The sequence below is a fragment of the Stenotrophomonas sp. Y6 genome (genome assembly GCF_022436665.1).
Taxonomy (GTDB): Bacteria; Pseudomonadota; Gammaproteobacteria; order Xanthomonadales; family Xanthomonadaceae; genus Stenotrophomonas; species Stenotrophomonas acidaminiphila_A.
Window position 1 is genome coordinate 56,838 of sequence record NZ_JAKUKB010000003.1, and the last position, 57,671, is coordinate 114,508.

Genomic DNA, 57,671 nt, shown 5'->3' on the forward strand with positions numbered 1-57,671 from the left:
TTGCTGTCGACCATCACGTAGTTCAGCGAGGCCTTGAAGTTGGAGCGCCAGTACCAGTTGGCGCCGACGGTCCAGATGTCCATCTTGCCGCCCAGCACGCCGTCCACCAGCGGGGCGCCGCCGGCCACGGCCGGCGCGCGCAGGCCGCCGTCGTTCAGGTCGATGTGGTCGAAGCGCGCGCCCAGCTGCCACATGCCACGGCCCGGCTCGTCCGGCAGGCCCAGGCTCGGGGTGCCGCCCTTGTAGCCCCAGGTCTCGCCGGTGACGTTCCACACGCCGCTGACGTAGTAGCCGTCGGTGGTGTAGTTGCCGTGGTCGTAACGCTTGACCTTGGCGCTGTAGTACTCGCCCTGGGCCTTGAACGGGCCGTGCACGTACATCGCTTCGGCGCCGAGCGTGCCGATGCGGTCGGTGTCCTTCAGGTCGCCGCTGTCGACCAGGCGCACGGTGGCCAGGTCGGCGTTCGGGCGCGCGCGCAGGCGCAGGGTGTCGGCGTCGGTGTCGTAGTCGGCGTAGCTCAGGCCGAAGTGCAGGATGTTGCCCTTGTCGTTGATCGGGGCGAAGGTGCCGCGCACGCCGTAACCGCTGCCGTGGGCCAGGTTGCGGGTCAGCTCGCGGCCGAAGGCCGACGCGGTGAGCGACCAGTTGGCGTCGCCGATGCCGTAGCCCACGCCGAGGCGGCGGGCGACGGCGTAGGTGTTGGTCACGGTGGCCTTGGAAATGAAGTCGTTGTTCTTGGTGCTGGACAGTTCTTCCAGGCTGTTGGGCTGCTTGAACTGGCCGGCCTGCAGGAAGTGGTTGGCGTTGCCGCCCAGCTTGTACTTGAGGTTGGTGTCCAGGAACTTGTCGGCCTTGGCGTCGTAGCCGACCACCCACTCGACGTTGCCCGGGCCCTTGCCCTTCAGCACCAGCTCGGCGCGGCGCAGCTCGAACTCGCTGTCCTTGCCGTTCATCCCGGTGGTGCCGTTGAGGTCGGCGCGGTCGTTGCTGAACCAGTTGCCGTCAGCCTGTACCAGGCCTTCAAACGTGATCTCGGAACCGCCAATGACGTCGATGGCGACTTCGGCATGGGCAGCCGGCGCGAACAGTGCCGCGGCGACGGCCGCCGTGAGGAGTTGGCGATGCAGTTTCATGGGATGGGTAGCCTTGCAGGCAGGTTGAGGATGGTGTGCAGGCTAGGGCGTAAAGATTGCGTAAATGTGACAGTCCCGCGACCTGCGCCGGCTGCCGCGGCGCCCACCCCGGCGTAGTGGACGGATCGGCTGTTACCGGCAGGTGTCGCGCAGATGGCAGTCGCGTGCGCCGGCGGGCGGGCGGCCCGCGAGGGGACTGTCGGCCCCTGCATGGGCGCCGCGCGCGGCGGCCACGCGCGGCGGCATCAGGCGACGGTTTTGTCCTTGCAGTGGAACAGGTCGCGGATGACGCACTGCGCGTAGTGGAGTCTGCGCGCCGGCCCGCAGCGACGGATCGGCGCCATTGGGTCGATGCCGCGCCCGCGGCCGGCCCTGCCGCCGCCTCAGGCGACGGTTTTGTCCTTGTAGTGGCACAGGTCGCGGATCACGCATTGCGGGCAGTCCGGTTTGCGCGCCTTGCACACATAGCGTCCATGCAGGATCAACCAATGATGCGCATCCTGCAGGAACTCCGCCGGGATCACCTTCAGCAACCCGTCCTCCACCGCGCGCACGTCCTTGCCCGGCGCCAGCCCGGTGCGGTTGGACACGCGGAAGATATGCGTGTCCACCGCCATCGTCGGTTCGCCGAAAGCGGTATTGAGCACCACGTTGGCGGTCTTGCGGCCAACCCCGGGCAGCGCTTCCAGCGCGGCGCGGTCGGCGGGTACTTCGCTGCCGTACTTCTCCACCAGGATCGCGCAGGCGGCGATCACGTTCTTGGCCTTGGCGTTGTACAGGCCGATGGTGGAGATGTAGGGCTTCAGTCCTTCCTCGCCCAGCGCGAGGATCGCCTGCGCGGTGTTGGCCACCGGAAACAACTTGCGGGTGGCCTTGTTCACCCCGACATCGGTGGCCTGCGCCGACAGCGTCACCGCCACCAGCAGCTCGAACGGGGTGCGGTATTCCAGCTCGGTGGTCGGGTGCGGATTCAGTTCGCGCAGGCGGGTGAACATCTCACGCACTTCCGCGCCGTTCATGCGCCTGCTGCGTGACGCGCGCGCGCCCGCAGCGGCGCCGGCAGCGGGGCGCGCGCGCCCGGGCTTCGCCGCCGTCGTCATGCCGGCACCGGTGCCGGTTGCTGCCTTGGCCGCGGTGCGCGGGCTCGCCGGTTTCTTCATGGCTGCTTCGCCTTTGCCTGGGCGCGGGCCAGGATGGCCGCCGCGGCCGCGGGCAGGGCGGGTCTGCGGTCCGGCGCCGGCGGCGGTGCGCGCCGGGCCTCGCGCTCGGCGGCGCGCCGCGCCAGGCGCACGGCGCGGGCACGGTACCGCTCACGCGCCGCCCAGGCGCCCTGCAGCCGCTGCTGGGCCTGGGCCAGCCGTTGCGGCAGGTCCGGGTGCTGCGGGTCCAGCGTCGCGTCGCCGGGCTGCGGCGCGTAGTCCATCAGGCCGGCGTCGATCGCGGCGTCGAGGTTGTCGTCCAGCACGTACTGCAGCAGCTGGCGGGGGGATGCGGAAGCAGCGGGCATCGCGGTGCGGGTCAGCAGTTGCGGAATTCCGGGGCGCGGCGTTCCAGGAACGCGCGGGTGCCTTCGCGCATGTCCTCGGTGGAGAACATCAGCCCGAACTGCGCGCTTTCGTACTCCAGCCCTTCCTCGATGCCGCATTCGCCGCCGATATTGACCGCGTCGAGCATGCCGCGCAGCGCCAGCGGCGCGGCCTTGGCCAGCTGCGTGGCGATTTTCAGGGTTTCCGCTTCCAGCTCGGCGGCGGCGACCACGCGGTTGACGATGCCCAGCTGCTGGGCGCGGGCGGCGTCGATCGGCGCGCCGAGCAAACACAGTTCCAGGGTGGCGGCGCGGCCGGCCAGGCGCAGCAGGCGCTGGGTGCCGCCGAAGCCCGGGATCAGGCCGAGGTTGATTTCCGGCTGGCCGAGCCGGGCGCTGTCGGCGGCGATGCGCAGGTGGCAGGCCATGGCCAGTTCCAGCCCGCCGCCCAGTGCGAACCCGTTCACCATGGCGATCACCGGCCTGGGCAGGCGCTCGATGCGCCGCATCAGGCGCTGCCCGAGCAGCGAGAAGTCGCGCCCCTGGACCGCGCTGAGGCCGTTCATCTCGGCGATGTCGGCCCCGGCCACGAACGCCTTGGGGCCGGCGCCGGTCAGCACCACCACGCGCACGTCCGCGGCCGTGGCGGCGTCCGCGAACGCGGCGTCCAGCGCCTCCAGGGTCTGGCGGTTGAGCGCGTTGAGCTTCTCCGGGCGCTGCACGGTGATGGTGCGGACGCCGTCGCGGGTGTTGATCGAAACCGGTGCGTCGGACATGCGGACTCCACGAAAAGTTAAGAAAAAGTGATTGGGGAACTCCCGCCACGACCGTTGGTCAGAAGCCCTTGTCGTCAGTGGCGGTCCGCCGTTGTGGCGGCTATCCTAACCCGTCGCCTCTAGCGGCATGGTTGCCCTGAGACATCTTTCCTGGAGAACTGTTTGATGAAGTTGCGTTCTATCGCGGTCGCCGTGGCCGCCCTGGCCCTCACCGGCACTGCAATGGCCCAGGACGTCTCGTCCGAGAAGGGCAAGCTGAGCTACTACTTCGGATACGACTACGGCAACAACCTGGCCGAGCTCACCGGCCGCGGCGAACAGCTGGACATCGCCTCGGTGGTGAAGGGCCTGCAGGACGCGTACGCGAAGAAGCAGCCGGCGATCACCGCCGAGCAGCTGAAGCCGGCCGTCGAAGCGTTCCAGAAGCGCGAGCAGGGCCGTGCCGCGGCGGCCAAGGCCGAGTACGAGAAGGTGGCCGCGGAAAACAAGACCCGCAGCGACCAGTTCATGGCCGCCAACAAGGCCAAGGCCGGCGTGCAGACCCTGCCCAGCGGCGTCCAGTACCGCGTGATCGAGACCGGCAACGGCGCCAAGCCGACCCAGGCCAGCACCGTGCAGCTGCAGGTCGCCGGTCCGTTCCCCTACGGCCAGCGCCCGGAGAACGTGCAGGCCCACGACGTGCCGGCGCTGAAGCTGAGCGACGTGGAGATGCAGGCCATGCGCGAAGCGCTGCTGCAGATGCCGGCCGGCTCCAAGTGGGAAATCTCGCTGTCGCCGGACAAGGCCTTCGGTGCCGATCCGCGTACCGGCTTCCCGCCGAACGTGGCCGTCCAGTACGAAGTCAAGCTGGTCAGCGTCAAGTAACCACTGCCCGCAGTGGGCAGGACGAATGCGCCGGCGGCCAGTACGCCGGCGCATTTTTCATTGGGCTTCCCGGCGTTGCCTGCGCCGGGCATCCGCGCGCGGCGGCACGCCGCGATGACGGCCGCGACGCGGTGGCTGTCGCGCGGTACGCCCCGGTGCCCGCGTTCGCGCTAGGCTTGCAGGATGTCGCACTCGATGGATGCCACGCGCCGTGCCGTTTCCAGTCCCTGCATCGGAATCTGCTCGCTGGACCCGGCCGGCCACTGCCGTGGCTGCCTGCGCACGCGCGCGGAGATCGCCGGCTGGATGGGCATGAGCGAACACCAGCGCCGGCAGCTGATGCAGGACGTGCTGCCGCTGCGCGCGCGCGCCGCCGGTTCGCTGGCGGCGGCGCTGCCCGGGCACGAACGGCTGCTGCGCGCGTTGAACCCGCTGGCCGCCGCGCCTGCCGGCAAAGGCTGGAACCACGACGAGCTGGCCGACCTGCTGCCCCCGGGGCCCCCGGCCGAGGCCGCGGTGCTGGCCGGGCTGGTGCCGCGGCCGCAGGGCGTGCAGGTGCTGCTGACCCGCCGCACCGAGACCCTGCGCAACCACGGCGGCCAGGTCGGCTTTCCCGGCGGCCGCATCGAACCGGGCGACCGCAACCCGGTGGCGGCGGCGCTGCGCGAGAGCAGCGAGGAGATCGCGCTGCCGCATGAGCGGGTGCAGGCGCTGGGCTACCTGGATCCGTTCGTCACCATCTCCAGCTTCCGGGTGACCCCGGTGGTGGCGGTGATCGACCCGGCGTTCGTGCCGGTGCCGCAGCCTGCGGAAGTGGCCGAAGTGTTCGAAGTGCCGCTGGATTTCCTGATGGACCCGGGCAACCTGCGCCAGGTCGAGATCGACCACCGCGGCCGCGTCCGCCACGTGCTCGAGTACACCTGGCCGGGGCAGCGCATCTGGGGCGCCACCGCGGCCATCCTCTACAACCTGCGTCGCCGACTGGAGCAGACCCCATGAATGCCATCGCCCCGCCATGGACCACGCTGGTGGACGTCGCTTCGCTTGCCGCCGCCCTTGCCGCGCAAGCTCCGCGCCTGCTCGACGCCCGCGCCACCGCCAGCACCGCGCTGCGGCTGGTGGACGCGCGCTTCTCGCTGGCCGACCCGCAGTCCGGCGCCGCGCAGTATGCGGCGGGGCACCTGCCGGGCGCGGTGTATGCCGATCTCAACCGCGACCTGTCCGACCTGTCGCGGCAGGGCCACGGCCGTCACCCGCTGCCGGAAAGTGATGCCTTCGCCGCCACCGTGGGGCGCTGGGGCATCGGCCCGGATACCCAGGTGGTGGTCTACGACGCCGGCGACGGCAGCATGGCCGCGGCGCGGCTGTGGTGGCTGCTGCGGTTGATCGGCCACCGCCGGGTCGCGGTGCTCGATGGTGGGCTGGCGGCCTGGCAGGCCGCCGCGCAGCCGCTGTCGACCGACCCGGCGGAGGTGCCGGCGTTGCCGCCGTATCCCGGGCGCTTCGACCTGTCACAGGTTGCCGCTGCCGACGAAATCGCCGCGCGCCTGTCGCAGGCGCCGGGCTGGCTGATCGACGCCCGTGCCGGCGAACGCTACCGCGGCGAGGTCGAGCCGCTGGACCGGGTCGCCGGGCATGTGCCGGGCGCGCGCAACCGCCCGTTCGCGCTCAACCTGCGCGATGGCCGCTTCCGCCCGGCGGCGGAGCTGCGCGCCGAACTGGAACCGTTGCTGGGCACCTACGCGCCGGGCGAGTCGGTGATGATGTGCGGCTCCGGCGTCACCGCCTGCCACCTGCTGCTGGCCTTCGAGGTCGCCGGCCTGGGCGGGGCGCGGGTGTTCGCCGATTCGTGGAGTGGCTGGTCATCCGATCCCTCGCGCCCGGTGGCGCGCGCGTAGCAGCGGCCTGGGCGGCGAACGTGCCCGCCGGCGACGGCGGGCGTGGCGGTGCCTGCGCCCTGGCGGATTCCGGCGCGACTGCCGCGGCCAGCCAATGAACGGCTGTCCGCCGGCACCCACGGCTGTGCAGGTCTGCCCGGCCCGCCCGCTGGCGTCCACGGCAACGGCGCCCGCCGCGACGGGGCCTGCCCGGAATGGCGCTCCACCGCAGCGCCTGCCGCCATCGCCGGCGTCCGATGCATCCGCCCGGTCGCGGCTGAAGCCGCGCCTACGCGGCTGCCGGCAGGCGTTGCAGCGTGATCGCCGCCAGCACCGGGTCCCACGGGAACCGCGGCCCCGGATCGCGCTTGCGTGGCACCGTGCGCGCCGGGTCGTCGCTGGCCGCCACCTGCTCGGTGTCCAGATCCTCGTGGCCGGCGATCCAGCGCAATGCCGGCAGCCGCTGCGGCAGCCAGCGCAGCAGCGCCACCAGGGCGTCGATCTGGGCCTGCGGGTACGCCTCGTCCATCGCCTGGTGGCGCGAGTCCAGCCAGTGCGGGTAGCGGCCGCTGTTGACCAGTTCGATGCCGAGCGCGCGCGGGTTGATGCCGCGCACGTGGTGGGCGCTGCGTTCCGGCGCGACGTACTGGTGGATGCTGCCGTCGCGGTCGATGTAGTAGTGGCCGCTGTTGCCGGTGCCGCTGGCGTACAGCACGCGTTCGCCGTACGCGCGTGCCATCGCCAGGTCCGGCAGTTCGGTGCAGTGGATCACCACCAGGTCGATCGCGCCCGGTTCACGCAGCGCCAGCAGCGGCTCGTAGGGCAGGGGATCGATATGGATCGCGGGCATGGCGTGCATTGGCCGATGCTAGCATTGCCGCCCCGTCATGCTTCCCCCCACGGTGCCCCATGAGTCGCGGCCACTGCATCCTGTCCCATGGTTTCGAGAGCGGTCCCGACGCGACCAAGGTCACCGCGCTGGCCGAGGTGGCGCAGCGCCTGGGCTGGACCCATGAGCGCCCGGACTACACCGACCTCGATGCCCGCCGCGAGATCAGCGAAGTGGGCGACGTGCCGGGGCGCCTGCAGCGCCTGATCCGCCTGGCCGGCGAGGCCGCCGCGCGCGGCCCGGTGGTGCTGGCCGGGTCCAGCCTTGGCGCCTATATCTCCGCCATCGCCTCGCTGCAGGTACCGGTGCGCGGGCTGTTCCTGATGGTGCCGCCGACCCGGATGGGGCCGATGCCGGCGCTGGACGCGGCACCGGTGCCGACCAGCGTGGTCCATGCCTGGGGCGACGAACTGATCCCGCCGGCCGCGGTGATCGCCTGGGCGCAGGCCCGTGCCGCGCGGCTGCTGCTGGTCGACGACGGCCACCGCCTGGAACACCACGTCGACGCCTCGGCACGCGAATTCGAAGCCCTGCTGCAGGTCTTGTAACGGCTGCCGATCCCTTGGATGCGGGGCTTGCCCCGCATGTGGCTTCACCGGGAACGCTTCATGCGCGGCAAGCCCCGCATCTACATGGGCCCCGTACAATGGCGCCCCCGGCCCATTGCCGTTCCCCCGTGATGCCCCCCGTGAAATTCTTCGTTTCCTGCGCCAAGGGCCTGGAGTACCTCCTGGCCGACGAACTGCTGGCGCTCGGCCTGCCCCGCGCCACCGCGACCATCGCCGGGGTCAATGCCGAAGGGGAACTGCGCGACGCCCAGCGCGTGGTGCTGTGGTCGCGCCTGGCCAGCCGCGTGCTGTGGCCGCTGGCCGAGTTCGACTGCCCGGACGAGGGCTCGCTGTACCAGGGCGTGCTGGCGATGCCGTGGGAAACGCATCTGGACGCCGAATTGACCCTGGCGGTCGATGCGCATGTCTCCGGTGACGCCATCACCCACGCGCGTTTCGCCGCGCAGCGGATCAAGGACGCCGTGGTGGACCGGCTGCGCGGGCAGGGACTGGAGCGGCCGTCGGTGAACGTCGAGTTGCCGGACGTGCGCATCAACCTGTCGCTGCGCAAGGGCCGGGCCACGATCTCCATCGACCTCGGCGGCGGTTCGCTGCACCGGCGCGGCTGGCGCCTGGCGCAGAACGATGCACCGCTCAAGGAAAACCTGGCCGCCGCGGTGCTGCTGCGCGCCGGCTGGCCGAAGATCCACGCCGAAGGCGGCGGCCTGCTCGACCCGATGTGCGGCGGCGGTACGCTGCTGATCGAAGGCGCGCTGATGGCCGCCGACGTCGCGCCCGGGCTGCAGCGTTATGCGGATCCCTCCGCAACGGCCCGGCCATCCATGGCCGGACTTTCCACCAGGCCGCCGAGCCGCTGGCGCGGTTTCGACCAGGCGCAGTGGCGCGAACTGGTGGCCGAGGCGCGCGAGCGCGAGCGCGTCGGCCGCGCCGCGTTGAAACAGGTCATCCACGGCAGCGACCTCGACCCGCAGGCGATCCGTGCGGCCAGGCAGAACGCCGAGGAAGCCGGTGTCGGCCAGGCCATCTGGTTCGGCGTGCGCGACGTGGCCGACCTGCAGGTGCCGCCGCAGGAAACCGGCTGCGTGGTCTGCAACCCGCCCTATGACGAGCGCCTGGCCGCCGACGCCGCGCTGTACCGCCGCCTGGGCGAGGCGCTCAAGCGCACGGTGCCGCAGTGGCGCGCCAGCCTGCTGTGCGGCAACGCCGAGCTGGCCTTCGCCACCGGCCTGCGCGCGCGCAGGACCTACCAGCTGTTCAACGGCGCCATCGAGTGCACGCTGATCGTCTGCGACCCCATCGCGGTGGCCGGGCGCGCGGACGACGGCCAGCCGCGGGAACTCAGCGAGGGCGCGCAGATGGTGGCCAACCGTCTGCGCAAGAACCTGAAGAAGTTCAAGAGCTGGCGTGCGCGCGAGAACGTGAGCTGCTTCCGTGCCTACGACGCCGACCTGCCGGAGTACGCGGCGGCCATCGACGTCTACCAGGAGGACGGCGGCAAGCGCCGCATCTTCCTGCACGTGCAGGAATACGCCGCACCGGCCACCATCCCCGACGCCGACGTGCGCCGCCGCCGCAACGAGCTGCTGGCCGCGGCGCGCGAGGTGTTCGAGGTGCCGGCCGAGCAGGTGGCGCTGAAATCGCGCGAGCGCGGCAAGGGCGGCAGCAAGTACGGCCGCTTCGAGCAGCGCGGCGAGTTCATCCTGGTGCGCGAGAACGAGACGCTGCTGCGGGTGAACCTGTTCGACTACCTGGACACCGGCCTGTTCCTCGATCACCGCCCGCTGCGCCGGCACATGGCCGCGCAGGTGCGCGGCAAGCGTTTCCTCAACCTGTTCTGCTACACCGGCGTGGCCAGCGTGGAAGCGGCGGTGGCCGGCGCGGCCGCGACCACCAGCGTCGACCTGTCCGGTACTTACCTGCAGTGGTGCGCCGACAACCTGGCCCTGAACGGCATGGGCGGCAGCCGCCACCAACTTGTGCAGGCTGATGCGATCCAGTGGCTGGAGGCCGAGCAGCGCCAGTACGACGTGATTTTCTGCGACCCGCCGACCTTCTCCAACTCCGCGCGCGCCGAGGACTTCGACGTGCAGCGCGAGCAGCTGCGCCTGTTGCGCGCGGCGGTGGCGCGGCTGGCGCCGGGCGGCGTGCTGTACTTCTCCAACAACTTCCGCCGCTTCAAACTCGAAGAGAACGCCATCGCCGGGTTCGCGCGCTGCCGCGAGATCAGCGCCAGGACCATCGGTCCGGATTTCGAACGCAACGCCCGCATCCACCGCGCGTGGGAGCTGCAGCGGCTGGAGTGACGCACGCGCCGGCATCGCCAGCCGGCAACATGCCAAAGCCACTTTCTGCATGAAGCAGATGCAGGGCTTCTGTCATCGGCGGGAAACGCGCGGCGCCGACCATGCGCGCCGCGGGTCGGCATTGCCGGCCCGGTTCCCTGCCTACCGGAGTCCGAAGTGAAGCGTTGCCTGTTGACGATGGCCGTTGGCGCCGTCCTGCTTCCCCTTGCCTGCACCGACGCGCGCGCCGCCACCGCTACCGCCGCTGGCGCTGACGTGGCCGCCCAGCCGACCACCCTGGACGCGATGATCGTCACCGGCACGCGTGGTTCCAACCGCACCCAGTTCGACACGCTGGCACCGGTGGACGTGTTCTCGCAGGAGGAAATCCAGGCCGTCGAGTCCACCGACCTGTCCGACGTGCTGGCGCAGCTGGTGCCGTCGTTCGTGGTGCAGCGCCTGCCGATGGCCGATGGCCAGGTGTTCGTGCGCCCGGCCACGCTGCGCGGCCTGTCGCCGGACCAGACCCTGGTGCTGGTCAACGGCCGCCGCTTCCATCGCTCGGCGCTGCTCGGCTCGCGCGGTGCGCAGGGGCCGGATCTTTCGCAGATCCCGACCAGCGCGATCAAGCGCATCGAGGTGCTGCGCGACGGTGCCTCGGCACAGTACGGTTCCGATGCCATCGCCGGCGTCATCAACATCATCCTCGACGACAGCATCGGCAGCGAGTTCACCCTGGGCGCGTCCGAGTACGCCGAGGGCGACGGCAGCGCCCGCCGCTTCGGTGCCCGCACCGGCGTCGGCCTGGGGCAGGCCGGCGTGCTGTCGCTGTTCCTCGACTACGACACCGCCGATGCCACCTCGCGCAGCCGCCAGCGCCCCGACGCGATCGCCTTCCAGAACGCACACCCCGAGCTGCAGGTGCCCGATCCGGTGCAGCGCTGGGGCCAGCCCGACCTGGAAAACCGGCGGCTGGGCTTCAACCTGAAACTGCCGTTCGGGCAGACCGCCGAGGCCTACGCCCATGGCCTGTACAACAGCGGCGAGGGGGTCAGCGATTTCAACTGGCGCAATCCCGACGGCACCGCCTCGGTGTACAGGCCGACCGCGGTGTTCCCCGGCTGGGACGTGCGCAGCCTGTACCCGACCGGCTTTTCGCCCAAGTACGGCAGCGACTACGACGACCTGCAGCTGGTGGCCGGCGTACGCGGCCAGTTCACCCCCGATCTGAGCTGGGACGTCAGCGGCGCCTATGGCCGCAACCGCATCGAGTACACCCTGGACGAGTCGATCAACGCCTCGCTGGGCCCGGCCAGCCCGACCGCGTTCTACCTGGGGCGGCTGTCGCAGGTGGAGAAGAACCTCAACGCCGATTTCGTCTACGCACTGCCGCTGGCGGCGCTGCCGGCACCGCTGAACATTGCCTTCGGCGCGGAGTTCCGCGAGGAAACCTACGGCGTGGATGCCGGCGACCCGGCGTCGTACGCGATCGGCCCGGGCGCGGCGGCCGGGCTGGCCGGCAACTCCAACGGCGCGCCGGGCTTCGGCCCGGACAACGCCGGGCGCTGGAGCCAGCGCAGCCATGCCGCCTACGTGGACGTGGAGGCGCCGGTGAGCGCGCGCTGGAATGTCGGCGCAGCCGCGCGCTACGAGCGCTTCTCCAGTTTCGGCGGCACCCTCGACGGCAAGCTCTCCAGCCGCTTCGAGATCACCCCGGCATTCGCGCTGCGCGGCTCGGTGTCCACCGGCTTCCGCGCACCGACCCCGGGCCAGCTGTACACCACCAGCACCGTGCAGGGGCTGGACACGGTGACGCTGCAGGTCTTCACCTCGGGCCGGCTGTCGCCGAACGATCCGCTGGCGCGCCTGCTGGGCGCCCGCGCGCTCAAGCCGGAACAGTCGCGCACCGCGTCCCTGGGGCTGGCCTGGCGCAACGAGGCCGGTCTGTCCGGCTCGGTGGACCTGTACGACATCAAGGTCACCGACCGCTTCAGCCAGTCGGCGTCGTTCCAGATCCCGGCCGGGGTGCCCAACCCGATGGGCTACACCTCGGTCAGCTACTTCACCAATGACTTCGATACCACCACGCGCGGCGTGGACCTGGTGGGCAGCTGGGTGGGCGACGCCGGCCCGGGCCAGCTCAACCTGACGCTGGGCTGGAACTACAACCGCACGCAGGTGGACAAGGGCGCGACCAGCGTCGCCACCAGCCAGACCCAGCGGGTGATCTTCGAGGAACGGCTGCCGCGGCAGAAGGGCACTTTCAGCGCCAACTACGACATCGGCAACTGGACCGTGCTGGGCAAGCTGCGCCATTACGGCGCCTGGACCGATGCCACCGGCAATGCCACCGGCGACATCTTCCAGCGCTTCGGCGACATGCAGTTCTTCGACCTGGCGGTGGCCTACCGCTTCAATGCGGGCAACAGCCTGCGCATCGGTGCCGACAACCTGTTCGACCGCTACCCGGACGAGGCGGTGTTCCAGGCCAGCCGCGGCCTGGTGTACTCGCGCAATGCGCCGTACGACACCGACGGGCGCAATGTCTATGCCGAGTACCGGGTGGCGTTCTGAGCATGGACGGCGCACGACGACGCCTGCTGCGCGGTGCCGCGCTGATGCCATTGGCCGCGGGCGCGCCGGCGATGGCGACGGCTGCCGCGCCGGCGCTGCCGGAGCCGCCGGCGGGGGTGTCGCCGGCGCAGCTGGCCGGCGATGAAACCTACTGGGCGGCGGTGGCGGCCCAGTACGACCTCGGCGACGAAGTGGTCATGCTCGACAACGGCTACTGGGGGGCGATGGCGCGGCCGGTGCTGCAGGCGTACGCGCAGGCCACCGTCGAGGTGAACCGCGGCAATGCCTGGTTCGGGCGGGTCGCGTTTCCGCAGCGCATGCGCGTGGTGCAGCGGCAGCTGGCCGACTTCCTCGGCGTGGGCGAGGACGAGGTGGTGCTCACCCGCGGCGCGACCGAAGCGCTGCAGGCACTGATCGGCGGCTACAACCGGCTGCGCCCGGGCGACCAGGTGCTGTATGCGGACATCGACTACGACAGCACCATCACCGCGATGCAGTGGCTGCGCGCGCGACGCGGCGTCGAGCCGGTGGCGATCGCCCTGCCCGAGCCCTGCGGCCATGCGCAGGTGCTGGAGGCCTATACGCAGGCGCTGCAGCGCAACCCGCGCCTGAAACTGATGCTGCTGACCCAGGTGAACCACCGCAACGGCATGCTGCTGCCGGTGGCGGAGATCGCGGCCATGGCCCGCGCCCGCGGCGTGGACGTGATCGTCGATGCGGCCCATGCCATCGGCCAGGTCGAGACCCGCATCGACGGCCTGGGCGCGGACTTCGTCGGCATCAACCTGCACAAGTGGATCGGCGCGCCGGTCGGCGTGGGCGCGATGTACGTGCGCCGCGGACGGGTGGCCGACATCGACCCGTACATGGGCGATCCGGATCGCGGCATCGCCAGCCGCGTGCATACCGGCACCGCCAATTTCGCCGCGTTCCTGGCGCTGCCGGCGGCGCTGGCGTTCCACCAGCGCATCGGCACCGCAGCCAAGCGCGCGCGCCTGCTGCGCCTGCGCGACCAGTGGCGCGACGCGGCACGCGCGCTGCCGGGGCTGCAGCTGCTGGGGTCGGACGAGCCGCGGCTGAGCAGCGCGATCGCCTCGTTCCGGCTGGTGGGGCAGGTCACGCTGCAGCAGAACATCGGCGTGGCCCGGCGCCTGCTCGAGGAGCACGGGGTGTTCACCGTGCACCGCGACGGCCTGGCGCACGGCGCCTGCGTGCGGGTCACGCCGGGCATCTTCACCTCGCCGGCGCAGATCGACCGGCTGGTGGCGGGGCTGCGCAGGCTTGCCGGTGCCGCCTGACGGCATGCATGGGGATGCGGGACGGCCGTGGGGCGGGGACAGGGCCCCACGGCCGCGCGGCGTTCATGCCGGCTGCAGCACGATGCAGTCCACCGGGCAGGGCGGGAGGCACAGTTCGCAGCCGGTGCACAGGTCGGCCAGCACGGTGTGCATGAACTTGGCGCCGCCGACGATGGCATCCACCGGACAGGCCTGGATGCACTTGGTGCAGCCGATGCAGTCGGCCTCGACGATCACCGCGACCTGTGCCGGCGCGTGCGTGCCGCGGCTGCGGTCGTAGGGCCGCGCCGGCACGCCCAGGATGTGCGCCAGCGTGCGGGCGCCGGCGTCGCCGCCGGGCGGGCAGTGGTCGATGCCGGCTTCGCCGCGCGCCATCGCCGCGGCATACGGGCGGCAGCCGTCGTAGCCGCACTGCCCGCACTGGGTCTGCGGCAGCACCCGGTCCAGGCGTTCGATCAGGGTGTCGTGGGTGTCGTGCATGGGGATCAGGAAACCGGCCTGCCGCGGTACCAGCGTTCGTGCGCCAGGGCCAGCATCGGCCTGTCCTCGCGGCTGTCGCCATAGGCGTGGATGCGCTGGAACGCGCCCAGGTCGAACCGCCGGCGGATATGCGCCACCTTGCGTGGCCCGCAGTCGCCATCGGCGTAGCGGCCGGTGAGGCGGTTGTCCTGCACTTCCAGCCGGTTGCAGATCAGCTGCAGGCCCAGCTGGTCGCACCACGACTGCAGGTACAGGTCGATGGAGGCCGAGACCACCGCCACCGTGTGGCCCTGCGCCCGGTGCCACTGGATCTGCTCCAGCATCTCCGCGCGGACCATGCCGGGCAGGTGGTCGCGGGCATAGTCGCTGGCCATCTGCGCGATCTCGCCGGCGTGGCGGCCGCTGAACACCTGCGCGGTGACGCGGCGGCGGATGCGCGTGGCCGAAATCAGCTTCAGCCGATAGGCCAGCAGCCACGGCCCGACCCGCCACCATGCCTGCGCGCGCTGCTCGGGCGTGGCCACGCGACGCAGGAACCGGCTGTAGGTGTCGCAGACGGTGATGGTGTGGTCGAAATCGAACAGGGCCAGTTCCATGGTTCCAGTGCCGATGCGGGGCGTTCTCTGGCAAAGGGGACGCGATGCGGCCGGGGAAAGGGCAGGCGCGGAGCGTGGCCCCGGGCCCGCATGCGCAGGCCCGCGACCGCCGGCCGTACCGCTGCCGGGGTCAGCGTACCGGCATGCCCGGCTGCGCGCCGGCATCGGCGTCGAGCAGGGCCAGCGCGCCGCCGTCGAAGCCGGCTGACAGGATCATGCCTTCGCTGAGGCCGAAACGCATCTTGCGCGGCGCCAGGTTGGCGATGAACACCACGTTGCGGCCCACCAGCGTTTCCGGCTCGCCGTAGCTGCCGCGGATGCCGGAGAAGATCTGCCGCTGGCCGAGGTCGCCGGCGTCGAGCAGGAAGCGCAGCAGCTTGTCCGAGCCCTCGACGAAGCCGCACTCGAGCACCTTGCCGATGCGCAGGTCGAGCTTGGCGAAGTCGTCGATGCCGATATACGCGGGCGTCTCACCGTCGGCCTTGGGCTCGGTCTTCGCTTCCACCTTGGCGGGCTTTTCGGCCTTGGCCGGCTTGGCCTCGGCGGCGGGCGGGGAAGTCAGGGTGTCCCTGGATGCGTCGGTCATGGCGTCGATCATCTTGGGGTCGATACGGGTGAACAGCGCCACGTAGGGCGCGATGGTGTGGGCGGTGAGCGGGACGGCGATGTCGGCCCAACCGTGCATCGGCGCATTGAGGAAGCCCTCGGCCTGCAGCGCGGTGGCCGGCAGCACCGGCTTGAGCGCGGCCACCAGCACGCGGAACAGGTTCAGGCCCTGGGTGCAGACCGCCTGCAGTTCGGCCCCGGCGCCTGACCGGCCGTTATCAAGCTCCTTGGCGATCACCCACGGCTTGGCGTCGTCGATGTACTTGTTGGCCTCGTCGGCCAGCGCCATGGTCAGGCGGATCGCGGCGGCCGGGTCGTTGCGCTCGTAGGCCTCGCGCACCGGCGCCAGCGCGGCGACGAAGCGGTCGTACTGGGCCGGGTCCGGCAGTGCGTCGGCCAGGCGCCCGTCGAAACGCTTGGAGATGAAGCCGGCGCAGCGGCTGGCCAGGTTGACGAACTTGCCGACCAGGTCGGCATTCACGCGGGCGCTGAAGTCGGCCAGGTTCAGGTCCAGGTCGTCGACGCCGCCGGAGGACTTGGCGGCGAAGTAGTAGCGCAGCGCTTCCGGCGCCAGGCCAACGTCCAGGTAGGTGCGGGCCATGACGAAGGTGCCGCGCGACTTGCTCATCTTGGCGCCGTCCACGGTCAGGTAGCCGTTGACGTGCAGCCTGGTCGGCGCGCGCAGGCCGGCGCCGTGCAGCACCGACGGCCAGAACAGGCCGTGGAAGTTGACGATGTCCTTGCCGATGAAGTGGTGCAGTTCGGTGCTGCTGTCGGCGGCCAGCACCGCGTCGAAGTCGTCGCCGGTCTTCGCGCACAGGTTGCGGAAGCTGGACAGGTAGCCGATCGGCGCGTCCAGCCACACGTAGAAGTACTTGCCCGGCGCGCCCGGGATCTCGAAGCCGAAATAGGGGGCGTCGCGGGAGATGTCCCAGGCGCGCAGCCCGCCCTCGGCGTCCAGCCACTCGGCCAGCTTGGCCTTCACCCCCGGCAGGGCGACGTCGCCGGCCAGCCAGTCGCGCAGGAAGTCCTGGAAGCGGCCGACCTCGAAGAAGTAATGCTCCGAATCGCGGATCTCGGGCGTCGCGCCGGACACCACCGACTTCGGGTCGATCAGGTCGGTCGGGCCATAGGTGGCGCCGCAGACCTCGCAGTTGTCGCCGTACTGGTCCGGCGACTTGCACTTCGGGCAAGTGCCCTTGATGTAGCGGTCGGGCAGGAACATGCCCTTGGCCGGGTCGTAGAACTGCGCCACCGAGCGGCGGCTGATATGGCCGGCGGCGTCGAGCCGCTGGTACAGCGCCTCGGTCAGCTCGCGGTTGGCGGCCGAGTTGGTCGAGTCGTAGTGGTCGAATTCGACCCCGAAGGCAAGGAAATCGCGCTCGTGGCTGGCTTGGATGTTGGCGATGAAGGTTTCCGGGCTGACCCCGGCCTTCTCCGCGGCCAGCATGATCGGCGTGCCGTGGGTGTCGTCGGCGCACACGTACCAGACCTTGCCGCCCATCAGCCGGCGCGCGCGCACCCAGATGTCGGCCTGGATGTAGCCGACCAGGTGGCCCAGGTGCAGCGGGCCGTTGGCATAGGGCAGGGCATTGGTGACGAGCGCGGTACGGGTCATGGCCGTTGGCAGGAACAGAGGGGACCGCCGATTATCGCATGCCGCGCCGCGGCGACCGGTAAACCCGCCCCGTACGCGCGAAACCCGGCCTGGGCCGGGTTTCGCGGGGGGCTGCCGGTGGCGTGCCGGGGTACGCCGGCGGGCGGGTTACATCCGTTCCCACACCTGCGACTTGCAGATGAAGGCGATGCAGCCGGAGACCTGCAGTTTGCGGCCGCCTTCGATCAGCTCCATCTTGGACTTGTAGACCTTGCCCTCGTCGGGCTTGAGGATGCTGCCGCCGCTCCACTTGTTGGCGCCGTCGGCGCGCATGCCGCGGATGATCTCCATGCCGGTGATCGGCTTGCCCTTGCGGTCGTCGCTGCACTTGTCGCAGGTCGGGTTGGGGCGGCTGGGGTTGAGCAGCTCGACGATGCGGCCATGCAGCGCGCCGTTGCTGGTGCGGCTGATCTCGACGATCGACTTGGCCCGGTGGGTGTCCGGGTCGATCTGCCGCCAGCGGCCTTCGGCGCTGGTGTTGTCGGCCTGGGCCGCGGTGATGCCGGCCATGGCCAGCGGCAGGGCCAGCAACAGGGTCTTGAAGGTCTTGCGCATGTGTCCCCTCCCAGGGCGGATGGCGTGGTCAGGAGCGACCGGGTGCAGGCGAATGTATACCCATTCGCTGCGGTACGGAATCCGCACCGCAGCACGCCCGGTCAGGGCCGGATCAGCCGCCTCAGCGGTAGCCGACCCGCTTGCGGTTGTCGGCCGACACGCGGTCGATCAGCTTGTTGTAGGGGTCGAAGCCGACCTCGTCCGGGCGCCCGTCGACGGTCACGGTGAACGCCGGCGCGGCCGTGGTGACGTGGTGGCGCTGCAGGTACAGCACCTTCTCGTCGCGCTCCTTGCCCGAGGGCCCCTTGGCGAACACGCCGACCTCGATCCAGTCGTCCAGCGTCCCCGGCGTTTCCTTGCCCAGGCCGTCGGCATAGCGCTTGTCGGCATGCAGGTTCATGGTCACGTCGTAGCGGCCGTCGGCACGCCGGGTCGCGGTGGCTTCGACCACGCGGTTGTCGTAGAAGCCGATCTTCTCGAACAGGTCGGTGATCAGCGCCTGGTGCGCCGGGCCGGCCTCGGCGCGGATGAACTCCAGCAGCTCGACCGAGGTGGTGTACGGCGGCTGCTGGAAGGCCTTGGCCTGGAGGAAGCGTGACAGCGCCCGGTTCAGGGCCTGCTCGCCCATCTCCTCGCGCAGCCGGTAGAACACCAGCGAGCCCTTCTGGTAGTGGATGTACTGCTGGTTCTCCACCCGGTACAGGGGCAGCTCCTCGACGTCCTCGCCACCACGCCCGGACAGGTACTTGTCCAGTTCGTCCTTGAGGAACTGGCGCATGTGGCCGCGCCCGTACTCCTTCTCCATCACCATCAGCGCCGAGTACTGCGACAGCGACTCGGACAGCACGGTCGCGCCCTGCATGTTGGCGCCGATCACCTGGTGCGCCCACCACTGGTGCGCCACCTCGTGCGCGGTGACGTAGAACACGTAGTCCACGTCATCCTTGTCGCGCAGGTCGGCGATGAAGCCGATCGATTCGGAATACGGAATGGTGTTGGCGAAACTCTGCGCGAACGAGCGGTAGCCCGGGAACTCGATGATGCGCACCTGCTTGTGCTGGTACGGGCTGAAGTTGGCCTCGTAGTAGGCCAGCGATTTCTGCACGCCTTCGATCATCCGGTCCACGTTGTACGGATGTTTGGGGTCGTGGTAGATCTCGATCGGGATGCCGTTGTAGGCCGCTTTCTTCACTTCCCAGCGTGCCGACAGGTAGGCGTAGAAGTTCAGCATCGGCCGGTCCATGGCGTAGCTGAAGCAGCGGCGGCCATCGCGTTCGAACGCCTTCTGCAGGTAGCCCGGCGCCAGCGCGATCTGGTCCGGTGCGGTGCAGATGGTGCTGCGGAAATCCAGCCAGTCGGCGTCGTTGGAGATGTAGTTGTTGGCGCGCGCGGCCGCATCCTCCAGCCGCGGCATGCGCGTGGGCTCGCCGAGACCGCGCTTGCGGCGTTCGTTGCGGTCGCTGATCTCCACCCCGGTGTCGTAGCCGAACGTCGGCAGCACGCGGCTGTTGAAGAAACTGCCGTTGTCGACGATCTCGGTCTGCGCCTGGCCGGCGGTGATGCCGTCGGGGTGGATGTCCACGGTGAAGGTGATGTCGCGCTCCTCGCCGGGCTGCATCGGCGCATCCAGCGTATAGATGCGGTACCCCAGCTGCGCGTCGTGGGTGGTCAGCCGGGCGCCGCCCAGCTCGATGCCGGCCAGCGTGCGGTCGTCGGCCATCGCCACATGGATCGCCGGGATGGCCGTGGCATGGGTGTTGCGCACCCGGTAGCGGCCGTCGATGCGCACGCTCTGGGTTTCCGGATGCAGGTCGACGTGGTTGTCCACGGCGACGATGCGCGGCTGCGGCAGGTCCTTGTACTTGCGGTACTCGCGCTCGTAGCGGGCCTGGCGGTCCAGCACCTGGTCCGGCGAGACGAACTCGTTGCGGATGTTGGTGTTCCAGTACAGCCAGCCGCCGCAGCCGATGAACGCCAGCACGGCGGCGGCCAGGCCCGCGCCCAGCGGGCCGCGCAGGCGTTGCCGGGCCAGGCGCAGGCGCTGGCGCCAGGCCGGATCGACGCCGCGCACCCACAGCGCCGCGCACAGCAGCAGCAGGACCAGCAGGAACAGCGTCCAGTAGCCCTGGAAGGCCAGCTGCCCGGTCAGGAAATGGCCGTAACCGTTCATGTCCGAGTACGGCGCGTTCGGCCAGCTGCCGAAGTTGTACAGGTTCTGGGTGTAGTCGAGCATGCCCAGCACCGACTGCCCGATCAGCAGCAGGATCAGCAGCGCGTACCCCAGGAACTTGTTGTTGCTCAGTACCTGCAGCACCAGCGCCATGCCGCCCATCAGGATGTAGACCACCGAGTTCAGCGCCAGCGTCTTGATGTACAGCAGCGGTTCGAGCTGGGTGTAGCCCTTGGCCAGCTGGATGGCGATGGCGGTAAGCCCGCCCACGGCCTGGAACGCGGCGACCACCGTGACCAGGGTGAGGAACTTGCCCAGCAGCGGCACCCAGTTGGGCACCGGCATCGCATCGCTGATGCCAGCGATGCGCGCGCTGCGCTCGCGCCACACCAGCTCGCCCGCGTAGAACAGCACGATGATGATCAGCAGGAAGCTGTAGCTGCCCTGCAGGGCCTCCAGCATCTGCGAGGTCACCGGCCAGCTGGGCGTGCCGTACAGGGTGCGGCGGTGCAGGGCGCTGGGAATGAAGTTGGCCATGCCCAGCACCAGCAGCACCAGGAACGGCGCACTGCGGAACACGCCCAGCGCATCGAAGCCGACCTGGCGCAGCAGCTGCCGCCAGCCGGTGGCGGCAGTGAATGCCGGGGTGACCCGGGGGGCGACCACCTGGCTGCGCTTGCCGTCGGTGGTGGCGACGCTGGCGGTCTTCCTGCCGCGCCTGCGGCCGGTGCCGCTGCGTTCGGTGCGGAACAGGGCGAAGGTGGCGGCGAACAGGGCGGCGGTGACCGCCAGCCACAGCAGCCGGTTCTCCAGCAGGTAGCCGCTGAAGGCGGGCAGGCCGGTGTTGCGCTCCTCGGCCGACCAGTAGCGCATCGCCTGGCCCATCGCGCGCATGCCCAGCGGGTCGAGCAGCGAAGCGACGCGCAGGTTGTCGATGTCGGCCAGCAGGGCGCGGCTGACGCCGTACAGCACGAAGAACACGATGACGCCGATGTAGACCCACAGGATGTTGCGGGTGGTCACCGCCAGCAGCGACAGCAGCGCGGTGGTGAACAGCACGTTCGGCAGCACCATGAACGCGAACGACCACAGGTACGGGCGCAGCGACACCGGCCCGAGCCGCGCGGCGTCGATCCAGGGCATGAACTGCGCCACGAACAGGCCGGCGCCGATGATGGCGTACATCAGCAGGCTGGCCAGCAGCGCGGCGCCAAGCCGGCCGAGCAGGTAGTCGCGGCGCCGGATCGGGCTGGAGAACACCAGTTCCGAGGTGCCCAGCTCGAAGTCGCGCAGCAGCGCATTGCTGACGAACAGGCTGACCACCAGCAGCCCGATCAGGGTGAAGGCGGTCATGAAGGTGGCGATCACCGACGGTGCATTGCGGTGCACGTTGCCGATGCCGCCGCCGATCTGCACGGCATCGCTGGAGGCCGCGCCGAAGGCGAGCAGCGCGAACAGCGCCGCCAGCAGCCACAGCAACGGGGAACGCAGCTGCTCGCGCAGCTCGAAGCGCAGGAAGGCCAGGGTCATGGTCGTCTCCGTCAGGCGGCCTGCGCCTGCAGGCGCAGGCGCTGGAAGTAGACGTCCTCGAGCCCCGGCGCGACCGGCTCGAAGCCGGCTTCCGGGCAGGTGTCGGCGAACACATGGATCACCGGATGGCCGCCCACCAGCCGCGTCGACAGCACGGTGAAGCGGCTTTCATAGTCCGCCAGCGCGGCCTTGGCCACCTGTTTGCGCCAGACCTGCGCCTGCAGCGCGGCGATCGCATCGACCGGCTTGCCGGACAGCAGCACCTGGCCCTTGTTCATGATGGCCATGGCCGGGCACAGGTCGGTGACGTCCTCGACGATGTGGGTGGACAGGATCACCACCACGTTCTCGCCGATTTCGGCGAGCAGGTTGAGGAAGCGGTTGCGCTCTTCCGGGTCCAGGCCCGCGGTCGGCTCGTCGACGATCACCAGCTGCGGGTCGCCCAACAGCGCCTGGGCAATGCCGAAGCGCTGGCGCATGCCGCCGGAATAGGTGCCGAGCTTGCGCTTGCGGGCATCCCACAGGTTCACCTGCTGCAGCAGGCCCTCGACCACTTCCCGGCGCTGCGCGCGCGCGGTCAGGCCCTTGAGCACGGCGAAATGGTCGAGCAGGTCCAGCGCGCTGACTTTCGGGTAGACGCCGAAATCCTGCGGCAGGTAGCCCAGCCGGCGGCGCAGCGCGTCCTTGTCCCTGAGCACGTCGATGCCGGTGCCATCGGCGGTGGTCAGGGTGGCGCTGCCGGCATCGGCCTCCTGCAGCGTGGCGAGCGTGCGCATCAGCGAGGACTTGCCGGCGCCATTGGGCCCGAGCAGCCCGAACATGCCGCGCGGAATGTCGAGATCGACATTGTTCAATGCATGCACGCCATTGGCGTAGGTTTTCGACAGACCGCGGATCTGCAGCATGGGGCCGGACCTCTCCTTGGATGATGGCCGCAACATGCCGCCGCGGCCGGGCTGCCGGCAATGCGCCGGAAGTCATTGGGACCAGGGACGTGGGAGGGCGGCGGATGTGACCGGCGGCGCGGCCACGGCCGCCCGTGCGGGCGCGGCCGGGCGGCAACCCGCGCGCCGTGCCCGTCGCGGCCGGTCGCCGTCAGGGCAGTTCGTACAGCTCCAGCGGCAGCGCGTCGGGGTCGGCGAAGAAGGTGAAGCGGCGGCCGGTGTACTCATCCACCCGCACCGGCTCGCAGGCCACGCCCTCGGCCTGCAGGTGGGCGATGGCCGCGTCCAGCGCGGCGACGCGGAAGGCGAGGTGGCGCAGGCCCCGCGCTTCCGGGCGACTGGGGCGCGGCGGCGGGGCCGGGAACGAGAACAGCTCCAGCCCGGTGCCGTCGGGCAGGCGCAGGTCCAGCTTCCACGACTGGCGTTCGGCGCGGAAATGCTCGGCCACCACCTCCAGCCCGAGGATGCGGGTGTAAAAGTCGCGCGAGCGCGCGTAGTCCGACGCGATCAGCGCGACGTGGTGGATGCCCTGCAGCTTCACCGCTGCGGGGCCTGCCAGCGGCGGGCGATCTGCAGCGCCAGCGCATAGGGCTCGGGATCGTTGCGGTTGCTCAGCACGACCACCGTCAGCTTCTGCTTCGGGTAGCGCACGATCACGTTGCGGAAGCCGATGCTCTCGCCGCTGTGCCACAGCGCATCGCCGTTGATGCGCCAGCCGAAGCCGTAGTGCGGCACGTCCGGTTCCGGCGTCGCCGTGGCCGCGCTGAAGGCCTGCTGCAGCGAGGCGCGGCGCAGCAGGCGCTCGTCGTACAGCGCGGCGTCCCACTTGGCCAGGTCGTCGATCGAGGAATAGATGCCGCCGTCGCCGAGCACCGCGCTGGTGGTGCTCTGGTCGGTGCGCTGCCAGTGGCCATCGATCTGGCTGTAGCCGTAGGCGCGCTCGGGCACCTCGTCGACGCCGTCCTGGTGGGCGAAGGTGGCGGTCATGCCCAGCGGCAGGAAGATGCGCTGGCGCAGGAAGCTGGCGAAGTCGCTGCCGGAGGCCTTGCCGACCACCAGCGCCAGCAACGCGTAGCCGCTGTTGCTGTAGCGGTAGCTGCTGCCCGGCGCGAAGTAGGTGCGGTTCTCCTTCTGCAGCAGGTGCAGCACGTCGATGTCATGCACCTGGCGCGTGTCGGCCGGGTCCATCAGGTCTTCGTAGTCGAGCAGGCCGCTGCTGTGGCTGAGCAGCTGGCGCAGGGTCATCGCGTCGGCCACCGCCGGCAGCTCGGGCAGCCACCTTTTTAGCGGGTCGTCGATCGACAGCGCGCCGTCCTCGGCCAGCAGCAGGATCGCGGCGGCAGTGAACTGCTTGCTCACCGACGCCAGCCGGAAGTTGGTGGCCGGCGATACCGGCGTGCCGTCCTCCAGCACCGCCAGCCCATAGCCGCGGCGGAACACCGGTTGCCCGTCCTTGAGCACCAGCACCGCGGCACCGGGCACGCGGCCGTCATAGCGTTGCATCAGGCCGTCGATGCCGGCGTCCGGCGCTGCCGGCGGCGCGGCGCCGGCCACCGTGGAGAACGCGAACAGGCACAGCGGGGCGAGTCGGGACATCCACGGCAGCATGGCGGCTCCTTGCAGGGTCAGGGGGTCTTGCTGGCAATCCAGCGGTCGATCTTGGCTTCCAGAATATCCAACGGCATCGAGCCGTCCTTCAACACTTCATCGTGGAACTCGCGTGGATCGAAGCGCTCGCCCAGTGCCGCCTGCGCCTTCTCGCGCAGGCGCCGGATCTTGATCTCGCCCACCCGGTAGGCCAGCGTCTGCCCGGGCAGGGCCATGAAGCGCTCGACTTCCGCGGCGGCATCGGCGGCGCTGATGTCGGCGTTCTTCACCATGTAGTCGATCGCCTGTTGGCGGCTCCAGCCGGCCGCGTGCAGGCCGGTGTCGGCGACCAGCCGCACGGTGCGCAGCAGGGTGGCCTGCAGGTAGCCGAGGCGGTCGTATGGGTCGCGGTACAGGCCCAGTTCGTCGCCCAGCGACTCGGCGTACAGGCCCCAGCCCTCGATGAAGGCGACGTCGCCGCCGAGCCGCCGGAAGCGCGGCAGCGTCGACAGTTCCTGCTGCAGCCCAAGCTGCAGGTGATGGCCGGGGATGCCCTCGTGCAGGTACTGCATCGGCACCGCCCAGCGCTTGCGCGACGGCAGGTCGCGGGTGTTGACCTGCAGCCGCCCGTGCTGGCCGCCGTCGGCCGCGGTCGGCGGCTGGTAGCTGGCGGCGCTGGCGGTCAATGCATGCTCGGCCGGCACCGGTTGTACCTGCAGCGCGGCCCTGGGACGGGTGGCGAACAGCGCCGGCAGCGCCGCGTCCACCTGTTGCCCCACCTCGCGGTAGCGCGCCAGCAGCGCGGCCTCGTCGCGGAAGGTGAACTGGCGGTCGTTGCGCATGGCGTTGAACGTCTTCTGCATCGAGCCGCGGATCCGGGCTTCCTTCATGACCCGGGCGATGCGCTCCTGCAGGTCCTTGACCTCCTGCTCGCCGAGCGCGTGGATCTCGGCCGGCGTGCGCGAGGCGCTGGTCAGGCCGGCGATGGTGTGCGCGTACCAGGCCTGGCCGCCGGGCAGGGCGCCGAGGCCGTCGCTGGCGCGCGTGGCCGGCAGGTACTGGGTGGCGATGAAGCCGCGCAGCGCGCGGTAGGCCGGCAGCAGCCGGTACTCGATCATGCGCTTGTATTCGGCGGCCAACCGTTCCCGGTCCGCGGCCGGGAAGTCCTCCGGCATGTTGCGGATCGGCGCCCAGAAGATGCTTTCCTCGGCGGTCGGGGTGATCACCGCGTCCAGCTGCGGCAGCACCTTCTCCATCAGCGCGCGCGGCTGCACCACGCCGGCGGCCATGCCTTCGCGCATGTTGGCGATGGCCTGGTCGAACAGCGCCGGCACCCCGAGCGAGCGCCGCGACCAGTTCTCGTAGTCCTTCACCGTGCGGAACGGCTGCGCGCCGGCTCCCGAACCGAGCACCGCGATGATGCTGGCGAGGTTGTTGTAGGGGTTGATCGGCAGCATCCACGACGGGTACTGCTCGGCGGCCAGCGAGATGCGCGCGTCGCGCATGAAGATCTCGTAACTGAGCAGGTCCTGGCCCTGCAGGCCGTCCTTGCCCAGCGCCTCGGCCTTGCCCTGCCACTCGACCATGAAGTCGTGCGCCTGGCGGCGCGAGGCCGGCGACAGGAAGTTGGGCAGCTGGTCGTTGAAGCGCGGGTCGCCCTGGAACGTGGCCTGCAGCGGGTTCAGCCGCATCGACGCATCCCAGTACTCGTCGTAGAGCCGGTTCAGGCGGGTGGCCTTGTCCTGGGTGACCGGCAGCGGCGCGCGCGCCGGGCGGGGCGCCGGACGCGCCGGGGGCCTGCTGCCGCGCGCCTTGGGCTTGGCGGTGCGCGATTGCGTCGCGGTCGGGCGCTGGCTCTTCTTCTTCGCCGCCTCGACGGGCGCGGCGGCGGAGAACATCAGGACGGAGGCCATGGCAAGCGCGAGAAGGCGAAGCGGGCTGGAGGTCATCGGTGGTTCCGGAAACGCACAGGCCCGGGAGCTTGCCTTAGCGGCCGGCGCTAGTGAAGAGCAACCGGCAACGGATAAAGGCGGCAGTCACCCCCGGTGCCCGCCCGGCGCAGCCTGTTCCTGCCCTGGCGAGCGGCGTTTCAGCGCTCGCCGGCGCGGGTGAACGGCACGCTGTCCGGGGCCACCGCGCCACCGGAGATGATGAAACTCATGGCCTGGTCCACGGTCCAGTCGGTCGGCGTCAGCAACTCCACCGGCACGATCTCCAGATAGCCGGAGGTCGGGTTCGGCGTGGTCGGCACGTACACCGCGGCCAGTTCGCGGCCGGTGCCATGTTCGCGGATGACGCGGGTCACCAGGCCCACCGATTTCATCTCGCGGTGCGGGAAGTCGATCAGCACCACCCGCTGGGTGCTGCCCGGCTGGGTCTGGAGGATGTCCAGCAGCTTCTTGGCGCTGTCGTAGATGATGCTGGCCAGCGGGATGCGGCGGATCACCGCGCCGAACCAGCGCAGCAGGCGCTGGCCGATGACTCGGCGGCTGAGCACGCCCACCAGCAGGATCACCAGCAGCGTGGCGAGCAGGGCGAAGATGTCCTGCATCCATTCCACCCGTACCCAGCCCAGGTAATGCGGGAAGGACGCGGCGATGCGTTCGGACAGCGGCACCACCAGCGGGCTGCTGATGCCGGACAGCAGCACGAACACGAACTTGATCACCACCCAGGTCAGCCAGATCGGCAGCAGGGTGAGCAATCCGGTCAGGAACAGGCGCTGCAGGGAGGGGCGGTGGGGTGCGGCGGGAGCTTCGGGCGACATATGGGGATTGTAGCGGTGAGCGGCATGGCCGGGATGGCGGTTGCAGGTGGGCGATGCAGGGCGACGTCGGATATCGTTCATCAATCCGGCGTGTCGATCGGCCAGGGAAGGAGATGCCATGAAACATCGGGAGGGCAGGACCATGGGCAAGGTGTTGCGACGGATGGCCGCAGGCCTGGCCGGGCTATTGTTGCTGGTGGCGGCGGTCCTGCTGCTGTCGTCGCTGTGGCCGTTGTCGGCGACGCAGAAGCGTGCGTTGGCGGTACTGCAAGCGCCGCGCGACCTGCCGGGCAGCAACGGCTACGCCACGCTCGCCACGCTGGGCATGGCGGGGACGCCCGGGCAGCGCCAGGCACGGGTGGACGCCTATGTGGCCGAGTACCTACGTTGGCATGCCGGTTTCGTCGACCACACCCTCGAAAGCGGTGGCCAGCGGGAAGAGGGAATGCTGGAAGTCAAGCCGCGGCTTGGCGCCGGCGGGAACACCGAGCCGTTCGATCCGGTGTTGTGCAGGCATGCCACCGGCTGCCTGGCGCGGGTGCGTGGGCAACCGCAGGCCGTGGCCGAGGCCCTGCTGCCGCAGGCGGCCGTGCTGGCGCAGATGGACGAACTGGCCGCGCATGGCCATTACCAATCGCCGCTGCCGCTGGATGCGGCCACGCCGGTGCCGAACATGCGACCGTTGTTCGTGCCGTTGGCGGCGCACGCGCTGGCCCACGTGCAGGGCGACAGCCAGCGCTCACTGGCCGGGCTGTGCCGCGATGCCGGTATCGGGCGCATGCTGCTGGGCCATGGTGACAGCCTGCTCACCAGCATGGTCGGCGGCGCGCTGCTGGCCGCCAGCGCGGAGCTGTTCGCGGACGTGCTGGCCGAATTGCCGGTGGATGCGCCGATACCGGAGGGGTGCACCACCGCGCTCGCGCCGCTGACGCCGCAGGAAGCCAGCAACTGCGCGGGCATGCAGGGAGAATTCGCCATGGTGCGCGGCGGCTATCCCAGGGTGGCGCAGCTGGCGCAGGATGCGCCTTGGTGGGTGACGCCGCAGACGGCGAAGCTGCTGTACGACCGCGACAGGAGCGTGGCCCGCGTGGCTGAAACGATGGGCCAGGCCTGCCTGCCTGAAACCCTGCAGGCGATCGCCGGGGACCGCCCGTTGCCACCGGCGCCGGTGCCGTCGGTGTGGCGGCTGGAATGCGCCGCCAACGCCGTCGGCTGCATCCTGAGCGGCATTGCCGGGCCGGCGTATGCCCGGTATGGAGCGCAGCAGCAGGACACCGCCGCCCGGTTGCGGTTGTTGAATGCGGCGCTGTGGCTGCGCGGGCATGCGGCACAGCGGGCGGACAGGCCGCTGGCCGAACGCCTGGACGCACTTCCGGCCGGGCTGCGTGGTGCGCAGCGGCCCATCACCGTGTCCGCCGATGGCACCGCGCTGGAAACGCCGGCCTATGCCAGGCAGGGGCAGGTGCTGCGGATGCCGTTGCCGCTAACCGCCTCCAGCCGCTGAAGCGCGGCCGCCGGGCCTGCGCCGCGGGCGTGCAGCGTCTGCCGCGCGTCTCCGCGGTCACTGCCGTGGCTACCCGCGCTGGCGTGCTTCCGGCTTGGGGCGTACGTAGACCTGCTTGCGGACGCGCGCGACCACTTCGCCGTGCGCGTCGAGCACGTCATTGCTGAACCAGCGCAGGTGCTTGGCGCCACCGGCGGTGGCCGCGCGCACCTGTTCGAGCGTGGCCGTGTCGAGCCGGAATTCGGTACTGACCGTGCCCTTGCCGGGCCTGATGAACTCGATCTCCCCGGCCTTGTCCCACACGTAGTAGTCGCGCCCGAGGTTGTGCAGCAGGCACAGCATCCAGAACGGATCGGTCATGGCGAACAGGCTGCCGCCGAAATGGGTACGTACGTAGTTGACGTTCCACGGGCGCTCGCGCAGTTCCACGCGTACATAGCGGTAATCGGCGTGGAGCTCGGTGACGTGGATGCCGGTGAACAGGAACGGCGGCCACAGATTGATGCCGAGGCGGAACGTGCTGGCTTTCATGACGGACTGGAGCGTACGCGGGACCGGGAGTCTAGCATTCGCTGCCGTATGGTGAGGCGGCTGGCGCCTCAGTCGGCCACCCGGTAGCCGTCGCGGCCGGCGGCCTTGGCCTGGTACAGCGAGGCGTCGGCGTCGCGGAACAGTTCCCCGGGCAGGCTGTCGGCGCCCGGCACGATGGTCGCCACGCCGACGGTGACGCTGATCCTGGCCTGGCGGCCCTTGCCGACCGCCACTCCCGCCTGGCGGACGCGGCCGATGAGGGTTTCGACCAGCAGGACCGCGCCCTCGCTGGCGGTGTCCGGCAACACCAGGGCGAACTCGTCGCCGCCGAAGCGCGCAGCCAGGTCGCGCGGCCGCCGCGCCAGCTCGCCGATCATCCGCGCGGTCTGCTGCAGCACCAGGTCGCCGACGTGGTGGCCGAAGGTGTCGTTGTAGTGCTTGAAGTTGTCCAGGTCGATCAGGGCCAGGCTCAACGGCCGGCCGCCGCGTCGCGCCGCTTCGTATTCCTGCTGCAGCGCTTCTTCGAAACGCATGCGGTTGGCCAGCCCGGTCAGCGGGTCGCGGTTGGCCTGGCGGCGCCAGTAGCGCAGCTGCCACAGGCCCCAGGCCACCCACATCAGCAACGCGCCGCCGACCGCCGCCGCCGGTGCGAACCACAGGTTGAAGCCGCGCAGCAGCACCGTGCTGAGCAGCAGCGGGAGCAGCAGCGACAGCACCGCGACCAGCCACGGCGACAGCCGGCGCTGGGTCATGCCCAGTGCGCACAGCGCCACCAGCACGAACACCGCGGCCAGCTGCAGCGGCGGGCGCAGCGGCAGGATCACGTGCCCGCCGAGCAGCATCGAGGCGACGTTGGCCTGGTACTCGGTGCCGCTCATCCAGTACTCGCGCGAGGTCGGGGTGAGCAGGCGCGGGGCGATGCCGCTGGCGGTCATGCCGACGATCACCAGCCGGTCGCGCAGCAGCCCGGGCGGCAGCCGCCCTTCCAGCACGTCGATGTAGGACACCTGCGGGAAGCTGCCCGGCGGCCCGGCGTAGCGCAGCCGCACGTAGTTGTCGCGCCGCCACTGGTACGGCGAGAGCGTGTCCGGGGCCGGATCGGCCAGTCCGGGGATGGGGCCGTCGAGGCCGCTCAGCGCCAGGCCCAGTGCCGGCCAGTACGCCGAACCGACGCCGGCGCGCAGGTACAGGCCACGGGCGACGCCGTCGCCATCGACCTCGATGTCGGTATGCGCCAGCCCGTCGGCCACCGCGGCCAGCACCGGTACCGGCAGCAGTTCCTCGGGGACGGCCTCGTCGCTGGCCGCGGCCGCCAGCACCGGCAGCACGACGTTGCCGCCGCGCTTGATCGCCGCCGCCAGCTCCGCGTCCTGGCGCGCGTCCTTGCGGTCGGGCTCGGGGAACATCAGGTCCAGCGCGACGCGGCGCGCGCCGGCTTCGCGCAGGCGCTCGAGCAGCCGCGCATGGGTGCCGCGCGGCCACGGCCACTGCCCCAGCTGCTGCAGGCTGCGCTCGTCGATGGCGACGATCGCCAGGCGCTCGTCGGGCGGGTAGTGCCAGTTGCCCACCAGGCGGTCATACACGTATTCGTCCTGCTGCCAGAGCAGGTGCGTCTGGCTGGCCCACCCGGCCAGCGCGCCCACGGCCACGGCCAGCAGCAGCCGCCACGGCCAGGGCAGCAGGAACAGTCTCACAGGGCGAGCAGCATCAGGGCGCCGGCGCCGGCGCCGGCGCCGTAGCAGAGCTTGCACGGCAGCCGGATCTGCTGGGCGCTGGAGAACGGGCCCGCATAGCCGTCGTCGTCGATGTACTGCACGCGCACGTGCAGGGTGCCGCCGCGCCAAGGCTGTTTCATCACCACCTCCGGCACGCGGGTTTCGCGGTCGAGCAGCGGGGCGCTGAAGTCGCCGCGGCGGTCCACCTGCACGCGATAGCGCTGGCCGTCGGCGCCGGGCTGCCAGCGCAGGGTCAACTGGCCCCTGCCGGCCTGCGCCGGTTGCAGGCCGGAATCCGGCGGCGCGTCGCTGACCCGCAGGGGCAGGGCCTGCCCGAAGCGGCCGCTGCGTCCCTGCGCATCCACCGAGGCGACCCGCCAGTAGTAGTCGCCGGGCGCCAGGGCAACCGGCGAACGCAGCCGGGTGGCGTCGGTGCGGCGTTCGACCAGTGGTTGGCGGAACGCCGGCTCGCGCGCGATCTGCAGCACGCTGGCGGTGGCGCCGGGCACCTGCGCCCAGGCGAAGCGCGGCTGCGCCTGGGCCAGGGTCTGGCCATGCACCGGGGCGGTGGTCAGCGGCGGCGGCAGGCCGTCGGGTACCTCGAAATCATGGGCGCTGTCGTGGCCTTCGACACCGTCGGCGGCCACCGCGCGCACCAGCAGGCGCAGCTGCCCGCCTGGCAGGTCGTCGATATGGATGCTGGAATCGGTGGTGTCGCGCGCGAACAGCAGGACCTCGGGCGCATCGGCGCGCACCACCTCGACGCGGTAGCCGCGCGCCTGTGGCACCGGCTGCCAGGCCGCCAGCAGCGGCAGCGGCGCCAGCCGCAGCCGCGCGGCGTCGAGCTCCGGTGCGGGGGGCAGCGGCTGCACCGCCGCCGGCGCGTGCCCGGCCGAGGCGCTGAGGCTGGCCTGGCCGGGGGCGACCATCCGCTGGCCATGGCGGTTGCCCACCTGCACCCGGCCTTCGACCACTTCGGTGGCGGCCGGGTCGCCGTCCTGTCCGGCGCTGACCCGGAACACGGTACCGCGCACGCTGCTGGTGGCCGTGGGCGCGGTGATCATATAGCGCGATGCCGGCCCCTGCGCCGGGGTCACCCGGCTGCCACTGCGGCCGCGCTGCAGCCGCAGGCGCGTATCCACCATGCCGGTGGCGCCATAGCTGCTGAGCTGGTCCAGGCGCAGCTCCGAGTGCTCGCGCAGCAGCAGCCGCGAATCGTCGGCGAACGCCAGGGTGATGCTGGCGTCGGCACCGGTGCGGATGTGGCTGCCGATGGGCAGGCGCATGCCCTCGCGCGCTGCCGCGGACGGCTGGCCATCGGTGCCGACATCGACCTGGCCGCGCACCGCCACGACGCGCGCCGGCGCGGGCTCCACCCGCAGCCAGGCGATGGGAAACCGCAGCACCTGGCCCGGTGGCAGGCGGTAGGGGTTGGCCACCGCGTTGTGGTTCCGCAGCTCTTCCCAGGACACGGTGGGCTTGAGATAGCGCGTGCCCAGGTCCCACAGGGTGTCGCCGGGGCGCACGCGATAGTTCCAGTCCTGGGCGCTGGCCGCGGCCGAGCACGACAGCGGCAGCGTCGCCAGCGCGATCTGCAGCAGCACGGTCAGGCGCAGCCCACCCCGGTTGAACGACATCATCGGCAATAGGTCCTTGCGTCGCGGGAACCGGCGCCCGGCATTGCTCGCGCCTCCCTCCCCATGTGGCACGGCGGTGTCGCCGTACGTCATCACCACGATGAACAGCGCATTATCCGGCAGGCCGCGCTTCACCTGCCTGAACGTGCAATGACACTCAGAACAGGAGCGAGGACATCCGGCGCCGGTAACGGCCGACGAGGTCGTCGTCCTCGACGACGCGGAACGCATCGATCAACGCCTTGCGCGGCAGGCCGTCGCGGTAACCGCGGTCGATCCGCAGCATTTCCAGGAACTGCTCCAGCGCCGCTTCCTCGCTGCCGCCCAGCAGCTGGCGGATGCCGAGCAGGTAGCGCGCCTCCAGGTCGTTGCCGTCGGCCTGCACCCGCGCGGCCAGGGCGTCGGCCGGCGGCGCGTCGGCGGCCGCGGCGTGGAAGTCCAGGCGTGCGCGGGCGCGGATGGTGCGGTCGTCGGTGGCCAGGTTGGCGGGCAGGGCGTCGAGCAGTTGCCCGGCCTCGGCGACCTCGCCGGTGCGGATCAGCGCCAGCGCCAGGTCGAGCCTCAGTTCGGCCTTGTCCGGCTCGGCGGCAATGGCCTCGCGCAGCGCGGCGACCTGCGACAGCGGATCCAGCGGCGCCGGCTCGGCCTCGAGCTCGACCGGCGCCTCGGCCGGGGTGATGCCGTGCTGGGACAGGAACTCGCGCAGCTGGCCTTCTGGCAGCGCGCCGGGGAAACCGTCCACGATCTGCCCGTCCTTGACCAGGAACACGGTGGGCACCGAACGGATCTGGAACGCCGCGGCGATCTGCTGCTCCTTGTCCACGTCGACCTTGGCCAGTTCGAACGCGCCGTGGTACTCGCCGGCCAGCTTCTCCAGGATCGGCCCCAACGTCTTGCACGGCCCGCACCAGGTCGCCCAGAAATCCACCAGCACCGGCGTCTGCAGCGATTTCTGCAGGACGTCGGTTTCGAAGGTCTCGGTCGTGGCGTCGAAAACGTGGGGCAGGTCGGACATCGCGGGACTCGCAGTGGGAGGTTTCGTCGGAGATGGTGGCAGAGCGCGTGGATGCAAGTCGATGTAAAATATATTTGACATGGTGGCGGGCGGATGCCAACGTCGCATCGCATCGCGCCGGTGCTGCCAAGGGGGTGGCGCGCGCGGGAGAGAAGGGGAGAGTCCATGGAACGCACCGGCACGCGCGTGGCGATCAACCGGCAACAGAAGCTGGCCTGGCTGCTGCTGGCCAGCGCCGGCCTGGCCTCGGTCCTGTTGGGGCGCTGGCTGCTCCTTGGCGGCGCGGGCGCGCGCGCGGATGTGCTGGGCCCCGCCTGGTGGCTGTTCCTGGTCGGCGCGTTCCTGTTCCTGCGCCGCGACGGCGGCGTCGTGGCCGACGAGCGCGACCGGGCGATCCAGGCGCAGGGCGCGCGTGCCGGCTACGCCGCGCTGGCGTTGATGCTGATGGTGGCTTCGGTGCTGGCCGAGGAGCATGCGGATTTCGTCGCGGCGCGCGGCGGTGCCTGGCTGGGGAGTTTCCTGGTGTGGCTGGTCGGCCTCTCGCTCAGCGTGCACGCCGCGGTCATGCTGTGGCATTACCGGTACGGCTGCCGGTGAGCGGCACGCCGGTCGGCAACGACATCCGCCGGCTGCGGGTCGAACACGGCGAGATGACCCAGCAGGCACTGGCGGACGCCTGCGGCGTGACCCGGCAGACCATCATCGCGCTCGAGGCCGGACGCTATGCGCCGTCGCTGGAACTGGCGTTCCGCATCGCCCGCGCGTTCGGCGCCGGCGTCGAGGATGTCTTCCACTGGCGCGGCTGAGCCGGCAGGCGGTGGCGTGCGCGCCAGCGGCGCAGCCTTCACAATCGCCGGCATCGGCTGGCGCGCTCCTGCGCCGGCAAGCACGGGATCGAAATGGCGATGGTGTGGAAAGAATGGGTGCGCTGGGCCGGGCCGGCGTCGGTGGTGATATGGCTGGTGGCGCTGGCGGTGTTCGGCGCGCGGCTGCCGTTCTACGACCAGATGCGCCACCCGGTTTCGCTGCTGGGCGCCACCGGCGTTCCCGGCGCGGGCTCGTTCAATGCGCTGGGCTTCGTGCTGCCGGGGCTGTTGGCGGCGCTGGCCGCGCTAGGCCTGGTGCTGCGCATGCCGGCTACGGCCTCGCGGCCGCTGCGGGTGGCCGGGCAGATGCTGCTGCTGGCCGGGCTGGCCTTCGCCGCCATGGGCGTGTTCCCGCTGGACGCGCAGGACATCGAGAACCGCGCCAGCCAGGCCCACGCCAGCGTCTGGCTGCTGTGGCTGGTGGCGTTCGGCGCCGGCGCGGCGATGCTGCGCGTGGGCGCCGCGCGCGATGCGGCATGGCGCCCGGTCGCCACCCTGGCGGTGGCCTGCGCGGTGTGGATGCTGTGCAGCGCGTTCGTGTTCGGCAGCGTCATGCCGGTGGCGATGGCGCAGCGGCTGGCCTTCCTGGGCTGGGCGCTGTGGCTGGCGCTGCTGGCGCGGATGGCGCCGCGCTGAGCAGGGCGGCGCGCTCCCACCATGGGAAGCGCGCGTAGCCGTCACTGCTTGTAGATCACCCCGTCCTTCATCACGAAGCGCACGTCCAGCACGGCGTTGATGTCCTGCAGCGGGTCGCCGGCCAGGGCGATCACGTCGGCGCGCTTGCCGGCTTCCAGCACACCCTGGTCGTCCACGCCCAGCACCTGCGCGGCATGCACGGTGGCGGCCTGCAGCGCGTACGCGGCGGGGATGCCGGCTTCGACCATGTAGACGAACTCGCGCGCGTTGTCGCCGTGCGGGCCCACGCCCTGGTCGGTGCCGAAGGCGATCCTGACCCCGTTGCGGTAGGCCCTGGCCGCGGTCTGGCTGATCAGCGCGCCGATGCGCGCGGCCTTGGGCCGCACCACCTCGGGGAAGTAACCGTCGATGGCCGCCTTCTCGGTGACGAAGCGCCCGGCGTAGAAGGTGGGCACGTACCAGGTGCCGTGCTGCTTCATCAGCCGCATGACCTCATCGTCCATGTAGGTGCCGTGCTCGATGCTGGTGACGCCGCCGAGCACCGCGCGCTTCATGCCCTCGGTGCCGTGGGCATGGGCGGCCACGCGGAAGCCGTAGTCGCGCGCGGTATCGACGATGGCCTTGACCTCGTCCACGGTGAACTGCGGCGCGTCGCCGGAGCGCGCGTAGCTGAGCACGCCGCCGGTGGCGGTGATCTTGATCACGTCGCTGCCGTCCTTGTAGCGCTGGCGCACCGCCTGGCGCGCCTCGTCCACCGAGTTGATCACGCCCTCGGTGGGGCCGGGGGCGCCGATCAGGTGCGCAAGCTGGTCGTTCCAGCCGTTGGTCGGGTCGGCGTGGCCGCCGGTGGTGGCGATGGACTTGCCGGCGGCGAAGATCCGCGGCCCCTTCACCAGCCCCTGGTTGATCGCGTCGCGCAGGTGCGGGCCGACCTCGCCGCCGAGGTCGCGCACGCTGGTGAAGCCGGCCATCAGGGTCTTTTCGGCGTAGCCGACCGCGCGGAAGGCGTAGTCCACCGGATCCAGGCGGAAGCCTTCGGAGTAGCTCTGCGGGCTGGACTGGCTGCCCAGGTGCACGTGCAGGTCGGTCCAGCCGGGCAGGCACACCTTGTCGCGCAGATCGACCGCGCGCGCACCGCCGGTTGCCGCATCGGCGCCGGCCAGCACCTGCTGGATGCGACCGTCGGCCACCAGCAGCGTGTGCGGCCCCTTGAGCTGGCCGCTGCGGGCGTCGAACAGGCGACCGCACTGCACGGCGACGGGTTCGGCCCAAGCCGGGGCGCAGGCCAGCAGCAGGACGGTGGCGAGGTGGCGGCGGATCGGCATCGGTCTCATTCCCCAGGGATGGAGCCGCCAGCATAGCGGGCCGGCGCGGGAAACCGGCCGGGCGCCCGGGGCGCTCGTGGCCGCCGCCGGGCGAAAGCGCGCAAGCGATTGATATTGCAGGAAACGGGTTTTTCCCGGGGGCGGCGGGGTGGGCCGGATTGGAGCCCTCTGGTGCACTGCGGTACGCTGTCCCGCTTTGCCGCAGCCCCAACGCTTTCATGTCCAGCGTCGAAACCCACATCTACGATCCCCAGCAGGTCGAAACCGCTGCCCAGAAGTACTGGGAAACCACCCGTGCCTTCGAGGTCGACGAAACCTCGGACAAGCCCAAGTACTACTGCCTGTCGATGCTGCCGTATCCGTCCGGCGCGCTGCACATGGGCCACGTGCGCAACTACACCATCGGCGACGTCATCAGCCGCTACAAGCGCATGACCGGGCACAACGTGCTGCAGCCGATGGGGTGGGACGCGTTCGGCCTGCCGGCCGAGAACGCGGCGATCAAGAACAACACCGCGCCGGCCAAGTGGACCTACGCCAACATCGACCACATGCGCGGCCAGCTCAAGTCGCTGGGCTATGCCATCGACTGGTCGCGCGAGTTCGCCACCTGCACGCCGGACTACTACGTGCACGAGCAGCGCATGTTCACCCGGCTGATGCGCAAGGGCCTGGCCTACCGCCGCAACGCGGTGGTGAACTGGGACCCGGTGGACCAGACCGTGCTGGCCAACGAGCAGGTCATCGATGGCCGCGGCTGGCGCTCGGGCGCGCTGGTGGAAAAGCGCGAGATCCCGCAGTGGTTCCTGCGCATCACCGACTACGCCCAGGAGCTGCTGGACGGCCTGGACGAGCTGGACGGCTGGCCGGAATCGGTCAAGACCATGCAGCGCAACTGGATCGGCCGTTCCGAAGGCCTGGAGATCCAGTTCGACGTGCGTGACGTGGACGGCAGCGTGCTGGACCCGCTGCGCGTGTTCACCACCCGCCCGGACACGGTGATGGGCGTGAGCTTCGTGTCCATCGCCGGCGAACACCCGCTGGCGGTGCATGCGGCGAAGAACAACCCGGCACTGGCCGCGCTGCTGGCCGAGCTGAAGCAGGGCGGCGTCTCCGAGGCCGAGCTGGAAACCCAGGAAAAGCGCGGCATGGACACCGGCCTGAAGGCGGTGCACCCGGTCAGCGGCGAGCAGGTGCCGATCTGGGTCGCCAACTTCGTGCTGATGGGCTACGGCACCGGCGCGGTGATGGCCGTTCCCGGCCACGACCAGCGCGATTTCGAGTTCGCCAGCAAGTACGGCCTGCCGAAGAAGCAGGTCATCGCGCTGAAGCACCCCAAGAACGACGACGAGCGCAGCTACGACCCGGACCGCTGGCAGGACTGGTACGGCGACAAGACCCGCGAGACCGAGCTGGTCAACTCGGCCGAGTTCGACGGGCTGGATTTCCAGGGCGCCTTCGAGGCGCTGGCCGAGCGCTTCGAGCGCAAGGCCCAGGGCCAGCGCCGGGTCAACTACCGCCTGCGCGACTGGGGCGTGAGCCGCCAGCGCTACTGGGGCTGCCCGATCCCGGTGATCTACTGCGACAAGTGCGGCGCGGTACCGGTGCCGGAAGACCAGCTGCCGGTGGTGCTGCCCGAGGACGTGCAGTTCACCGGCACCGGCTCGCCGATCAAGGCCGACCCGGAATGGCGCCGGACCACCTGCCCGGAATGCGGCGGCGCGGCCGAACGCGAGACCGACACCTTCGACACCTTCATGGAGTCGAGCTGGTACTACGCCCGCTACACCTCGCCGGGTGCGCGCGAGGCGGTGGACAAGCGCGGCAACTACTGGCTGCCGGTCGACCAGTACATCGGCGGCATCGAGCACGCGATCCTGCACCTGATGTACTTCCGCTTCTTCCACAAGCTGCTGCGCGACGCGCGCATGGTCGACAGCAACGAGCCGGCGCGCAACCTGCTGTGCCAGGGCATGGTGATCGCCGAGACCTTCTACCGGCTCAACGCCGATGGCTCCAGGGACTGGTTCAACCCGGCCGACGTGGACGTGGTGCGCGACGAGCGCGGCCGCATCACCGGCGCCACCCTGCGCAGCGACGGCCAGCCGGTGGTGATCGGCGGCACCGAGAAGATGTCCAAGTCCAAGAACAACGGCGTCGATCCGCAGGCGATGGTGGCCAAGTACGGCGCCGACACCGTGCGCCTGTTCTCGATGTTCGCGGCCCCGCCGGAACAGTCGCTGGAATGGAACGAGGCCGGCGTGGACGGCATGGCGCGCTTCCTGCGCCGGCTGTGGACCATGGTGCACCGGCATGCCGCCGATGGCGGCGCGCCGGCGCTGGATGTCGCCGCGCTGGACGCCGGGCAGAAGGCCCTGCGCCGCAAGACCCACGAGACCATCGGCAAGGTCGGCGACGACTACGGCCGCCGCCATGCCTTCAACACCGCCATCGCCGCGGTGATGGAGCTGCTCAACGTGCTGGCCAAGTTCGACGACGCCAGCGACCAGGGCCGGGCGGTGCGCCAGGAGGCCCTGCAGGCGGCGGTGCTGCTGCTCAACCCGATCACCCCGCATGCCTGCCATGCGATGTGGCAGGCGCTGGGCCATGGCGAGACCCTGCTGGAAGACCAGCCGTTCCCGCAGGTCGACGCCGGCGCGCTGGTCAAGGATGCGCTGACCCTGGCGGTGCAGGTCAACGGCAAGCTGCGCGGCACCATCGAGGTGGCCGCCGACGCCAGCCGCGAGCTGATCGAGGCCGCCGCCAGGGAAGAGCCGAACGCGGCCAAGTTCCTGGAAGGCCTGGCCGTGCGCAAGGTCATCATCGTGCCGGGCAAGATCGTCAACATCGTGGCGGGTTGATCCGCCTGCGGCGCGCCCCCGATGGTTCGCCATCCGGGCGCGCGGCGGCGCGTTTGTCATTCGCTGCGGCTTGTGGTCTGTCGCGGCGCCCCCCCATCCGCGCTTGCGCGCGGATCGCCCCCCAACCTGGGGGGCTGGGGCTTGGCAACCGGCTTTTTCGCGAATGCTTTCCTACCAGGAGCGTGTGAGCGCCGGCTCCGGCTTCGTTTTGCCCCCGCACGCCCGGAGTGCGTTTGCGAACAGTGGATCAGCGATCCCGGTTTCATCCCCGCTCACACCCGATGGGCGATGATGCGGGCCGTTTTCTGTTGCCGCTCCCGGCCGGCTCCGCCAGACTGTGCCCATGACCCGATACCTGACCGCCCTCGTCCTTGCCGTGAGCCTGACCGGTTGCGGCTTCCACCTGCGCAACAGGCTCACCCTGCCGGAGGACACCCCGGCGGTGAAGGTCGAATCGAACGTGCGCTACAGCGAACTGGTCAAGCTGCTCGAGCGCGGGCTGCACGCCTCCGGTGCGGTCGTGGTCGGCGAGGATGCGCCCGGCAAGGGCGCGGCCCGGCTGCAGATCCGCTCCGAGCGCTGGGGCGACCTGCCCATCGCCATCGACGCCCAGGGCCGCACCCAGGAATACAGCATGCGCTACGCGGTGGTGTTCGTGTTCCAGCACCCCGACGGCAGCGTGCTGGTGCCCGAGCAGGTGATCGAACTGTCGCGCGACTATGTGTCCGAGCCGACCGACGCCACCGGTACCACCACCGAGCGCGAGATCCTCGCCGACGAACTGCGCCGTGAGATGTCCGCCTCGATCCTGCGGCGCATCGACAGCGTGGTGCGCGCGCAGATGGAAAAGGAGCGCGGCGCCGCTCCGGCCACCGGCAAGGACGGCTGAGCGATGCCGACGATGGCGGCTCCGGCGCGCGGGCGCTGAGCGATGGAACTGCGTCCCGAGCAGCTCGCCACCCAGGCCGGCACGCAGCCGCTGGCGCCGGTCTACCTGATCGCCGGGCCGGAACTGCTGCGCGTGCTGGAAGCGGCCGATGCGGTGCGCGCGCGGGCGCGCGCCGAAGGCATCGGCGAGCGCGAGGTGTTCGATGCCGACGGCCGTGACTTCGACTGGGGCCAGCTGGCGTCCAGCTTCAACGCGCCGAGCCTGTTCAGTGCGCGCCGGCTGGTGGAGCTGCGCCTGCCCAGTGGCAAGCCGGGCAAGGAGGGCGCTGAGGTCATCAGCGAATTCTGCGCGCAGCCGCCGGCCGACGTGGTGCTGCTGATCACCGCCGGCGAGTGGAGCAAGTCGCACCAGGGCAAGTGGGCCGACGCGGTGGCGCGGGCCGGCGTGCTGTCGGTGGCGTGGGCGATCAAGCCGCATGAACTGGGCGACTGGATCGAGCGCCGCCTGCGTGCCCGCGGGTTGCGCGCCGAGCCGGCCGCGGTGCAGCGCCTGAGCGAACGCGTGGAGGGCAACCTGCTGGCGGCCGCGCAGGAAATCGACAAACTGGCGCTGCTGGCCGAAGGCCAGACGCTGGACGTGGCGAAGATGGAGTCGCTGGTCGCCGACGCCGCGCGCTACGACGTGTTCCGGCTGGTCGAGGCGGCATTCTCCGGGCAGCCGCAGGCGGTGCTGCGCATGCTCGCCGGGCTGCGCGCCGAGGGCGAGGCGGTGGCCGCGCTCACCCCGATCCTGATCCGCGAGCTGCTGCTCACGGCCGGGCTGGCGCGGGTCCAGGCCAGCGGCGGCAACCTGGCCGGCGAAATGAAGGCGCGCGGCATCTGGGAGTCGCGGCAGGCGCCGTTCAAGCGCGCGCTGCAGCGGCACCCGGCGACGCAGCGCTGGGAGCGGTTCGTGGCCGAGGCCGGACAGGTCGACCGCATGGCCAAGGGGCGCGCCGAGGGTGATCCGTGGCTGGCGCTGCAACGCCTGCTGCTGGCGGTAGCCGAGGCGCAGGCGGTGCGCCTGCTGGCCCGCGGGACGCGCTGACCGTGATGGTCATGCCGGGGCCAGGCCCGGACCGGTCCGGTGACGGCCTGCTGCTGCTCTACGGTGGCACCTTCGACCCGGTGCACAACGGCCACCTGGCCATTGCCCGCCGCGCCCGTGACGAACTGCAGGCGCCGGTGCGGCTGATGCCGGCCGCCGATCCACCGCACCGGCCGCCGCCCGGTGCCGATGCCGCGCAGCGCATGCGCATGCTGGAACTGGTGGTTGCCGGCGAGGACGGCCTGTGCGTCGACCCCCGCGAACTGCGCCGCGCCGCGCGCCAGCCCGGGGTACCGTCATGGACCGTGGACACCCTGCGGGAACTGCGCGCCGAAACCGGTGCCGCGGCTCCGGTGGCCCTGTTGATGGGCGCGGACAGCCTGCTGGGCCTGCCGACCTGGCATGAATGGGAGCACCTGCTGGAACTGGCGCATATCGTCGTCGCCGAGCGTCCCGGCAATGCGCTGGACGGGCAGCTGCCCGCCGTACTGGCCGCGCGCCTGCGCGACGCCTGGGCGGACGATGCCGCATCGCTGCGCGCACGGCCGGCCGGGCGGGTATGGCGCCTGCGCCAGCCGCTGCAGGCCGAATCGGCCACCGCCGTGCGCGGCCTGATCGCCGCTGGCGGCGCCTGGCGCGGGCTGGTGCCGCCCGCCGTCGCCGCCTACATCGCCGCCCACCGCCTGTATGGATGCGCCACGGCGTGAATGCCGGGCCGGTCCGGGTTCTCTATAATCGCCGCTTCAATTCATCGAGTTCTGCCGCTTTGACCACCGAAGCCCAAGTCATCAAGACCCAGTTGCCCAATCCGCCGCCGTCCGTTCCCGCCCTGCTGGCCTCCGTGCACGCGGCGCTGGAGGAGCTCAAGGCCAAGGACGCCGTGGAGATCGACGTCCGCGGCAAGTCCAGCGTGGCGGATTACCTGGTCATCGCTTCGGGCACGTCGACGCGCCACGTCAAGTCGATCGGTGACGAAGTGGTGCGCTTCGCCAAGGACCTCGGGGTGATGCCGCTGGGCGTTGAGGGCGAGCGCGAGGCCGAGTGGGTGCTGGTGGACCTGGGCGACGTGATCGTGCACGTGATGCTGCCGCGCGTGCGCGAGTTCTACGCGCTCGAGCGCCTGTGGACGGTGGGCGACCAGCCGCCGTCGTCGGCCGACGACGAGCAGCAGGCCGGCTGACCTGCCCGGCCACATGCCACGCGACGGCGCCGCAGGGCGCCGTCTTCGTTTCGACGCCGTGCCGGGAGCCGCGCCATGAAAGCCAGACTGATCGCCACCGGGGAACGCGCGCCATCGTGGGTGGCGCAGGGATTCGCCGAGTACCAGAAGCGCCTGTCGCACTGGTTGCCGCTGGAGCTGGTGGAGATCGAGCCGGGCCTGCGTGGCAAGGGGCGCGACCCCAGGCGCGCGATCGAGGACGAAGGCCGGCGGGTGCTGGCGGCGCTGCCGAAGAATCCATACGTGGTGGCGCTGGACGTGCCCGGGCGCCAGCTCAGTTCCGAGCAGCTCGCGCAGCGGCTGGAGCACTGGCGCGCACAGGGGCGCGACCTGGCGTTCCTGATCGGTGGCCCGGAAGGGCATTCGCCGGAGGTGTCGGCGAGCGCCGACGAGAAATGGTCGATCGGGCCGCTGACCCTGCCGCACATGCTGGTGCGGCTGGTGGTGGCCGAGCAGTTGTACCGCGCCGCGGCGATGCTCGCCAATCACCCCTACCATCGCGCCTGACATGCGTATAGAATGCGCGTCCCCGCCCGAATAGCTCAGCCGGTTAGAGCACTTGACTGTTAATCAGGGGGTCGTTGGTTCGAGTCCAACTTCGGGCGCCATAGATTCAAGCACTTAGGGCCGCGCAAGCGGCCCTTTTTGCTGTCCCGGAAAAAATGCCTGTTGGCGCGCATCCAGAACCGACCCACTTTCCGTGGTGGTGCGCACGCAAAACTGACCCGCCTGCAGCCCGCATCCCGAGCCTTTCGGCTCAGGGGATCTCAGGAGTGATCAACATGGTCATGTTGGTCAAGATCCGGCAGGTGTATTTCCGCGACGGCCTGCCGTGCCGGTCCGTCTCCGTCAATACGGCTGGCTGACGTGGCATCAAGCCACTTGCTGACGGACTTCAGGCGAACGTGTCGGCTCGTCCGCTTCCGGGGCCTTGTTCATGGCCGCGAGCAAGGTGCGCCGAGCTTCGATGCTAGCGCCCGTTGCGGGCGGCATGCCTACACTGGCCATTGTTAGCGGGTCAGCAGGCATCGGATTGAGTGGAGTCCCCGAGTTCGCCATCAGCAAGGCCAGGGACGACACGCGTTCGGGTCGTTTGGACGCAAGCCATCCGGAAACCGTCGCGCCAGCCGAGGCGCCGATGAGATGGGCTTTCCTGATCTTGGCATGATCCATCACCGCGATCACGTCCCCGGCCATGCCTTGGGCAGTGTGGGCAGTCGACGGCTTCTCACCCTTGCCAAGCTGCGCGAACAGGGCGGCCGAATCCACTGGACCCTTCGCGTCGAGACGTGTCGAACATCCCACATCGCGTGGTTCCAGCTTCAGAACGCGATAGCCATGCTCAAGTAGTCATTGGGTCAAGGCCGTCGGCCAGTCTTCGGCATGTTCCCCGGCGCCGGGTACCAACACGACGACTTCTCCCTGTTTGGATTCTTCAGACGTGTAGGCGATCTTGACCTCGCCATGAGCAGCGATGATTTTGCCGGCGCAGATGGGATCTGGTTGCTGGGCAACGGTTTATCCTGGAAAAAAGCAGCAGGAGACTGCCAACGCCAGCGCACTGGCAAAGCAAGAACGATTCATGGTGATACTCCTTGGGAGCGGGGGTGGTGTGCTCGCCGCTGCGCCCAATAGCCCAGCACTGCGAACACGATGGTGATGACCGTGAATGCCCAAGGGGCGGCAGAGAACGAGGTGGCGAGAACCAGACCCAGGTTGCTCAGCCAGCTTTCTCCGTGGATGGCCCGGGGAATCAGCAAGGTCAGATTGACGAGGAACAACGCAGCCAGCGTGATCAGGATGACCATAAAGTACGCAGGCGCGAGCATGCCCGGAATCACGTGGGGGTAGTCGGCATAGCGTGCGGCCACGACAGGCGGCGGACCGAACTGACGTAGACGCTGCTCGATCTCGGTCTCCTCGCACTCATCGCCGATGATCTCTTCAATATCTTCTCGGACCCTATGAAGTACACGCGAACGCTGATTTGGCAGCATCCAACAACCCACGTGCTTCAAATATCTGTCAACGGCGTTCATGGCTGTTCTCCATTGAGCAAGGCCAAACTTCCAGAAAGCGCATGCCATTGGCCAAGCATTTTGCGATGTGCGGACTTTCCTGCATTTGACAACCTATAGAATCGTTTCAGGCGCGAGTCTTCTGGTCTTCGCTCACTGCTCAGGAATCCCTGTGCCTCCAGGCGACGCAACATCGGATAGAGCGCGCCTTCTTCAATAGGGAGCTCGGCTTCCGCCAGCCAGACCCGGAGGTCGGCACCACAATATTCACGACTCTGCAGTGCACTCAACACAGCCAGCACCAGAGTGCCGCGGCGTAACTCCTGGATCAGGTTGGCTTCTTCGGCATGGCCGGTCATGTGGATCTCCTTTTCACATAGCGTCGCACACTGTGTATCGCACAGTCAATGTGTCAATCTCTTGGTTGACCTGCTTCTGGAGGCCAACCTCGCGCTCCAACTGCGGTGACGCCAGGGATTCGACGCCTGCGGTCAGCAAGGGCCAGAGGGCAACCGCATGGCTTTCACCGAGCGGAACGTCACCATGTCTGCAATCACGAAGGCCACGACTATCGTCCAGGCCGGCGATACGTCAGGCACCCTCATTCAAGCGCGCGCCGCACTTGAGCAGGGCCGCAAACTGTTCATCCTCGAAAGCTGCTACCAAACTCGTCGATCACTTGGTCCTACGTGTACGAGAAAGAGGGCGCGCATCGAGTTAAGAATTTCGACGAGATTCGAAAAGTACTTGGACGTGCTGAACAAGTTATCGAAGGATGATCGGTTGATGGTCGGCGACCACTACCATCCAAGCAAAGACGACGAAGTCCGGTGCTTCGCCGAGTCCACCCCGGCGAATCAGCTTGTCCGTAACACCAGGCGCGACGTCGTCTACCGCACTGATCCGCCATCGGGCGCATGGCACTACGAAGTTTTGGACATCGGTCGCGTTGGCTTCCTTCTGTCGCAACGCATTGATGCAAATGCTGCCGCCACGTGCGTTCTTGCTGCACCCTCGGTCGTCAAGCCAGATGCGATCTGCGATAGCCGCAATCTCGACATGCTCAGCAGCGTCAGGCGTTGCGTTGTCCGTCCGCACCAACGACCACTGGCATCAGGTGCCAGCGGGGTTCGCCATAGGCCCCGAAGGGATCGGATACCAGGTGCAGGCCGGAAACGCCGATGCCAGCGGCATGACATTGGCGCGCGGTTCGCGCCCAGTGTTTCTTCTGCAACCCATACAACGCGAGCGCGTGGTCTTGAGCCGCGCTGCAGATGCGTTCGAGTGCATCATCCGGGTCGGACGCACATGCTCGCTCCTGATCGATCATGGCCACCAACCACGCATGGGTGAGTGGCATCGCCATGTGGCACACCCGTTGGTCGCTGATCGAACGCGTGGTTGCCGCTGCGATGGTTTCCTCGAGATGCTCGGTGCCGACCATGCCACGCTCGGTGAGCATGCGGTTGACCGAGAGCCGGTAGGAGGCGGCATCTGCGCCTGATCTCTGCAAGCACGCGAACCGTTGCTGCGAACGCCTCTTTCCATGAACCATCGAGGCCGCCAGGTTACGGCTGATCGCATGATCCAGGGTGCGCCGGATGTTCTGGCAACGACGGGCCAGTGCCTTCCGCTCTATGCATCCAGAATCCGGTGGATACTTAACGTTGCATTTCGACGAAGGTACCAGCACGCTGCTGACAGAAACACCGAGAATCAAGTGCTCTTGGCGCAGGACTTCTGCCGGAAACAAGGAAGTAGGCGCCCAGCAGAATCTGAAACTTCCAACTTCGGGCGCCAGATTCGAAGGCCTGCATCGCAAGATGCAGGCCTTTTTCGTTGCGCGCGCGCTGCCGGCCGGAAATGCACAGGCCCGGGCATGCCCGGGCCTGTGCAGCCGGCGATCCGTGGCCGATCAGTTGAACGTGTACTTCGCGCCCAGGGTGTAGTAACGGCCGATGGCGCCGCTGTAGTGCAGCGGGTTGTAGTTGACCGCGCCATAGGTCAGCGGATCGAGCGGGGCGATGCGGTCGGTCAGGTTCTGCACCGAGCCGAACACCTCGAACGCATCGGTGACGCGCCAGCGCCCGGACAGGTCGATGCTGTAGAACGACGGCAGCTTGCAGCCGTCCGGGGCATCGCTGCCGTCGGTGAAGTGGTTGGCGCAGCTGTCGCCCTTGAACGCGACGTTGTCGAGGCTGCCGATGTAGTTGGCGATGGCGCTGACGCTGAAGCGGTCCATGTCCCAGGTCAGGCCGAGGTTGAGGCGGTCCTTGGGCGTGCCGATGCAGTTGGTCACGTCGCAGTTGCCGTGGGTGCCGGCGTACTCGTACACCGCGCCGGCGCCGTCATCGCGCTTGAACGAGTTGATCCGGGTCCACTGCAGGTCCGCCACCAGCTTGCCGTAGTCGCCCAGCGGCACGCGCTGGCGGATGTCGAAGTCGAAACCACGCACCGTGGTCTGCGCCGAGTTGATGTAGTCCACGCTCACCGCCAGCAGGCTGCCGCTGTTGGGGATGCCCGGCAGGTCGTTGTCCGAGCGCACGCCGCGGCCGGCGGCCAGGGCCTGGTCGGTATCGCCCTGGTTGATCTCGTTGGTGCGCTTGATCTGCCAGGCGTCGAAGGTCAGCGTGGTGGTCGAGGTCGGGTCCAGCACCAGGCCGGCGGTGTAGCTCTTGGACTTCTCCGGCTTCAGGTTGGGGTTGGCCGAGGTGATGATCGCCAGGTTGACCGCGCAGTCCGCCGCGGTGGCGCCGGGCGCCGGGGTGCCGCCGGGGCAGCGCACCGGGTCGCGTGCGGTGCTGAACGCCGCCAGCCCGCCATCGCCGGCTTCGGCCGCGCCCGGGGCGCGGAAGCCCTCGGCGTAGGTGGCGCGCAGCGCGATCCATTCGGCCGGGGTCCACTTCACGCCCAGCTTGGGCGTGCTCGCGGTGTCGCCACCCTGGTACTTGTCCACGCGGAAGGCGCCGGAAAGTTCCAGCGACGGCAGCACCGGCGCCACCATTTCCACGTAGCCGACGGTTACTTTCTGGGTGCCCTTGTAGGCCGAGTAACCCAGGCCGATGATGTCGCCGATATCGGTGTAGGTCTGCGGATCGAGCTGCGCCTTCTGCCGCCGGTACTCGGCGCCGAAGGCCAGCCCCAACGGGCCGCCGCGCAGCTCGGTGAGGGTGCGCGACGCCTTGAAGTCGATCATGTCCAGGCTGGTGTTGGCGTTGGCATGGATCGTGGGCGAAATGTAGTCGTACAGGGCCTGCGAGTTGAGCCCGGCGTTGGCCCCCAGGCGCCACCAGCCGACCGGGCTGTTCGGGTCGGACAGCGCGGTGCGCACGTGGCTGTAGCGCAGGAAGCCGGTGCGCTCGTTGACCAGCTGCGTGGCCGAGTGCAGGTAGGCGGTGTCGATGTCCCAGTCGCCCACGGTGCCCTTCATGCCGACCAGGAAGCGGGTGAACTCATTGGTGTTGCGGGTCACGCGCGGGCCCACGTCGAACGCGGCGTAGCGCAGCCGCGCGTTGGCGCCCAGCGGGTTGTCCGGGTGCCCGGCACCGAGCACGGTGGCGCCGGCGCCGCTGCTGGCGTTGACCGGCCCGCCCGGATAGCCCCACGAGCCGGAGACGCCGCTGGGAGTGTTGTAGAACTCGGTTTTCTTCTTCGAGTAGCCGAACTCGCCGTACAGCTCGAAGTTGTCCGACAGCGCGAACGTGCCGCGCGCGAACAGGTTGCCGAACTCCTCGCTCGGGCTCAGGCTGCGGAAGTCCTGGGTTTCCCACAGGCAGCCGCCACCGGGGTCGGCCGGGGTGATGCTGGAGAATTGCGCGCAGCCCGGCAGCGACTGGTACAGCCCGGTCAACGGATCGCGGATGCTGCCCGCCGGGGAATTGCCGGCCACGGTGCCGCCGGCGGTGATGGCGCCGTTGAGCGGGAAGTTCTGGCCGCCGGCGACGCGGTCGTAGCCGTAGGGGCTGAGGTCGCCGTTGCCGATCCACTTGCGGTTGCGGCGGTCGGAGATGCGGATGCCGTCGGTCTTGCTGACGTCGAGGCTGATGAAGGCGTTGAAGCCGTCCTCGGCGAGGCTGCCGATGCCCGCGGTCAGCGAACCGCGGCGGGCATTGCCGTCGCTGTCGCCGGACATGCCATAGGACGCCTTGGCGATGGCGCCGGTGAAGTCGTTGCGCAGGATGATGTTGACCACGCCGGCGATGGCATCCGAGCCATAGATGGCCGAGGCGCCGTCCTTCAGCACCTCCACCCGCTCGACCGCGTCCATCGGGATCACGCTGAGGTCGGTGAACACCTTCTGGCCATCGTCGGCCAGGCCGTAGGGCGCCATGCGGCGGCCATTGAGCAGCACCAGGGTCGATGCCGCGCCGAGGCCGCGCAGCGAGATGCCGGAGCCGCCGCCGGCGAAGCCGGTGCCGAAGCTCTTGGGGATGGAGCCGGCGCCGTCGCTGGTCAGGGTCTGCAGGTACTCGCCGATGGTGGCCTTGCCGGTGCGGTCGATCTCCTGGCGGGTGATCACCTGCACCGGCGAAGCGGTCTCGGTGGTGACCCGTGGGATGTTGGAACCGGTGACGGTAATGCGGTCGAGGTTGGTAGGCTTCTCATTCGCAGCGCTCTGCGCGAGTGCGGCCGGGGCGGCGACGGCCAGCGTGGCCGGGACCAACAACAGGCGCGCGAGGCTGGTGGCAATGCCGGCGCAGAGACGGTTCGGGCGGCAGGCGGGCTGCCGATGGGTCGGATGTTTCACAGTCTTCTCTCCAAGGGAACTGCGGCAGGCGACCGCCGGACCGGCGGCCAGGGACATCGACGGCCGCGAATCTATGTTTTCCCCAGGTGAGGTGATCGTGAAAAATGGATTAATACGCGCGCCTTCACGCCGGTGCCCGCCGGGAAGCGCGGCGGGGCGCTTCCCGGCGGTCCGGGGACGGGCTCAATTCAGCTTGAAATCCACCGGCACCAGGCCATAGGCCTGCACCGGCCGGCCGTTGTCGATGGCCGGCTGGAACTTCCACTGCCGCAGTACCTGGGTGCGCGCGGCGTTGTCCAGGCTGCGGTTGCCGCTGCTGCGCTCCACCCGCACTTCCAGCGGCGAGCCGTCGACGTCGACCAGCACGCGCAGGGTCACCGTGCCCTGCGCGCCGACGCGCAGCGCGTCACGCGGGTAGGCCGGGGCCGGCGCATGCAGGTAGCGCAGCTGCACGCCCGCCAGCGGCGCCGGCGGGGCGACCGAATCGGCCACCGCGGCGATATCGGTGGGCGCGACGGCCGCGGCCGGTGGCGCGATGACCGCCTCGGTGGCGAACACCGGCATCGGCGCGTCCTCCACCGGGGCCGGCAGGGCGTGGCGGGTCGGCGGCGGGGTGTGGCTGACCACCGGGACTTCCGTCGGCGGTGGCACTGGCACCACCGGGACGATTTCCGGCAATTGCCAGCGTGGCTCCTGGCGGACGGCGTCGTTGCGGATGGGGGCCTGCGACAGCGGAATCAGCAGTAGTCCCGCCGCCAGCGCATGCAGCGCGATGGCCGTGCTGTAGGCGAGGATGCGGGAGGTGTCGAAACGGATCGGGGAAGTGCCGGAATGCGTGCGGACCATGTACCACCTCCATGCAGGGGCGTGTGCCGGATACAACGCTCGGTGGCGCGGGACGGGGTTGCATCGACCCGGCCCGCGCAGCCCCAGTGCGCCCGCAAATCCACGATCCGGCAAGCGGGGCCGGGTTTTCCGGTCAGCCAGCAGACAGCAAAACGGCGCCCGCAGGCGCCGTTTTCCGGAAATCCGGGTGCCCCTGGGGTTCAGCGGCCCAGTTCGAACACCACGTCCAGGTTGACCGACAGCGTGGTCTCGCCCGGGGCCACCGCGGTATCCATTTCGGCCTTGCCGGCACGCGCCATCGCCATCATCGGCATCGGCGGGCGGAAGCCGCCGCTGCTGCCTTCGGAGATGCTGACGATGCGGCGCACGCGCAGGCCCAGCGACTTGGCGTAGGTCTCGGCGCGGGCCTGGGCCTTCTTCAGCGCGGCCAGGCGGGCCTCGTCATAGACCGGCTCGGGCTGGTCGATCTCGAAGCTGGGGCCGTTGATCTGGTTGGCGCCCTGCGCGGCCAGGCTGTCGAGCACCTTGCCCAGCTTGGTGATGTCGCGCACTTTCAGGCTGACGGTGTTGCTGGCCTGGTAGCCGGTGATCTTCGGCGCCTCGTTGTCGGCGTAGCGGTACTGCGGGTTGAGGTTGACGCCGCTGGTCTGGATGTCGCGCTCGGCGATGCCGGCGGCCCTGATCGCGGCCATCACCTTGTCCATCTGCACCGCGTTCTCGCGCATGGCGGTGTTGCCGTCGGCGGCCTGGGTGACCACGCCGGCCGACAGCGTGGCCACGTCGGGGACGCGCCGGGCTTCGGCCTGGGCGGAGATGTTCAGCAGGGTCGCGTCGCTGGCCACGACGGCCGGGGCGTTCTGGGCGTGGGCGGTCATCGGGGCTCCCGAAGCGAAGGACAGGGCGAGCAGCAGCGGGGCGAGGGTGGAATGGCGCATGTGGATCCTCCTTGGACGGATGCGAGGGTGGTGCGGTGGCGATGAACGGGCGGTGAGGCCACGCGGGGTCGGGGCCGCGGCGGGGGTGTTGCCGGTCGTTCAGGGGGCGATGGTCCCAGCGTAGGCGCTAACGCCCCGCCATGGCGAGCATGGTCATGCGCCGCCGATGACAGGCGCGGCCGCAACGGGCGCAGGTTATGCTTCGCCGATGCTCTATCTTGCTTCCCGCTCCCCCCGTCGCAACGAACTGCTCGCGCGGCTGGACATCCCGTTCCGCGCGCTCGACCTGGAGGTCCCGGAATGCCGGGGCGCCGACGAATCGCCGCTGGCCTATGTGCGCCGGGTCGCCCTGGACAAGGCGCGCGCCGGGCTGGCGCAGGTCGCCGGCGACCCGCAGCCGGTGGTACTCGGTTCCGACACCGAAGTGGTGCTGGGCGACCGCGTCTACGGCAAGCCCGTCGATGCCGCCGACGCCGCGGCGATGCTGCGCTCGCTGGCCGGGCGCACCCACCGGGTGATCACCGCGGTGGCCCTGGCGGCGCCCACCCGCGAGACACAGGTGGTGGTCGAATCGGAGGTGACGTTCGCGGCGATGACCGAGGACGAGATCGCCGCCTATGTCGCCAGTGGCGAGCCGATGGGCAAGGCCGGCGCCTATGCCATACAGGGGGGCGCCGAACGCTGGATCAGCCGGCTGGCGGGGAGCTATTCGGGCGTGATGGGGCTGCCGCTGCAGCAGACCGCCGCGCTGCTGCGCGGGTTTGGCGTGACCGGGAAGGATTGAACCGATGTCCGAGGAAATACTGGTGAACGTCACCCCGCGCGAGACCCGGGTGGCGGTGATCGAGAACGGCATGCTGCAGGAGCTGCACATCGAGCGTGGCTGGCGCCGCGGCGTGGTCGGCAACATCTACAAGGGCCGGGTGCAGCGGGTGATGCCGGGCATGCAGGCGGCATTCGTCGAGGTCGGGCTGGAGCGCGCCGCGTTCCTGCATGCCAACGACGTGGTGCGGCCGGCACCGGTGGCCGCCGACACCGAGGAAACCGCGCCCAGCCTGCCGCTGCCGTCCTCGGTGCCGATCGTCGAGCTGCTGCGCGACGGCCAGGACGTGGTGGTGCAGGTGGTCAAGGACCCGATCGGCAGCAAGGGCGCGCGCCTGACCACCCAGGTCAGCATTCCCTCGCGCTACCTGGTGCTGCTGCCGCAGTCGAAGATGGTCGGGGTGTCGGCGCGGATCGAGGACGAGGCCGAGCGTGCGCGGCTCAAGGCGCTGGTCACCGAGATATCCGCCCAGCACGGCGGCTATGGCTACATCGTGCGCACCAACGCCGAAGGCCAGCCGGCCGAGGCGCTGGCCGAGGACATCTCCTACCTGTCGCGGGTGTGGAACGTGGTCGAGCGCCGCGGCCGCGAGGCGCCGCCGCGCAGCATCATCTACGAGGACCTGAGCCTGCCGCTGCGCTCGGTGCGCGACCTGATCCGCAAGGACGTGGAAAAGGTGAAGGTGGACTCGAAGGAAACCTTCGGCCAGCTGCAGGCGTTCGTCGCCAAGTACATGCCGGTGCTGGCCGAGAAGCTGGAGCTGTACACCGGTGATCGCCCGATCTTCGACCTGTACGGGGTGGAGGACGAGATCGGACGCGCGCTGGACAAACAGGTGCCGCTCAAGTCCGGCGGTTACCTGGTCATCGACCAGACCGAGGCGATGACCACCATCGACGTCAACACCGGCTCCTTCCTCGGCCAGCGCAACCTGGAGGAGACGGTGTTCCGCACCAACCTGGAGGCGGCGCAGTCGGTGGCGCGGCAGCTGCGGCTGCGCAACCTGGGCGGCATCATCATCATCGACTTCATCGACATGGTCGATCCGGAGCACCGCCGCCAGGTCCTGCGCACGCTGGAGAAATCGCTGGCGCGCGACCATGCCAAGACCACCGTCTACGATTTCTCGCCGCTGGGGCTGGTGGAGATGACCCGCAAGCGCACGGTCGAGAGCCTGGAGCGGCAGCTGTCCGAACCGTGCCCGGAATGCGGCGGGCGCGGCAGCATCAAGACCACCGAGACGGTCACCTACGAGATCTTCCGCGAGATCACCCGCGCCGTGCGCCAGTTCGACGCCGCGCGGCTGCTGGTGATCGCCTCGACCAAGGTGGTGGCGCGCATCACCGACGAGGAATCGGCGGCGGTGGCCGAGCTGGAGGAATTCCTGGGCAAGAGCATCCGCTTCCAGGCCGACGACCAGTACCTGCAGGAACAGTTCGACGTGGTCCTGCTGTGAGCAGGCGCCGGCGCCGCGGCGGAACGGGCCGCGTTCATTGCCCGTGTGGCAATGTGGCCCGCTGCGTGCCGCAGGTGACCGCCCCGGCTGCCTGCTGACCCCTGGCCCCTGATCCCCGGCCCCGAACCCGATGCCCGTGCTGTCGCGCTACCGTCTCCGCCACCTGCGCCGCCATGCGATCTATGCGCTGGCCGTGCTGCTGGTGGTCGTGGCCGTGCTGGTGGGCAGCCTCAACCAGTTGTTGCCGCTGGTGGAGCGGCACCCGGACAAAGTGGCGGCCTGGCTGAGCGCGCGCGCCGGCCAGCCGGTGGCGTTCGACCACCTGGACACCGCCTGGACCCGCCGCGGCCCGCTGTTGCGGCTCGATGGCCTGCGCATCGGCCAGGGCGAAGGCGTGCGCATCGGCCAGGCCGAGGTGCTGGTATCGCTGTATTCCGGGCTGCTGCCCGGCGCGCCGCTGACCGAACTGCGCCTGCGCGGGCTGGCGCTGACCCTGCAGCGGGCCGACGATGGCCGCTGGTCGGTGCGCGGCCTGCCCACTGCCGCCGCCGCCGGCGATCCGATGGAAACCGTGCGCCGGCTGGGCGAGCTGCAGGTGATCGGCGGCCGCCTGCGGCTCGACGCGCCGTCGCTCGGGCTGGACACCGAACTGCCGCGCATCGACCTGCGCCTGCGCGTGGACGGCGATCGCATCCGCGCGGGTGCGCGGGCCTGGATCGCCCACGATGCCGCGCCGGTGACCGCGGTGGTCGATTTCCAGCGCCAGCGTGGCGATGGCACCGCCTGGATCGCGGCGGCACCGGCCGACCTGTCTGCCTGGCGTGCGCTGCTGCACGTCGGTGGCCTGGACGTGCGCCGCGGCACCGGCACGATCCGCACCTGGGTGGCGCTGAACGACCACCGCGTGGCGTCGGTCATCGCCGATGCCACGCTGGAGCGGCTGGAACTGGCCGGCGCGCCCTTCGCCGCCGGCGGCAAGCCGCCGGTCACCGGCTTCGACAGCCTGCGGCTGCGCGCGCGCTGGCGCCAGGACGGTGACCGCTGGTACGTGGATGCGCCGCAGTTGCGGGTGGCCACCGGCACGGCCGGCAGCCAGGTGCTCGACGGCCTGCACCTGGGCGGTGGGCGCGAATTCGCGCTGCGCGGGCGGCGCATCGACGTGACGCCATTGCTGCGCGTGGCCGCGCTCAGCGACGCCGTGGAACCGGTACTGCGCCACTGGCTGTACCGCGCCGCGCCGGTGCTGCGCTTCGCCGACGTGGATATCGCCGGGCAGGCGGGCGGGGCCATGCACGGCGCCGGCGAGCTGGAGGAAGCCGCGTTCGCGGCGGTCGCCGGCAGCCCGGGGCTGAGCGGCCTGCGCGGGCGCTTCGAGGGTGATGGCCAGGCGGTGGCGCTGCGGCTGCAGCCGGCGCATCCGCTGCGCTTCGACTGGCCGACCGGGTTCGGGGTCGTCCACACCCTGAAGCTGGACGGCCAGGCAGTGGTCTGGCGCGAAGGCGCCGGCTGGCACGTCGCCACGCCGGCCATGCGCGTGCAGGGCAACGATTACGCGGCCAACGTGCGCGGTGGCCTGTGGTTCCAGGGCGACGGCACGCGGCCGTGGATCAGCCTGGCCGCGCAGCTGGACGACGTGCCGATCACCGCGGCCAAGGGGTTCTGGGTGCGCTCGCACATGAGCCAGGCCGCGGTGGACTGGCTGGACGGCGCGCTGGTCGACGGGCAGCTGCGCGGTGGCGTCGGCCTGGCCGTGGGCGACCTCGACGACTGGCCGTTCGACGGCAACGATGGCCGCTTCGAGGCCGGCGGCCGCATCGACAACGGCACCCTGCGCTTCTCGCACGGCTGGCCGGCGATGAGCGGCGTGGATGCCGACATCACCTTCATCGCCAATGGCTTCGCGCTGCAGGGCAAGGGCAGCCTCGGCGGGGTCAAGGTCGATGCCTTCCGTGCCGGCATCGCCGATTTCCACGAATCGCGCCTGAAAGTGGACGCGCGCACGCTCGACGACAGCGGGCACCTGCTGGCCCTGCTGCGGCAGAGCCCGCTGCAGGGCAGCTACGGCGAAACCCTGGATGCGCTCAGTGCCAACGGCCCGGCCGCGGTCGATTTCGGCCTGTCGCTGCCGCTGCGCGGCGGCGAGGGCCAGGTCAGCGGTACCGTGGAGCTGCGCGGCGCGACCCTGGCCGACCGCCGCTGGGACCTGCGTTTCGACAACGTGCGCGGCAAGGCCGAGTACGCCAGTGACGGCTTCCGCGCGACCGCGCTGCAGGTCAGGCACCGCGAGCACGACGGCGTGCTGTCGCTCAGCGCCGGCAGCCCGGTGGGCGATCCCGGCAATGCGTTCGAGGCCGAGCTGACGTCTTCGCTGGCCGCCAGCGACCTGCTGGACCGCGCGCCGGAGCTGAAATGGCTGCAGCCCTACGTGCACGGCACCTCGCGCTGGACCATCGGCGTGGCCCTGCCCAAGGCAGCGGCCGGCAGCCGTGTCGCGCCGCCGACCACGCTCAGCCTGCGCTCGGACCTGCAGGGCACGCGGCTGCAGTTGCCGGCGCCGCTGGACAAGCCGGCCGCCGACACCCTGCCGACCCGGGTCACCGCCAGCCTGCCGCTGGGCAGCGGCACCACCGAAGTCGCCTTCGGCCGGCGCCTGGCGCTGGCCGCGCGCACGCACAACGGCCGTACCGGCGTACAGGTGACCCTGGGCAGCGACCGGGTCAGCCGCGAGCCGCCGGCCGACGGCCTGGTGGTGGACGGGCGCACGCCGTCGCTGGACGCGCTGGAGTGGATCGGCCTGGCGCGCGGGCAGGGCGGCGCGGGCGGCGCCGATGCCGACGGCGTGGCGCTGAAGCAGGTGGACGTGCTGGCCGACCAGTTGCTGCTGGTCGGTGGCCGCTTCGAGCAGACACGGCTGCGCCTGCGCCCGGGCAAGGACGCGGTGGCGGTGCAGCTGGAAGGGCCGTCGCTGGCCGGCGACCTGTCGTTCCCCGCGGCCGAGGGCGGCACCGTCAGCGGTACCCTGGCGCGGGTGCACTGGCAGGCGGCCACGGCCGTGGCCGGCGAGGCCGGCGACCGTCCCGCGGACCCGGTGGAACCGGCCAAGGTGCCGCCGCTGGCGCTGGACATCGGCGACCTGTCCTTCGGCAAGGCCGAACTGGGACAGACCACGCTGCGCACCCGCCCGCTGGCCGACGGCCTGCAGGTGTCGCAGCTGCAGTTCCGCTCGCCGAAGCAGGCCATCGACGTGACCGGGCAATGGCGCGGCACCGGTGCCCAGGCGCGGACCCGGTTCGAGGCGGCCGTGCGCAGCGAGAACCTCGGCGGGCTGCTGGACAACCTCGGCTATGGCGGGCAGTTGCGCGGTGGCCAGGGACAGTTGCAGTTCAACGCCGGCTGGGATGGCGCGCCGGCCGCGTTCAACCTGGCCGGGCTGGAAGGCACGCTGGACATCGATATCCGCAACGGTCAGATCCTGGAGGTCGAACCGGGGGCGGGACGGGTGCTGGGCCTGCTCAGCGTCGCCCAGCTGCCGCGCCGGCTGCTGCTGGATTTCCGCGACTTCTTCTCCAAGGGCCTGGCGTTCAACCATGCCGAGGGCCGCGTCGCGTTCGGCGACGGCCTGGCCCGCACCGACCGCATCGGCATGCAGGGGCCGGCGGCGGACATCACCATCCGCGGCCAGGCCGACCTGCGCGCGCAACGGTTCGACCAGACCGTCGAGGTCAACCCGCGCTCGGGCAACCTGCTCACCGTGGTCGGCGCGGTCGCCGGCGGCCCGGTGGGCGCGGCGGTCGGAGCGGCCGCCAATGCGGTGCTGGGCAAGCCACTGGGCGAGATCGGCGCCAGGACCTATCGTGTCACCGGTCCGTGGTCCGACCCGAAGGTGGAAGTGGTCGACCGCGACGCCCCGCGCCTGCCGCCGCCGGCGCAGCAACCGGCCGGCGCCGGTAGCCCCTGACCGACGCTGCCGCAGGCTTGCGAACCCGTGGCCTGCCCCCATCTGGAAAGCCATGACCGACAACGCCCTGATGCTCGCCGAATCCCGCCTGCTGCTGCCGGCCGGGCTGGATGCCACCCGCCTCGACCGCACCTTCGGCACCCTGCTGGGCCCGGGGGTGGATTTCGGCGACCTGTATTTCCAGCACTCGCGGCGCGAAAGCTGGAGCGTGGAGGACGGCATCGTCAAGGACGGCGCCCATTCGATCGAGCAGGGCGTGGGCGTGCGCGCCATTGCCGGCGAGAAGACCGGTTTCGCCTATTCCGACGACATCCAGCCGGCGGCGCTGCTGGCCGCCGCGCAGTCGGCACGCGCGATCTCGCGCGACGGCGGCAGCTGCGACGCGCGCGCACTGGCACACGGCCAGGCCCGCGCGCCGGCCACCCGGCCGCTGTACCCGGCGCTGGATCCGGTGGACAGCCTCGGCAACGAGGCCAAGGTCGAGGTGCTCAAGCGCCTGGACCGTTACCTGCGTGCGGCCGACCCGCGCGTGCAGCAGGTGATGGTGAGCCTGTCCGGCGGCGTCGATACCGTGCTGATCGCGCGCAGCGATGGCGTGCTCGGCGCCGACGTGCGCCCGCTGGTGCGCTTGAACGTGCAGGTGATCGTCGAACAGGACGGCCGCCGCGAGTCCGGCTATGCCGGTGGCGGTGGCCGCCATGGCTACCAGGAACTGTTCGCCGATGGCCGCCCCGAGGCCTTCGCCCGCGAAGCGCTGCGGCAGGCGCTGGTCAACCTGGAGGCGATCCCGGCGCCGGCCGGGGTGATGCCGGTGGTGCTGGGGCCGGGCTGGCCGGGCGTGCTGCTGCACGAGGCGGTCGGCCACGGCCTGGAAGGCGACTTCAACCGCAAGGGCACCAGCGTGTACGCCGGCCGCATCGGCGAG

Annotated in this window: 46 protein-coding genes, 1 tRNA gene and 2 pseudogenes (2 of these 49 cut by a window edge); 22 read left to right on the plus strand and 27 right to left on the minus strand. The window is 70.2% G+C overall.

What is annotated here, in order from left to right; all coding sequences use genetic code 11:
• From MKP15_RS03655 to MKP15_RS03670, 4 genes are all read right to left on the minus strand, one after another.
• Window positions 1-1,133, minus strand: partial view of an OprO/OprP family phosphate-selective porin gene (locus MKP15_RS03655; protein ID WP_240211804.1) — the 5' portion only. The gene continues 79 nt to the left of window position 1, outside the view; only the first 1,133 of its 1,212 coding nucleotides appear in the window; it begins with the start codon at window positions 1,131-1,133; the stop codon falls past the left edge of the window.
• Between the two features lie 383 nt (window positions 1,134-1,516).
• Entirely contained in the window at window positions 1,517-2,152 is a 636-nt protein-coding gene (gene nth / locus MKP15_RS03660; protein ID WP_240211805.1) for an endonuclease III, read from the minus strand.
• A 137-nt stretch (window positions 2,153-2,289) separates the two neighbouring features.
• Complete coding sequence (locus MKP15_RS03665; protein ID WP_240211806.1) at window positions 2,290-2,640, minus strand: hypothetical protein; 351 nt, start codon at window positions 2,638-2,640, stop codon at window positions 2,290-2,292.
• A gap of 11 nt (window positions 2,641-2,651) precedes the next feature.
• Entirely contained in the window at window positions 2,652-3,434 is a 783-nt protein-coding gene (locus MKP15_RS03670) for an enoyl-CoA hydratase-related protein (RefSeq protein ID WP_104939167.1), read from the minus strand.
• A 165-nt stretch (window positions 3,435-3,599) separates the two neighbouring features.
• Between MKP15_RS03670 and MKP15_RS03675 the strand changes: the two genes are divergently transcribed.
• From MKP15_RS03675 to MKP15_RS03685, 3 genes are all read left to right on the plus strand, one after another.
• Complete coding sequence (locus MKP15_RS03675) at window positions 3,600-4,298, plus strand: FKBP-type peptidyl-prolyl cis-trans isomerase N-terminal domain-containing protein (protein ID WP_104939166.1); 699 nt, start codon at window positions 3,600-3,602, stop codon at window positions 4,296-4,298.
• Between the two features lie 183 nt (window positions 4,299-4,481).
• Window positions 4,482-5,297: a CoA pyrophosphatase gene (locus tag MKP15_RS03680; protein WP_240211807.1), complete on the plus strand. Its 816-nt coding sequence runs from the start codon at window positions 4,482-4,484 to the stop codon at window positions 5,295-5,297.
• Window positions 5,294-6,196 (plus strand): sulfurtransferase, encoded by a 903-nt coding sequence (locus tag MKP15_RS03685; RefSeq protein WP_240211808.1) that lies wholly within the window; start codon window positions 5,294-5,296, stop codon window positions 6,194-6,196. The genes MKP15_RS03680 and MKP15_RS03685 overlap by 4 nt, the downstream gene beginning before the upstream one ends.
• A 268-nt stretch (window positions 6,197-6,464) precedes the next feature.
• On the opposite strand, the gene MKP15_RS03690 is transcribed toward MKP15_RS03685, so the two are convergent.
• On the minus strand, window positions 6,465-7,025 hold the full coding sequence (locus tag MKP15_RS03690) for an N-acetylmuramoyl-L-alanine amidase (protein ID WP_104940223.1): 561 nt from the start codon (window positions 7,023-7,025) through the stop codon (window positions 6,465-6,467).
• Window positions 7,026-7,084: 59 nt separating this feature from the next.
• Between MKP15_RS03690 and MKP15_RS03695 the strand changes: the two genes are divergently transcribed.
• The 4 genes from MKP15_RS03695 (at window position 7,085) to MKP15_RS03710 (ending at window position 13,787) form a co-directional block, all read left to right on the plus strand.
• Complete coding sequence (locus MKP15_RS03695) at window positions 7,085-7,612, plus strand: hypothetical protein (protein ID WP_240211809.1); 528 nt, start codon at window positions 7,085-7,087, stop codon at window positions 7,610-7,612.
• A 140-nt stretch (window positions 7,613-7,752) separates the two neighbouring features.
• On the plus strand, window positions 7,753-9,936 hold the full coding sequence (gene rlmKL, locus MKP15_RS03700) for a bifunctional 23S rRNA (guanine(2069)-N(7))-methyltransferase RlmK/23S rRNA (guanine(2445)-N(2))-methyltransferase RlmL (protein ID WP_240211810.1): 2,184 nt from the start codon (window positions 7,753-7,755) through the stop codon (window positions 9,934-9,936).
• A 156-nt stretch (window positions 9,937-10,092) separates the two neighbouring features.
• Window positions 10,093-12,489, plus strand: a complete 2,397-nt coding sequence (locus MKP15_RS03705; RefSeq protein WP_240211811.1) for a TonB-dependent receptor — start codon at window positions 10,093-10,095, stop codon at window positions 12,487-12,489.
• A 2-nt stretch (window positions 12,490-12,491) separates the two neighbouring features.
• Entirely contained in the window at window positions 12,492-13,787 is a 1,296-nt protein-coding gene (locus MKP15_RS03710) for an aminotransferase class V-fold PLP-dependent enzyme (RefSeq protein ID WP_240211812.1), read from the plus strand.
• A 63-nt stretch (window positions 13,788-13,850) separates the two neighbouring features.
• Here the strand turns inward: MKP15_RS03710 and rnfB are convergent, their stop codons facing one another.
• From rnfB to MKP15_RS03760, 10 genes are all read right to left on the minus strand, one after another.
• A complete protein-coding gene (gene rnfB / locus MKP15_RS03715; protein WP_240211813.1) occupies window positions 13,851-14,267 on the minus strand; it encodes an Rnf electron transport complex subunit RnfB in 417 nt (138 codons plus the stop codon).
• A 5-nt stretch (window positions 14,268-14,272) separates the two neighbouring features.
• Window positions 14,273-14,863, minus strand: coding sequence for an HAD family hydrolase (locus MKP15_RS03720; RefSeq protein WP_104939159.1), 591 nt, complete (start codon window positions 14,861-14,863; stop codon window positions 14,273-14,275).
• A 130-nt stretch (window positions 14,864-14,993) separates the two neighbouring features.
• Complete coding sequence (gene metG, locus MKP15_RS03725) at window positions 14,994-17,087, minus strand: methionine--tRNA ligase (RefSeq protein WP_240211814.1); 2,094 nt, start codon at window positions 17,085-17,087, stop codon at window positions 14,994-14,996.
• A 147-nt stretch (window positions 17,088-17,234) separates the two neighbouring features.
• Entirely contained in the window at window positions 17,235-17,681 is a 447-nt protein-coding gene (locus MKP15_RS03730; RefSeq protein ID WP_104939157.1) for a DUF2147 domain-containing protein, read from the minus strand.
• A 121-nt stretch (window positions 17,682-17,802) separates the two neighbouring features.
• Window positions 17,803-21,381 carry a M1 family aminopeptidase gene (locus MKP15_RS03735; protein WP_240211815.1) on the minus strand — a complete coding sequence of 1,193 codons (3,579 nt, stop codon included), beginning with the start codon at window positions 21,379-21,381 and terminating at the stop codon, window positions 17,803-17,805.
• An 11-nt stretch (window positions 21,382-21,392) separates the two neighbouring features.
• Window positions 21,393-22,286: an ABC transporter ATP-binding protein gene (locus tag MKP15_RS03740; RefSeq protein ID WP_104939155.1), complete on the minus strand. Its 894-nt coding sequence runs from the start codon at window positions 22,284-22,286 to the stop codon at window positions 21,393-21,395.
• Between the two features lie 190 nt (window positions 22,287-22,476).
• A complete protein-coding gene (locus tag MKP15_RS03745; protein ID WP_233996192.1) occupies window positions 22,477-22,866 on the minus strand; it encodes a VOC family protein in 390 nt (129 codons plus the stop codon).
• The gene (locus MKP15_RS03750; protein WP_240211816.1) at window positions 22,863-23,921 is read right to left on the minus strand and encodes a serine hydrolase domain-containing protein; all 1,059 of its coding nucleotides are present in this window, start codon (window positions 23,919-23,921) and stop codon (window positions 22,863-22,865) included. The genes MKP15_RS03745 and MKP15_RS03750 overlap by 4 nt, the downstream gene beginning before the upstream one ends.
• Before the next feature lie 29 nt (window positions 23,922-23,950).
• The gene (locus MKP15_RS03755) at window positions 23,951-25,861 is read right to left on the minus strand and encodes a DUF885 family protein (RefSeq protein ID WP_240211817.1); all 1,911 of its coding nucleotides are present in this window, start codon (window positions 25,859-25,861) and stop codon (window positions 23,951-23,953) included.
• Window positions 25,862-26,001: 140 nt separating this feature from the next.
• Entirely contained in the window at window positions 26,002-26,679 is a 678-nt protein-coding gene (locus MKP15_RS03760; protein WP_161613568.1) for a DUF502 domain-containing protein, read from the minus strand.
• 118 nt (window positions 26,680-26,797) lie between these two features.
• Here MKP15_RS03760 and MKP15_RS03765 point away from each other — a divergent pair, with 118 nt between their 5' ends.
• Window positions 26,798-28,183 (plus strand): hypothetical protein, encoded by a 1,386-nt coding sequence (locus tag MKP15_RS03765; protein WP_240211818.1) that lies wholly within the window; start codon window positions 26,798-26,800, stop codon window positions 28,181-28,183.
• 69 nt (window positions 28,184-28,252) lie between these two features.
• Here the strand turns inward: MKP15_RS03765 and MKP15_RS03770 are convergent, their stop codons facing one another.
• The 4 genes from MKP15_RS03770 to trxA all read right to left on the minus strand — a co-directional run bounded on the left by MKP15_RS03770 (window position 28,253) and on the right by trxA (window position 33,081).
• Window positions 28,253-28,714, minus strand: a complete 462-nt coding sequence (locus MKP15_RS03770) for a DUF4442 domain-containing protein (RefSeq protein WP_240211819.1) — start codon at window positions 28,712-28,714, stop codon at window positions 28,253-28,255.
• Window positions 28,715-28,782: 68 nt separating this feature from the next.
• Window positions 28,783-30,408, minus strand: coding sequence for a CHASE2 domain-containing protein (locus MKP15_RS03775; protein ID WP_240211820.1), 1,626 nt, complete (start codon window positions 30,406-30,408; stop codon window positions 28,783-28,785).
• The gene (locus tag MKP15_RS03780) at window positions 30,405-32,201 is read right to left on the minus strand and encodes a FecR domain-containing protein (RefSeq protein WP_240211821.1); all 1,797 of its coding nucleotides are present in this window, start codon (window positions 32,199-32,201) and stop codon (window positions 30,405-30,407) included. The genes MKP15_RS03775 and MKP15_RS03780 overlap by 4 nt, the downstream gene beginning before the upstream one ends.
• 22 nt (window positions 32,202-32,223) lie before the next feature.
• Entirely contained in the window at window positions 32,224-33,081 is an 858-nt protein-coding gene (gene trxA / locus MKP15_RS03785) for a thioredoxin (protein ID WP_240211822.1), read from the minus strand.
• Between the two features lie 165 nt (window positions 33,082-33,246).
• Between trxA and MKP15_RS03790 the strand changes: the two genes are divergently transcribed.
• The 3 genes from MKP15_RS03790 to MKP15_RS03800 all read left to right on the plus strand — a co-directional run bounded on the left by MKP15_RS03790 (window position 33,247) and on the right by MKP15_RS03800 (window position 34,583).
• Complete coding sequence (locus MKP15_RS03790; protein WP_240211823.1) at window positions 33,247-33,678, plus strand: hypothetical protein; 432 nt, start codon at window positions 33,247-33,249, stop codon at window positions 33,676-33,678.
• A complete protein-coding gene (locus tag MKP15_RS03795; protein ID WP_161613575.1) occupies window positions 33,675-33,887 on the plus strand; it encodes a helix-turn-helix transcriptional regulator in 213 nt (70 codons plus the stop codon). Before MKP15_RS03790 ends, MKP15_RS03795 begins: the two co-directional genes overlap by 4 nt.
• A gap of 99 nt (window positions 33,888-33,986) precedes the next feature.
• A complete protein-coding gene (locus MKP15_RS03800; RefSeq protein ID WP_345778720.1) occupies window positions 33,987-34,583 on the plus strand; it encodes a DUF998 domain-containing protein in 597 nt (198 codons plus the stop codon).
• A gap of 41 nt (window positions 34,584-34,624) precedes the next feature.
• Here MKP15_RS03800 and MKP15_RS03805 read toward each other — a convergent pair whose 3' ends face one another.
• Window positions 34,625-35,908 (minus strand): amidohydrolase family protein, encoded by a 1,284-nt coding sequence (locus tag MKP15_RS03805; protein ID WP_240211825.1) that lies wholly within the window; start codon window positions 35,906-35,908, stop codon window positions 34,625-34,627.
• Between the two features lie 218 nt (window positions 35,909-36,126).
• On the opposite strand from MKP15_RS03805, the gene leuS reads away from it, so the two are divergent.
• From leuS to MKP15_RS03840, 7 genes and pseudogenes are all read left to right on the plus strand, one after another.
• Window positions 36,127-38,769, plus strand: coding sequence for a leucine--tRNA ligase (gene leuS / locus MKP15_RS03810; RefSeq protein WP_161613578.1), 2,643 nt, complete (start codon window positions 36,127-36,129; stop codon window positions 38,767-38,769).
• Window positions 38,770-39,112: 343 nt separating this feature from the next.
• Window positions 39,113-39,628: pseudogene (gene lptE / locus MKP15_RS03815) on the plus strand (LPS assembly lipoprotein LptE); the annotation flags it as partial.
• Between the two features lie 72 nt (window positions 39,629-39,700).
• Window positions 39,701-40,744 carry a DNA polymerase III subunit delta gene (gene holA / locus MKP15_RS03820; protein ID WP_240211826.1) on the plus strand — a complete coding sequence of 348 codons (1,044 nt, stop codon included), beginning with the start codon at window positions 39,701-39,703 and terminating at the stop codon, window positions 40,742-40,744.
• An 11-nt stretch (window positions 40,745-40,755) separates the two neighbouring features.
• Entirely contained in the window at window positions 40,756-41,451 is a 696-nt protein-coding gene (gene nadD, locus MKP15_RS03825; RefSeq protein WP_240211827.1) for a nicotinate-nucleotide adenylyltransferase, read from the plus strand.
• A 59-nt stretch (window positions 41,452-41,510) separates the two neighbouring features.
• A complete protein-coding gene (gene rsfS / locus MKP15_RS03830; protein ID WP_161613581.1) occupies window positions 41,511-41,924 on the plus strand; it encodes a ribosome silencing factor in 414 nt (137 codons plus the stop codon).
• A 75-nt stretch (window positions 41,925-41,999) separates the two neighbouring features.
• Complete coding sequence (rlmH, locus tag MKP15_RS03835; protein ID WP_104939140.1) at window positions 42,000-42,470, plus strand: 23S rRNA (pseudouridine(1915)-N(3))-methyltransferase RlmH; 471 nt, start codon at window positions 42,000-42,002, stop codon at window positions 42,468-42,470.
• 24 nt (window positions 42,471-42,494) lie between these two features.
• A tRNA-Asn gene (locus MKP15_RS03840) sits at window positions 42,495-42,571 on the plus strand.
• 265 nt (window positions 42,572-42,836) lie between these two features.
• On the opposite strand, the pseudogene MKP15_RS03845 reads toward MKP15_RS03840, so the two are convergent.
• The 7 genes and pseudogenes from MKP15_RS03845 to MKP15_RS03875 all read right to left on the minus strand — a co-directional run.
• Window positions 42,837-43,298, minus strand: a pseudogene (locus MKP15_RS03845) (alpha/beta fold hydrolase); the annotation flags it as partial.
• 245 nt (window positions 43,299-43,543) lie between these two features.
• Entirely contained in the window at window positions 43,544-44,002 is a 459-nt protein-coding gene (locus MKP15_RS03850) for a hypothetical protein (RefSeq protein WP_240211829.1), read from the minus strand.
• The gene (locus MKP15_RS03855; protein WP_161613584.1) at window positions 43,999-44,340 is read right to left on the minus strand and encodes a PadR family transcriptional regulator; all 342 of its coding nucleotides are present in this window, start codon (window positions 44,338-44,340) and stop codon (window positions 43,999-44,001) included. The genes MKP15_RS03850 and MKP15_RS03855 overlap by 4 nt, the downstream gene beginning before the upstream one ends.
• Window positions 44,341-45,053: 713 nt before the next feature.
• Window positions 45,054-45,443, minus strand: a complete 390-nt coding sequence (locus tag MKP15_RS03860) for a hypothetical protein (RefSeq protein WP_240211830.1) — start codon at window positions 45,441-45,443, stop codon at window positions 45,054-45,056.
• Between the two features lie 453 nt (window positions 45,444-45,896).
• A complete protein-coding gene (locus tag MKP15_RS03865) occupies window positions 45,897-48,629 on the minus strand; it encodes a TonB-dependent receptor (RefSeq protein WP_240212072.1) in 2,733 nt (910 codons plus the stop codon).
• A gap of 282 nt (window positions 48,630-48,911) precedes the next feature.
• Window positions 48,912-49,574, minus strand: coding sequence for an energy transducer TonB (locus tag MKP15_RS03870; RefSeq protein WP_240211831.1), 663 nt, complete (start codon window positions 49,572-49,574; stop codon window positions 48,912-48,914).
• 200 nt (window positions 49,575-49,774) lie between these two features.
• Window positions 49,775-50,509, minus strand: a complete 735-nt coding sequence (locus MKP15_RS03875; RefSeq protein ID WP_161613589.1) for an SIMPL domain-containing protein — start codon at window positions 50,507-50,509, stop codon at window positions 49,775-49,777.
• 208 nt (window positions 50,510-50,717) lie between these two features.
• Between MKP15_RS03875 and MKP15_RS03880 the strand changes: the two genes are divergently transcribed.
• The 4 genes from MKP15_RS03880 to tldD form a co-directional block, all read left to right on the plus strand.
• Window positions 50,718-51,293, plus strand: coding sequence for a Maf family nucleotide pyrophosphatase (locus MKP15_RS03880; RefSeq protein ID WP_240211832.1), 576 nt, complete (start codon window positions 50,718-50,720; stop codon window positions 51,291-51,293).
• Between the two features lie 4 nt (window positions 51,294-51,297).
• Window positions 51,298-52,788 carry a ribonuclease G gene (gene rng, locus MKP15_RS03885; RefSeq protein WP_161613591.1) on the plus strand — a complete coding sequence of 497 codons (1,491 nt, stop codon included), beginning with the start codon at window positions 51,298-51,300 and terminating at the stop codon, window positions 52,786-52,788.
• A gap of 130 nt (window positions 52,789-52,918) precedes the next feature.
• Window positions 52,919-56,746, plus strand: coding sequence for a YhdP family protein (locus MKP15_RS03890; protein ID WP_240211833.1), 3,828 nt, complete (start codon window positions 52,919-52,921; stop codon window positions 56,744-56,746).
• A 52-nt stretch (window positions 56,747-56,798) separates the two neighbouring features.
• A protein-coding gene (gene tldD / locus MKP15_RS03895) for a metalloprotease TldD (protein ID WP_161613593.1) crosses the window boundary here: on the plus strand, window positions 56,799-57,671 show its 5' portion. Its footprint extends 588 nt past the window's final position; only the first 873 of its 1,461 coding nucleotides appear in the window; its start codon is at window positions 56,799-56,801; its stop codon lies off the right edge, out of view.

Coding starts and splice junctions, on each gene's coding strand:
- nth (WP_240211805.1), bottom strand. CDS start 2,152: ATGAACGGCGCGGAAGTGCGTGAGATGTTCACCCGCCTGCGCGAACTG.
- MKP15_RS03665 (WP_240211806.1), bottom strand. CDS start 2,640: ATGCCCGCTGCTTCCGCATCCCCCCGCCAGCTGCTGCAGTACGTGCTG.
- MKP15_RS03670 (WP_104939167.1), bottom strand. CDS start 3,434: ATGTCCGACGCACCGGTTTCGATCAACACCCGCGACGGCGTCCGCACC.
- MKP15_RS03675 (WP_104939166.1), top strand. CDS start 3,600: ATGAAGTTGCGTTCTATCGCGGTCGCCGTGGCCGCCCTGGCCCTCACC.
- MKP15_RS03680 (WP_240211807.1), top strand. CDS start 4,482: ATGTCGCACTCGATGGATGCCACGCGCCGTGCCGTTTCCAGTCCCTGC.
- MKP15_RS03685 (WP_240211808.1), top strand. CDS start 5,294: ATGAATGCCATCGCCCCGCCATGGACCACGCTGGTGGACGTCGCTTCG.
- MKP15_RS03690 (WP_104940223.1), bottom strand. CDS start 7,025: ATGCCCGCGATCCATATCGATCCCCTGCCCTACGAGCCGCTGCTGGCG.
- MKP15_RS03695 (WP_240211809.1), top strand. CDS start 7,085: ATGAGTCGCGGCCACTGCATCCTGTCCCATGGTTTCGAGAGCGGTCCC.
- MKP15_RS03710 (WP_240211812.1), top strand. CDS start 12,492: ATGGACGGCGCACGACGACGCCTGCTGCGCGGTGCCGCGCTGATGCCA.
- rnfB (WP_240211813.1), bottom strand. CDS start 14,267: ATGCACGACACCCACGACACCCTGATCGAACGCCTGGACCGGGTGCTG.
- MKP15_RS03720 (WP_104939159.1), bottom strand. CDS start 14,863: ATGGAACTGGCCCTGTTCGATTTCGACCACACCATCACCGTCTGCGAC.
- metG (WP_240211814.1), bottom strand. CDS start 17,087: ATGACCCGTACCGCGCTCGTCACCAATGCCCTGCCCTATGCCAACGGC.
- MKP15_RS03730 (WP_104939157.1), bottom strand. CDS start 17,681: ATGCGCAAGACCTTCAAGACCCTGTTGCTGGCCCTGCCGCTGGCCATG.
- MKP15_RS03735 (WP_240211815.1), bottom strand. CDS start 21,381: ATGACCCTGGCCTTCCTGCGCTTCGAGCTGCGCGAGCAGCTGCGTTCC.
- MKP15_RS03740 (WP_104939155.1), bottom strand. CDS start 22,286: ATGCTGCAGATCCGCGGTCTGTCGAAAACCTACGCCAATGGCGTGCAT.
- MKP15_RS03750 (WP_240211816.1), bottom strand. CDS start 23,921: ATGTCCCGACTCGCCCCGCTGTGCCTGTTCGCGTTCTCCACGGTGGCC.
- MKP15_RS03755 (WP_240211817.1), bottom strand. CDS start 25,861: ATGACCTCCAGCCCGCTTCGCCTTCTCGCGCTTGCCATGGCCTCCGTC.
- MKP15_RS03760 (WP_161613568.1), bottom strand. CDS start 26,679: ATGTCGCCCGAAGCTCCCGCCGCACCCCACCGCCCCTCCCTGCAGCGC.
- MKP15_RS03765 (WP_240211818.1), top strand. CDS start 26,798: ATGAAACATCGGGAGGGCAGGACCATGGGCAAGGTGTTGCGACGGATG.
- MKP15_RS03770 (WP_240211819.1), bottom strand. CDS start 28,714: ATGAAAGCCAGCACGTTCCGCCTCGGCATCAATCTGTGGCCGCCGTTC.
- trxA (WP_240211822.1), bottom strand. CDS start 33,081: ATGTCCGACCTGCCCCACGTTTTCGACGCCACGACCGAGACCTTCGAA.
- MKP15_RS03790 (WP_240211823.1), top strand. CDS start 33,247: ATGGAACGCACCGGCACGCGCGTGGCGATCAACCGGCAACAGAAGCTG.
- MKP15_RS03800 (WP_345778720.1), top strand. CDS start 33,987: ATGGTGTGGAAAGAATGGGTGCGCTGGGCCGGGCCGGCGTCGGTGGTG.
- MKP15_RS03805 (WP_240211825.1), bottom strand. CDS start 35,908: ATGCCGATCCGCCGCCACCTCGCCACCGTCCTGCTGCTGGCCTGCGCC.
- leuS (WP_161613578.1), top strand. CDS start 36,127: ATGTCCAGCGTCGAAACCCACATCTACGATCCCCAGCAGGTCGAAACC.
- holA (WP_240211826.1), top strand. CDS start 39,701: ATGGAACTGCGTCCCGAGCAGCTCGCCACCCAGGCCGGCACGCAGCCG.
- nadD (WP_240211827.1), top strand. CDS start 40,756: ATGCCGGGGCCAGGCCCGGACCGGTCCGGTGACGGCCTGCTGCTGCTC.
- rlmH (WP_104939140.1), top strand. CDS start 42,000: ATGAAAGCCAGACTGATCGCCACCGGGGAACGCGCGCCATCGTGGGTG.
- MKP15_RS03850 (WP_240211829.1), bottom strand. CDS start 44,002: ATGAACGCCGTTGACAGATATTTGAAGCACGTGGGTTGTTGGATGCTG.
- MKP15_RS03855 (WP_161613584.1), bottom strand. CDS start 44,340: ATGACCGGCCATGCCGAAGAAGCCAACCTGATCCAGGAGTTACGCCGC.
- MKP15_RS03860 (WP_240211830.1), bottom strand. CDS start 45,443: ATGCTCACCGAGCGTGGCATGGTCGGCACCGAGCATCTCGAGGAAACC.
- MKP15_RS03870 (WP_240211831.1), bottom strand. CDS start 49,574: ATGGTCCGCACGCATTCCGGCACTTCCCCGATCCGTTTCGACACCTCC.
- MKP15_RS03875 (WP_161613589.1), bottom strand. CDS start 50,509: ATGCGCCATTCCACCCTCGCCCCGCTGCTGCTCGCCCTGTCCTTCGCT.
- MKP15_RS03880 (WP_240211832.1), top strand. CDS start 50,718: ATGCTCTATCTTGCTTCCCGCTCCCCCCGTCGCAACGAACTGCTCGCG.
- rng (WP_161613591.1), top strand. CDS start 51,298: ATGTCCGAGGAAATACTGGTGAACGTCACCCCGCGCGAGACCCGGGTG.
- MKP15_RS03890 (WP_240211833.1), top strand. CDS start 52,919: ATGCCCGTGCTGTCGCGCTACCGTCTCCGCCACCTGCGCCGCCATGCG.